We start from the raw sequence: 55,048 nt of genomic DNA on the forward strand, positions 1-55,048 counted from the left end.
CGGTGGTCAGCACCGCGATCGCCTATGTCGCCGGCATTACCGCGGCCGAGGCCCTCGGGTCACGGCTGGCCTCCTTCGTGTCCCTGCTCGAGGTCGTCTTCGCGGCTCTGTTCGCCTGGCTCCTGCTCGGTGAACAGCTCATGCCCCTCCAACTCCTCGGCGGCGCGTTGATCCTGGGTGGCATCGCGGCCGTGCGCGCCGCGGGCTCTACGGACGAATTCCCCGCCACCTCACTCGAGAAGCTGGAATCACCAGCGTTCGGAGCACAGGTTCTCGAGACCCGCTGACTCGTGCGACGTCCCTTGGCCGCAAGGCTGAGGCGCCGGCGATCGCCCTACGCAATCCCCAGCTGCACCAGCAGCCGTGGGAAGTCCGTGACGAGGGTGTTCCAGACGATCTGGTAGTCGGTGTTCGCGTAATCGTTCGCAAGATAGTTGCGCATGGCCTGCAGCTCGGCCCAGGCGACCTCCGGGTGCCGGTCCCGATATCCCTCCGGCAACCGCTCGACGGCGGCCTGCAGGTCGATCACGATGGCCTTGGCCGCGAGCTGCTGGGTACGATCGGCCCGGTCGAAGAAGACCTCCCGGCCGCGAGCCGTGATGAGGTTTGCGTGACGGACCAGATCACGGATGTCGGCGAGCAGCGCATCCGTTCGGTCGAATTCGTGAGTCATCAGGTCTCGATCCCGTCGCCTGGGCCGTTCACAGTGGCACGGCTTCGGCGACAGCCCGGTCGCGAATGGCGCCCTCGGCCCGGTCGCTCATCACGTCGACGTGCACGCCGAGGAGCTGTTCGAGGTCGAGGACGAGCCCGACCGCATCGAGGATGGAGGCGCCCGGGTCGAAGGTGACGAGGAGGTCGATGTCGCTGCCGGCGGCATCCGTTCTCCGGGCGACGCTGCCGAAGACCCGCACGTTGCCGGCCCGGCGGCGGCCGGCGAGTTCGAGCACGGTGTCTCGGTTGCGACGCAGCACGGCCGATGGCAGCAGGGCGGTGGCCGCCAGGATGAGGGCGAGGGTCTCGGGTCGCGGCCGCACACAGCCGGACTCATAGGCGGAGAGATTCGACTGAGCCACTCCGGCGCGCGCGGCCAGCTGGCTCTGCGAGAGTCCGGCCCGGACGCGCGCCTCGAGAATGCGGGTTGACGTGCTCATGGCGGGAGTATAGCCCTCAGAAAAATTGGCGCCACGGACCGCCCGAAGTCATGACCCGGACCGCTCCGCACGCCGCAGCCGCAGCAGCAGCGGCCGAGCGCGGGTGCTGCGCCGCTGCGCTGGTGGCGTGCCACGCGCGCAGCGGCGCAGCACCAGCGCGTGGCCACTACCGGCACCGCAACGCGCAGGTGACAGGGATGACTCACCTGTAGCGCAATGAACAGGTCAGTTGCCGCTGATCACACCGACTCTCAGTGCATAACTCCTGCAAATCGGGGAGAGCTCCCTCACGTTCCGCGTGATTCCGCGGGTGAAAGACTCGACCGGCAGAATTTGCAGGAGTTGTGCTCACCCCGCGTCTTCGTTCAGTCGTTCCTGGTCGATTGCGACAAGGTCCTACCGCGGGCGGGCCAGTCGAATCGGACCCTTCGTGGTCGACGGATCGACCACGGCGCCGCCCTGCGTGATCCAGCCGGAGGTCGGTCGCGGTGACGCACTGTGCGCGGCACGCGGTTCTTCACCGAATCCCAGCTGTCGGCCCACTTCGCGCGCCACTCGATGCGGCGCCCGCACGAGGCGCAGGTCTTGTCCGCCCTGTCACGGGCGGGGTCAGACTCGGCGGATTTGCGTTGACGGTGGGCCGTGCCTTCAATCAGGGCGTGACGAATCCGGCCCGCATCCGTCTTAGTAGTGACGGATGCCCCCGCCCCGCGACCCCCGCGACCGCTCAGACCGCTCAGTCCGCCCAGACCGCCCAGACCGCCCGAATCTGCAGGACGCACAAGGCAAGCCCCCGACCCCGAAGGAACCCCCGTGACGAATACTGACCGTTCGAGTGCCGAACGCCGGCGCGTGACCGCCGCGAACCCCCGTAGCCGCAACGTCGAAGTGGACGGGCATGAGTTCACCGTGCACTCCATGTCGAGCACCTCGCGCGCGCCGGAGGCGGAGGTGCCGACCTACCTGTTGGTGCACGGGATCGGGGCGTCGCACCGCTATTACCGCCGGATGCAGCAGAGCCTGGCCGTCACCGGGCACACGCATTCGCTCGATCTGCCCGGCTTCGGCGGCACCCGCAGGCCCGAGCGACCTATCCCGGTCGAAGAATACGGCACCCTGCTCGGCCGGCTTCTGGATCAGCTCGAGGTGCCGCGGGCGGTCCTGGTCGGCCATTCGATGGGTGCCCAGTTCGTCACGGAGCTGGCCCGGCAACGCCCGGACATCGCCTCCCACCTGGTTCTGATCGGCCCCGTCACCGATCCCCGCCGGGCGACGGCCGTGAAACAGGCGATGGGCCTGACCCGGGACTCGGTCAAGGAACCGCCGGCAGGCAAGCTGATCGTCTTCCGCGATTACCTCAAGTGCGGTCCGCGCTGGTTCTCGAGCGAACTCGCCCAGATGCTCGACTACCGCACCGACCTGTCTCTCCGCGAGGTGCGCTCCCCCACCCTCGTGATCCGCGGCGCCAACGACCCGGTCTCGGGCCACGTCTGGTGTGAATCGCTGAGCGCCGCCGTGCCGAACGGGCAGCTCGTCGAGGTCGAGGGGCACCGCCACCTGGTGCACCACACCGCTGCTGCGCAGGCTGCCGCCCACATCGAGGGGCACGTCCGGCGGCATCCGTCGATCACGCACCCGGCCGCATGAGCCGCCGGCGGCCGAGTCGCCGGGTCCCCGGTCTCCGCATGAGTCGTCGGCGGCTGCGGCTCCGCCTGCCGGGACTCCGACTGCTGCGACGCCGGCTGCGCCAGGCCCGGTGGTGGCTGCTCGACTACCTCTACGCGTGGATCGGGCAGACCCGGGCCTTCCTCTCCCGCGCCCGACCGGCGGACTTCCGCTCCGGTCACAAAGCCCCGATCGTCATCATCCCCGGGGTGTACGAATCCTGGCAGTTCATGCGACCGCTGATCCAGACTCTGCACGGCCACGGACATCCGGTGCACGTGGTGGCGGCGCTGGGCCGCAACCGGCGTTCTCTGGCGGATGCCGCCGCGACCGTGGCCGCCTACCTCGAGCGGGAGAACCTGACCGGTGTCATCATCGTGGCGCACAGCAAGGGCGGCCTGATCGGCAAACAGCTGATGACGACCGAGGACCCTGACCACCGGGTGAGCGCAATGACCGCGATCAGTGCTCCCTTCGCCGGCTCCCGCTATGCGCGCTACTGGGTCGTGCCGAGCATCCGTGCCTTCGCCCCCGCCAACGTGGCCCTGCACGACCTGGGTCTGGACCACCGGGTCAACGACCGGATCGTGTCCATCTACGGGGTGTTCGACCCCCACATCCCCGAGGGCAGTGAACTGGTCGGCGCCCGCAACATCCGGCTCCACGTCGGCGGGCACTTCCGCATCCTCGGCGACCCGGCGACCGTGCGGGCTGTTCTCGACACGGTGACGGATGCCACGGCGCCCTTTACCCGAATCACCGGACCCGGAACAGTGCGGCGAGTGCCGGATTCTCGATCTCGGTAGCGAGAAGGCGGCCGGCCTACCCGACCCAGCCGACCGCGCACCCCTCTGCGCAGGCGAAGCTCGGCCGAAAGAGCAGCCCTACTCGTCGTCGTCGTCGTCGAGGCGGAAACCCACCTTGAGCGTCACCTGGAAGTGCTGGATCACGCCGTCCTCCACGTGGCCGCGGGTGGCGACCACCTCGAACCAGTCGACGTTGCGCAGAGTCTTCATCGCGCGTTCCAGCCCGTTCCGGATGGCCGCGTCCATGCCCTCCGGTGACGTTCCGACGATCTCCGTGACACGGTAGGTGTGGTTCGCCATGGCCTGATTCCTCCAACTCGAGTTTGTTCTCTCAACCGCGTCTCGGTCTCGAGTGCCCCGACCATAGCCCGCGAGGGTCGAGTGTTCAACGTCAGGCCGAGGCGCGAACCGCGGTCTTCAGCGAGTCGACAATGGCGGTCGCGGTGGTCTCGGCCTGCTGGATTACGGCGTCTGGCGAGGATGCTTATCGGCGGGAGGAGAATGGAACCATCATGAGAACTCTCCTCAACGTCATCTGGCTCGTGTTCTCGGGCTTCTGGTTGTTCCTCGGCTACCTGCTGGCGGCGGTGATCATGTTCGTGCTGATCATCACCATCCCCTGGGGAATCGCGGCGGCGCGGATCGGCGTCTACGCGCTCTGGCCGTTCGGCAAGACCGTGGTCGCCACACCCGGCGCGGGCGTCGGTTCCTTCCTCGGCAACGTCGTCTGGGTGGTGCTGGCCGGCTTCTGGATCGCCATCGGACATTTCTTCTCCGGCATCGCGCTCTGCGTCACCATCATCGGAATCCCGTTCGGGATCGCCAATTTCAAGCTGATCCCGGTGGCGCTGATGCCGCTCGGCAAGCAGATCGTCGACATCCCGTAGGGTTCACCGGTGGTGCGGTAGACACCGCACCGCTTTGACGGATGCGCAGGTCACCTCGCCGAACCAGCAGAACCCTACCGCGGCCGCCGCAACCGAATCGGACCCTTCGCGGTCGACGGCTCGACCACGGCCCCGCCCTGGGTGATCTGCAGTTCGCCGCGGGCGACCAGGCGGCGGGCGGCTCGGCGGGCCGGCTCCATCAGCTCGTTCCACCCCTCGCCGCCGACCGCTTTCGCCGCTTCGGACGGGCAGATCGTGGCATCCGTCGCCCGCGCACTGAGCAGTGTGGTGATGCTCTCTTCCAGCCGGAGGTCGGTCGCGGTGACGCCGTGCGCGCGGCACGCGGTCGAGCAGTACTTCACCGACTCCCAGTTGTCGGCCCACTTCGCACGCCACTCGATGCGCCGCCCACAGGAGGCGCACGTCTTGTCCGCCCGGCCCTGTTCGGGGTCGGAATCGGCGGGTGTGCGTTGACGGTGAGCCATACCCTCTATCCTGCGGGATTGCGGGCCGGCGAGAGTCGCCGTTCGCGCCGAGCGTCGCCGTTCTAGCGGCGATTCTCGGCAGCAACGGCGACTCTCGAGCCGCAGAACGCTGGCCACCGTAGAACCGGGCTCAACGCGCGGAAGCTGCTTGCCCTGCTGCCTGAGGCGCCTGACTCCCCGGGGTACGCTCGCGGCCCCACCGCCGGCAGGCCCTGTCCCGCACAACGCCGGAGGGCGACCCCGCGAACGGGGCCGCCCTCTGGCGAATCAGGAGCCGGTGAAGCTAGACGGCCTCGGCCGAGGCTTCCCGCTCTGCCTTGCGTCGCGCCTTCTCGGCGTCGAGAACGGCCTTCTCGGCCGCCTTCTCTTCGGCGATCCAGACGTCACGCTTGGCCCCGGGCACCCAGCCCGTGTCCACAACGCGGATCTGGAAGACGATCGCGACGCTGACCAGCACCACCGCGATGAGGATCGCCAGGACGACCCCGAATCCGCCGCCCACACCGACGCTGACACCCACGAGGGTGCCGAACCAGCCGAAGTCGGCGTCACCGAAGGTGCTGTTGGCGAAGCCGAAGTCGCCGAGGACCAGCAGCAGGATGGCGGGCAGGATGGTGATGATCACACCGTTGACGAAGCCACCGATCATGGCGCCCAGGCGTCCGCCGGTCGCGTTGCCGTAGACGCCGGCTCCACCACCGGTGAAGAAGTGCGGCACCATACCGGGGAGGATCAGTGCGAGCCCGAACATCGGGTTCAGCCAGATTGCGAGCACGCCCAGCGCGAGGAGGCCACCGGCGAACGAGCTCAGGAAGCCGATGAGCACGGCGTTGGCGCCGAACGGGAACACGATCGGGATGTCCAGCGCGGGACGCGCACCGGGGACAACCTTTTCGGCGATCCCCTGGAACGCGGGGACCAGCTCGCCGAGCACGGTGCGCACACCGTAGAGGATGATCGCGACACCCACACCGAACTGCAGGGCCTGGGCAAAGGCCGCCATGATGAACGCGCCGGCGTCGGCGGAGCCGAAGATGTCCAGCGCCTCCTGCAGCGGCAGGGCGATGAGGCCCCAGATGGCGAAGACCATGTAGATGAGAACCATCGACAGTGAGGTGGCGACCATGGAGTCGCGCAGGAACTTGAGGCCCTGCGGGAACTTGATCTCTTCGGTCGACTTGCTGCGGTGGCCGACGGCCTGGCCGGCCGCACCGGCGGCGATGTAGCCGAGGGTGCCGAAGTGGCCGATCGCGATGGTGTCGTTGCCGGTGATCTTCTTGGTCCACGGGTGCGCGAAAGCGGGCATGACCACCATGATCACGCCGAGCAGAAGAGCACCGATGACGACCACGAGCCAGCCGGCGCCGTCTCCGAATCCGACGGAGAGCACCACGGTGAGCATCGTGGCCATGAAGACCATGTGATGCCCGGTGAGGAAGACGTACTTCAGCGGGGTGAAGCGGGCCAGGGCGAGCATCACCAGGAACCCGAGGGTGAGCACGTAGGCGCTCTGGGCGCCGAACTCGTCCTGCGCGATGGCGGTGATGACCTCGTTGGTGGGGATGACGCCCTGGGCGCCGGTCACCGCGAGGATCAGTTTGCCCAGCGGGTCCAGGGAGCCCACCACTACGCCGGCGCCGGCGCCGAGGATCAGGAAGCCGAGCGCCGCTTTGAGTGCGCCGCCGACCACCTGCCCGGCGTTGCGCTTGAGTGCCATAAGTCCGATGGCGGTGATTATGCCGATCAGATAGGCCGGAACATTGAGGATCTGTTGACCGATGAAGTTCAGTACGACGACGAGCCACTCCATTGTGGGAGCTCCTTATTCTGTGAGAGGGGGTTGGTGGGAGGGGGGTTACTCGACTGCGGCGGTGAGCTTCTCGGTGATCTCTTCGAGATCGAAGAAGTTCTTAATGACGATGACCTGGGCGGGCACATCGCCGAGTTCTTCGGCCAGCTCCTCCGAGGTGAGCACGATCTCGGCCGTCTGCGCGGCACCGCGAGCCACGCCCATGTCGGCGGCCTCGACATCCGCATCGATACCGAGCTTGGCGAGAACTTTCTCGGCGTTCATTTTCAGGAGCACTGAGGTTCCAATGCCCATTCCACAGACGGCGACGATCTTCATGGGGTGCCTTTCGATTGGGTGGGACGAGTGAGTTGATTCAGAAATGGATGTCGGTGGCGCGGTTCACGCAGCGGCGGCGGCGAGGTCGCCGAGCACGGCGCGCACCTCGTCGGCGGTGGCGGCCGCGGTCAGGCGCTTCATGGCGGCGCTGTCGGAGAGCACGGCGGCGAGCGCCTGCATCACCTGGAGGTGAGCGTCGTGGTCTTTGGCGGCCAGGCCGATCACGAGAGTGACCGGGTCGTTGGCGGCGTTGCCGAACTCGACGGGGGTGGCCAGGCTGACCCAGCTCAGGCCGCCGGTGAGAACCGCGGGCGAGGGGCGGGAGTGCGCCAGGGCGATCCCCGGGGCGATGACGATGTAAGGGCCGTGCTTCTCGATCGCGGCGATCATCTCGTCGGTGTAGGCGGGCGTGGTGGCCCCACCGGCCACGAGGCCGGCACCTGCGAGACGGATGGCGGCCCGCCAGTCGGCGGCCTCCGCCTGGGTCTCGATCGACGAGAGGGTCTCGGCCAGGTTCAGTGACACGAATGAACTCCTTTGTTGTTTTCAGTGCAGGCCGTCCGCGAGGGCGACTTAGATGACTGTATAAGCCTAAGCGACCTTTTGTCTACAAGTGCACCAAAGTTTTTCGACTGGACTCGCCAGACTCCGGATCAGGGGCGCGAGGTCAGCTCGCCGCGGTGCGGAGCGTGACGCCGGTTACGCCGCCCCGAGTGAGACGGCTAATGCGGTCGGCGTCGAACAGGGCATCCTGCGCGATGAGCGAGGCGCCCGTCACTCCGGCGATGTGGCCGAGCCGGGACTTCTCCACCACCAGCCCCTGCAGGGCGAAGTCCCGGGCACCGGCGAAGACGGCCTCCCGGATCGCGCCGAGGAAAGGCTCGCCGGCCTGGGCCAGGTTGCCGCCGACCACCACGGCCTGCGGGTTGAGCAGCCCCACCACGTGGGCCAGGCTCTGCCCGATCTGGGTGCCGGTCTCGGCGAGCAGCCGCAACACCGTGGGGTCACCGTCGTTCGCGAGTGCCACGATATCGCTGCTGGTTCGCACCCGGCGCCCCTGCCTGAGCAGCTCGCTGCGGATGACCGCGCCGCTGGCAATGGTCTCGAGCCGCACCGTGCGCTCCCCATCGGTACGCACGGCGCTGAGCTCCCCGGCGCCGCCGCGGGAGCCGTGGTAGATCGCACCGTCGAGCACGAAGGCGAGTCCCACGCCGATGCCGGCCTTGAGCACCACGACGTCGCAGTACTCGCTCGCGCCGCCCCGGGCCTCGGCGAGCGCCATGATGTTCACGTCCCGGTCCACGGCGACGACGGCGCGGTCGTAGCGGCGGGCGAAGTAGTCCTTCACCAGCACCCCCTCCCACTGCGTGTCCACCTGCGGGCTGGCCAGCCGCCCGGTGATGAAGTTGACCGGGCCGGGCACGCCCACACCGATTCCCACAACGTCAGCACGGGTCTTGCCGAGCCGGTCGAGCATGTGATCGAAGACCTGGCCGGCCCATTCGAAGATCTCCGCCGGCCCTTCGCTCAGGCCGATGTCGGCCTCGTCTTCGCTGAGGATGGTGGTCACGAGGTCGGTGATGGCCAGCCGGGTGTGCGATCCGCCGATATCCACGGCGAGCAGCAGACCGGCATCGGGGTTCACGGCGAACTCCTCGGGCGGCCGGCCGCCGCGCGAGTCGAGCTGTCCCACGCTCATCACGATCGCGGCGTTCAGAAGTTCGTCGAGACGCCGGGCGAGGGTGATGCGCGACCAGCCGAGCTGCTCGATCAGGTCGGAGCGGGTGGTGGCACGGCCGGAGCGGATGAGGTCGAGCACCACACCCGAACCGGTGGACAGAGCGTGTGCCATGGAATTCCTAACCTTCTGACGCATCCGCCCCGTATTGCGGACGATGCCGAACCAACTATTTGACTTAAGTACATTTGTATACCAAAGTATCTCGCATGGCTACCGAATCAAGTAATCCCTCGTCAACGATGACGCCTACCGAACTCGACGCTCGCGCCGTCGCGAGCGCCCAGGCGCTGGCCGCTTACGTGGTTCAGGCGAAAGGACACGGACACGGCGGCACCGCCATGGCATTGGCGCCATTGTCGCATGTCTTGTTCTCCCGAGTTCTGCGCCACTCCCCCGCCCACCCCGACTGGCCCGCCCGAGACCGGTTCGTTCTTTCGGCCGGTCACGCCAGCCTTCTGCTGTACACCCAGCTGTTCTTCACCGGCTACGGCCTCACCCTGGACGACCTCGCCAAGAGCCGCACCCTCGGCTCGAAGACACCCGGGCACCCCGAGGTGCACCACACCGTCGGCGTGGAAATGAGCACCGGCCCGCTCGGCCAGGGCGTCGCATCCGCGGTGGGAATGGCCATGGCCGCCCGGCACGAGAGCGCCGTGTTCACCCCCGGCCACACCCTGCTCGACCACACCACCTGGGTGCTGGCGGGCGACGGATGCCTGCAGGAGGGCGTCTCCGGTGAGGCGTCGAGCCTGGCCGGCACCCTCGGCCTCGACAACCTGGTGCTGATCTGGGACGACAACGGCATCACCATCGACTCGGGCACCGACGAGACCTTCTCCGAAGACGTGCGCGCCCGGTACCGGGCCTACGGATGGCGGGTGCTCGAGATCGACACCCCGAACGACCTTGACGCCATGGAGGCCACCCTCCGCTCGGCGGCGGAACGCACCGGTCGCCCTACCCTGGTCGCTCTCCGCACGGTCATCGGCGCCCCCTCCGTCAAGTTCGGCGGCACCTCCGCCGCTCACGCCGGTGGCTTCGGCGCCGACGAACTCGCCGCGGTGAAGACAACGTTGGGCTTCGCACCCGATGCTCCCCTCGAAGACCTCGTCAGCCCCGAGACCCTCGCGCACACCCGGGGCGCCCTCGCCCGCGGCGAGCAACTGCACAGCGACTGGGAGGCCGACCTGGCCACCTGGAGCACCGGCGACCCCGAGGCGGCGGCGCGCTGGACCGCTTTCCGCGGCGGCGAGTTCGACAGCTCCGCCCTCGACACCGTGAACGTCGGCAGCGCCGGCGACACGATCGCCACCCGCAAGACCAACGGCGCCGTGCTCCGCGCGCTGCAGGGCTCAGTGCCGCTGTGGGGCGGCTCCGCCGACCTCGCCGGATCCACCACCGTGGAGGTCGACGGCGACCGGTTCTCCGCGGCCAACCCAGCCGGCGAATTCATCCGGTTCGGCATCCGCGAGCACGCCATGGCCGCCATCCTCAACGGCATCGCCCTGCAGGGGCCGTGGCGCCCGTTCGCGTCCACCTACCTGGTGTTCAGCGACTACATGCGGCCGAGCATCCGTCTCGGAGCACTGATGGGACTCGGCGCGGTGTACGTGTACACCCACGACTCCGTCGCCGTCGGCGAAGACGGCCCCACCCACCAGCCGGTCGAGCAGATCGCGTCACTCCGCACCGTTCCGGGGCTCGACGTGGTGCGCCCCGCCGACTCCGTCGAGGTCGTCGCCGCCTGGCGCCGCATCCTCGCCTCCCCCGACCGCCCGGTCGCCCTCGTCCTCAGCCGGCAGGACCTGCCCGTGCTCGAGAGCACCGACACCACCCCCGCCGGTGTCACGGCCGGCGGCTATGTGCGCTGGCAGCACGGCGCCGGAAACGACCTGGCCATCCTCGCCACCGGCAGCGAGGTTCACCTCGCGATCGACGCCGCCGTTCGGCTCGCCGACGAGGGCCTCTCCGCCCGGGTCGTGTCGATGCCGTGTGTCGAGTGGTTCGCCGAGCAGAGCGCCGACTACCGCGAGTCCGTGCTGCCGGCGGCACTGCGTGCCCGCGTCGCCGTCGAGGCGGGCCGCGGCGATGCCTGGTACCGCTGGGTCGGCCTCGACGGGCGCGTCGTCTCGGTCGAGGAATTCGGCGAGTCCGGCAGCGGACCCGAGATTCTCCGCCGCCGCGGCATCCACCTCGACGCGGTCATCGCTGCCGCGCACGCCACCCTCGCCATACCCGCACTCGTCACCAACTAAGGACAAACCATGCTTTCCACCACCACCATGACCCCCAGCGCCGCTATGGTCGCCAAGTACATCGACCACACCCTCCTGAAGCCCGAGGCCACCGCCGATGACGTGACCGCGCTCATCGCCGAGGCCGTCGAGCTCGGCACCTACTCGATCTGTGTCTCCCCGTCGATGCTGCCGCTCCGCATCCCCGCCGGCGCCGACCTCAAGGTCGCGGTCGTCTGCGGTTTCCCCAGCGGCAAGCACCACTCCGCGATCAAGGCCGCCGAGGCCGACCTCGCCATCGAGCAGGGCGCGGACGAGATCGACATGGTCATCGACATCGGTGCCGTCAAGGCCGGCCGGTTCGCCGAGGTGCAGGCCGACATCGCCGCCGTGCGGGCCGGCGTCCCGGCACCGACGGTGCTCAAGGTGATCATCGAATCCGCTGCGCTGACCGATGCCGAGATCGTCGGCGCGTGCCAGGCATCCGTCGCTGCGGGAGCCGACTTCGTCAAGACCTCCACCGGTTTCCACCCCGCCGGCGGGGCGACCGTGCACGCTGTTCGCCTGATGAAGCAGACCGTCGGCGACCGGGCCGAAGTCAAGGCCTCGGGCGGGGTGCGCAGCTTCGATGACGCCCTGGCCATGATCGACGCCGGCGCCACCCGCCTCGGTGTCTCCGGCAGCGCCGCACTGCTCTCCGGTGCGTCTTCGGCCGAACCTGCCGGCAGCTACTAACCGTCGGCTGGGCTCGCACATTGCATCGTGTGCGAGCCCAGCGCGCATGTTCCTACTGACCCACCGAAACGTCGATCAGCACCTTCCCGACAACGCCGCTCTCAACCAGGGCATGCGCATCCGCCGTGTGCGCGAGGTCGGTGCGGTGCAGCGGCAGCCCGGCCTCCTCCCCCACGCTCAGCGCGCCATCGACCAGGGCCGCGTTGATGTCCTCGGCCGCCGCCCGAATCACGTCGGCGCCCACCGTGTAGAGCAGCACGAACTGGTAGCGCACGTTGAGGCTGAAGTGCTGGCGCACGTCGAGCGTCACCTGGTCGCCGCCGTTGTTGGCATAGACCGCGATCGACCCGCGATTACGGATGACGGCAAGGTCGAGCAGCGCATTCTGGGCCGGTGCGACCTCCACGATCAGGTCCACCCCCTCCGGTGCGATCGCCCGGATGTGGGCGACGACGTCCGGGTCGGTGTAGGTGAGCACATGCTGCGCGCCGGCCGCCGTGGCGAGCGCCTCTTTCGCCGGACCGCTCACAGTCGTAACAACGGATGCCCCCGCCCACCGAGCCAGCTGGATCGCCGCGTGCCCGACCGCACCTGCTCCGCCGGCCACGAGCACGACCTTGCCGGCCAGGGCGCCCGGGTGCAGCCTCCGCGGTCCGTCTTCGGCCACCGTCAGCGCGCGGTACGCCGTGATCGCCGGCACTCCGAGGCTCGCGGCCTGATCGAAGCTCGCATTCGCCGGCAGCAGGAAGACGCGCTCCGCGGGAAGCACCGCGTACTCCTGGGCCGAGCCGCTGTTCGCGCGCTGATACGCGGCGAGCGCCAGCCACACCCGGTCGCCCACGCTGACGTGCTCCACGCCGGTGCCGACCGCCTCGACGATGCCGGCACCGTCCTGCCCGGGCACGACGTCGTCGAACGCGAGCGCCTGGCCCGGTGCCGAGCCGCGGCGCGACTTCCAGTCGGTGGGGTTCACGCCGCTGACCACGATCCGCACCCGCACCTCGTCGTCTCCAGGTTCGGTCACCGGCCGATCGACGAGCTGGAGCACGGACGGGTCACCGGTCTGGCTGTACACAATTGACTTCATGTCAGGGGTAACGCTGGCGGGGGTGGAATGTTTCCCTGCCTTTCAACCCGCCAAGCCAACCGAACAGTGATGCGACGCCATATGCTCGTGCTGCCGATAGCGTGAGCAGATGAACTACATCGGCGTTGACCTCGCCTGGGGCGAAGGCACAGCTACCAAAGCGGCCAAGGAGACTGGGCTCGTTCGCATCGATTCCTCTGGCACTGTGCTCGACGCAGGCTGGGCACGGGGCATCGACGCGGTAGTCGAGTGGCTTGTCTCAAACAGCGCCGCCGGAGATGTAATCGCAATTGACGCACCGCTGGTCGTCGCGAATGCAACCGGCATGCGTGAATGCGAGCGCGAAGTGGCACAGCGCTACGGTCAGTGGCAGGTCTACGCAAACCCCTCGAATCTTGGGCGCCCGTGGTTCGGCGGCGTCACCCTTCGACAGCGGCTCGAGCAAGTCGGTTTCGTCTACACGGATGGTCGCACGCCCCCTCGTCCCGACACGGTCCAGTTCTTCGAGTGCTATCCGTACACGACCTTGGTCGGCGCACCCGAGCTCGGATACGAGGTTGAGCGCCCCCGGTACAAGCGTTTCAATCCGGCGCTACCGAGTCCGGCCGCGCGGCGCCACTTCCGCGCCTCGGAGTGCGATGAGCTCCTGCGGCGGATGCTGCGCCTCACCGATGTGAGCCCTGCCCTCGATCTGCGCTCGCACCCAGTCACAGCAGCGCTAATCGACGACGAGTCACCGCTCAATGATGCTGCATACAAGCACAGAGAAGACCTCCTCGACGCCGCGCTCTGCGCGTGGACCGCCGCACTGTGGGCGCATTTCGGATTGGAACGGTGCCAAATCCTCGGCGAACTGGACGCACCGGACACCGAAGGACGCATTCCAGTCATCATCGCTCCCGCCCGGCCGGAGCAACGGTTGGGCGGGAAAGTCGCTCGACCGAAACGGAAGAATGTCGGCGCAATGCGCTTGGTCGAGCCTCAGCTGGCGCAGGTCGACGGCGCGACGACTGCAACAGCGCTGCTCACCGTGGCCGCCAGCGTCCTCGCCCTTGACCACGTCGAAGACCCGGACTCGAAAGCGTTCGAGAGCGCACTCGCGGCGGTCCTTGCTACGATCGCCGGGCTCAAGGCCTGCTAGCTCTAATCCCAGGAATCCCTAAACACACTGTCGCCCGAAACCAGATAAACAGCCTCTAACCTGCACAATGCCTTCGCCCAGGGTCGATATAATGTGTGGCGGGGGGCTTCGCTATGAGTAGATTTTTTGGAACACCGGCAGGGGTCAAAGTCGGCCAATTCTTTATCGACCGCCGCGAGCTTCACGAAGCATTCGTCCATCGCCCAACTCAAGCCGGTATCAGCGGCACCAAGTTGGAGGGCTCCGACTCCATCGTCATTTCTGGCGGCTACGTCGACGACGAGGATCATGGCGACTACATCATCTACACCGGCCACGGCGGTAAGGACCCCAACAGCAAGCGTCAAATCGCGGATCAGTCTCGGGACGCTTCGGGCAACGCTGGTCTCATCACTAGCCATGCCCAAGCTCTGCCCGTTCGTGTCGTTCGAGGAAAACACAAGGGTTCTCCGTTTGCGCCCCCGGCGGGCTACATCTATTCAGGGCTCTACTTGGTCACCCAATGGTGGATGGAACTGGGTCGGGATGGCTTCCAAATCATTCGCTTCCGCCTCGAGCGAATCGATGAACAAGTCCCGCTTGAGCCGCAATCGTTGAATGTGCCCGACCCCGAATTTGCCACGACCATCGTGTCCCGCCGGATTAGAGACTCGCAGCTGGCGCGTGAGGTGAAGAAACTCTACGACTATCAGTGTCAGGTGTGCGAGCACGCAGTCCCGACCTCGAACAATGTCTTCTATGCCGAGGGCGCTCACGTCCGGCCGTTGGGGCGGCCCCATCTTGGCCATGATGCTCTGAGTAACATTCTGTGTCTCTGCCCGAATCACCACTCCCAGTTCGATCTTGGTGGACTCGTCTTGACTGACGCGATGGAGGCCATTGAAACACGGACAATGACGCCGGTTGCCAGTCTCTCTTTCCGAAAACGTCACGTCGTCGAAACCTCGAATGCCAGCTACCATCGGGCCCTCTGGCTGGGGGCGCGTGGCGTGTCCAGCGATCTGCGCTTGCTGCAGCCGTCAGCGTAGGGCGAGGGATAGCGTCCCCAACAAGCGGTCGTACGGCACGCCCAGCGTCAGCCGTAGGAATGGTAGTCAGCGACAGCAGTACAAAGCCAATGCCTTCAGGTTGATTTCCTCCGGACCCGCTGACGACCAACGTGTTCGGTTTGGGGACTCAATTGGGCATCAACGCCAACATGACTGGAATTGCCGCCCCAGCGGCAGCAAGGAAGAGAATCCAGCTGCCCACTCTCCGCGCGACCTTCCACTTACCACGGACCTCCTGCCGATTCTCAATGTCCAGGAGGATCGAAGAGAAGCCGTCCAGGACAGCCCCCGGCTCGACGTTCTCGACAGTGTCGTCGCTCCAAGTCTCCGGTCGACCTGCCGCCGCGGTGATGAGTTCAACGGTCGCCTCATCCAAGATTTGAGGACGTTCGCGAAGCCACGCGAGCACGTTCTCGCTGTGCACAAGCTTGACGGCGATGGGCGAGATCGGCACTGTCACCTCCCCCGGATCGACCAAAGCTAGGACCGCGTAGCAACTGACTTGCAGCCCTGCTCCAATGCTCAGGGCATTCGTCGCAAGCTCCGCCAGCGCCTCGACGGAAGGGAGAACGGATACTGCGGCTCCACCTACGCGCATCGCGCGGCCGCCCACCCAGACGTCCTTACGAAACATGGTCCAGCTCGTGATCGCAAATACACCGCCGGGCCCGACCACCACGTGAGAGATTGCGTCGTCCGCGCCCCGAACGGGAAGATCGTGAAACACGGCCCAGCGTGGCCCCAATTCCATCAGGGAATCAGCGACTGATTTCCGCGCCATTGCGTGCCAAAACACGGCGTACTTGGTGGTATCCCGGAATATGTGCCGACCGAAGAAACGCTGGATCCGCGATCGCGTCCCCTGAGCCACCCGGATATCCACTAGGTGCATGATGAGCTCCTGACCGCCTACTCGGTCGTGCATAGTCGAATCGTTCGTTTCAACCGCGTCAGTCTCCATCGCTTCCATTCCCCCAATACGTGGTGGGAGGGCAAAACAATCGACCCCCTTGGTAGATTTTGCCTCAGCCAGCAGCTAGGTACACGCCCCCAGTGCGGCCGAACCGCGCCCTACGCCCGCCACTCCCGCACGTCAACCTCCCGCAGCCAGGCCACGAACCTGTGGTTGCACAGCGCCGACGATCCCCGCTGCTCCCGGATGAGCGCGATCGCGTCAGTGGACGAAGGCAACTGGCGCTGCACCAACTCCGCTTGCAAGTGTGAGTGGGGGCGGGCGTCGTAGGCTTTGGGCACGTCGGAGGGCTCAGTCGAGGTACCCGTTTCCGAAAGAACCTGAGCCAACCAAATCGTTCGCCGTTTTCACGCTATCTAGCTCTGGCCGAAGCGCGCAGGTCAGTCCCGACATCCGCCATCGGGGTCTGAGCCCGCTCCAGCAGGTACTCGGTGACGGATGCCCAGCTCGGGAACGCCGCTCCTGGGCCGAACTGCAGCCACTCCCCCTCGAACTCGCCAGCGCCGTTGGCCGAGCGGTCGTCGACGAGGAAGTCGCCGCGGTTGAGGTTCTTGTGGTGAGAGAGGATCAGCCGCTTGTAGGCCACGCTCTCGCTCGTCAGGCCCAGGTGCTCCTGCACCCACAGCACCTTGTCGTGCCAGGCGGAGGCGTTGTGCCACGGCGCGGTGGACAGAGTGTAGGTGTCGAAGTGCTGGGCCAGCTTACGGTAGGCCTCCAGGGCATCCGGCAAGGGGTCCATCAGGCCGAAGATGCCGGGGGCATCGTCGTAGTGGCCCTCGTATTCGATCTGGTCCCGCGCGCTCAGCCGCGCGATGCCGCTCGGGAAGTCGACGAGCGTGTTGTCGAGGTCGATGTAGAGGATCTTCTTGGGTGCGGGCGGTTCGTGGTGCGTCATTGCGGTGCTCCTTGGATCGGGTGTCTTTACGGCAGGTAGGGGCCCAGAACGCGGGCCGTTGTGAGGGCGAGCCTGCGGTCGATGTACTCGTAGGCCGGCATCAGCTCGGTCGCGCCCATCACCGTGTGGATCACTCCGGCCGCATCGAAGATCGCGATCGGCTCGAGGTTGCGCAGCAGCGCCCAGAACGGCTGGAAGAAGTGGATGCCGCGTCCGGTCGCCACAACCAGCTGGAGCGCCGCTCGCGCGTACGCATCGCGCGCCTCGAGCGCGGTCGGGAACGACCGGAAATACGGGCAGTCGGGTTCGTCAGTCGGCATCATCGGGGCAGGCACTGCGCACCACTCGTGCCGGTCGTCGACCGCGGTGGCGAGCGCACTGGCGATCACCCGGTACGTCAGCGACCGCGGCGTGGTGACCGGGGTGGCCTTCGGGATGCCGAGGCCGGTCGCCACCTCGATGCGCTTGACGGTCTCGTGCGGGCTGATGGCGGCCATCATCTCGATCCAGCTGATGCGGGTCACGACGCCGTTGACCAGGTACTTGCAGCCGCCGACGAGATCCCACTGGATGCTCATGCCGTCCTGCTCATCATGCACGATCACCAGGCGGCCGTCGCCGGGGACCTCGTGGCCGGAAACACGAAGGTGCGGATGCCGCCGCACCAGTTCGCTCGCGATCCACCACACCTGCGCGGTGAGGAAGCGGTCGGCGGGCGGGTTGTACTCCTCGAAGCCGTCTCCCCCGCCTTCGCCATCGTCGTCGTTGGTCACGAAGTTGTTGCCGGAATCGTTTGATGCCGCGTCGCTCATGCTGTTGTCTCCTCGGTGGTCACGTGTGCAGCGGCATCCGTCTGTGGGAATGGTTCGGTGCCGGTGGCGCTCAGCCGGACAATCGCCTCGCGCAGAAACCGCTTCGGCGCCGCCGCGGGCAGCGCTGACACGACCTCGGCGAGCGCCCGAGCGATTGGCACGCCCCGGTGCAGGGCGGCATAGAGCGCTGCGACCGACGGGGTGCGGCTCTGTGCCTGCGCGCAGTGCAGCAGCACCGTGTGGCCCTCCGCCCGCAGCGCGGCGATCGCGTTCACGGTGTCGACGAGCACGACGTCGAGATCAGGGTTTTCCGCGGGGTCATCCTTGTCGATGAGTCGCACCTGCAGGTGATGACGGATGCGCGCCGGCACCTGCCTGCTGCCCACCCGGCAGAGCGAGACCACCGCGTCGATCTCGGCCGGCAGAGCATCGAGGGCTCCGGCCGCGCCGAGCCAGATGTTGTCGTCGTGGGGGTGGCGGATCAGGGTGGAGACGTCACCGAGGTAGGCATAGTCGAAGCGTTCCGGACGTGTGAGAGTCATGCCTACCCCCTGGCGTTCTCCATCTGCGGATGCACGGTATTGGTTCATCTGGTCCCCTTTGATTCAGGTCTTGATTCGATCAGACTTGATCTATTCCCAACATAGATCAACCCTGCGACAATTAGCTAGTGACCACGTATCGAGACAGTGCAAAGAGACTCCTGACCGACTATCCGCGCCCGTCGGTGGCGGTGGACACGGCGGTGCTCACGGTGAAGGACGGCGCCCTGTGTGTGGCGCTCGTGCGGAATGACACCGGCTGGCGCCTTCCCGGTACGTTCGTGCACGAGCGGGAGGCGCTGGCGGAGGCTGTGCTGCGGTCCCTGCGCGACAAGGCCCGGATCGAGGGGCTGCGCCCGCGCCAGTTGCACGTCTTCGATGACCCCGACCGGGATAACCGGGGCTGGGTGATGTCGGTGGCGCACCTCGTGGTGGTGCCGGAGGCATCCGTCGCCCAGGTCGACCTGACGCCCGTGACCGAGGTGCATGGCACGGTCTACGACCACAAGAAGATCATCGAGATGGCGGTGGACACCCTGCGTGCCTCGTATCGCGCGTTCGCCGACCCCGAGCGGCTGCTCGGGCCGGAGTTCACGCTGCTCGAGCTGCTGCGGCTGCACTCGGCGATCGCGGGCGAGCCGCTCGGCAAGGACACGTTCCGCCGGCACATGCTGGGGCAGCTGGTGGAGACGGATGCCTACCAGCAGGGCGTCGTCGGCAAGCCGGCGAAGCTGTTCCGGCACGCGGCGGGGTGAGGCGGCCTTCGCCTGGCAGCGCCGTGAGATTCCGACCGGACGGACCCCGCTGACCACAGACTCAGAAATGGTGCGCGTGTGATGCATGCAAGGTTTCGACGAGCACTGCGGTTTCGCTCACAACCTGCCTGATCATTGCGGCCCGCCCGTCAGGACGGCGCCGAGCACGGCCGGCAGCAGCAGCCACGCGCCGAAGGCTGCCGCGCAAAGTGCGAGTGTGCCGCTGAAGCTCCACACTCTCCGCCGCGATCGCGCCGCGAGAACCTCGGCATCGAGCGCGTTGAAGCGAGCCAGCACGTTCTCCGTCGGCGGGAACAGCGGGGCCGGCCACGTCGCCGGATCGTCGATGACCGCGGCGAGCTCCGCCAGGTCACCGGCGTTCAGAACCACGGGATGCTTCACGAGCCAGCGACGCAGGGCAGCGGCGGTTGTGACTTTCACCTGATCCGGCTGCACCTTGACGGTCAGCGACTTGGGGTTGACCAGCGCGAGAACGGGTTGCGCGGCCGGGAGCAGCGGCATCCGTTCTCTCAGCAGTTTCGTGACCCGGCCGGCTTCGTATTCAGCGTTGCGGATGTAGGGCTGCTTCTGGCCGGACACCATCAGGCCCCGCCCGGCCACCCAGACGGTCTTGCCCGCGTGGTGTTTCGTGTTGATGGTGAAGATGCCGCCCGGGCCGATGACGATGTGGTCGATGTCCGAGCCCTTCTTGCCGATCGGCAGGGCGTGGAAGGACGTCCACTCCAGGGGCAGAGTCGCGAGGATCTGGCCGACCACGATCTCGCCTTTGGCACCCAAATACCAGCTGACGCTGTCGCTGCGCAACGGAGAGTTGCCGCAGAACCGCGCGAACGTGCTGCGCGGTGGCGTATCGGCGTGCTGCCGCAGCAACTCCTCGATGACCGCCTGGGCCGCGAACTGCTGCCTCATTGTTTGCGCGTGAATAGTCATGGTTCCCCCGTTCCCCCGCGTTGAATCTAGCGGTTGGTGTGGTCTGGTGTCGCGTGGGCGGCATCCCCAGAACGGGCTCGCAACGCCGGCTACCCATCTCTGAGAGACTGACTGGCGGGGGGGACTGGCGCGATGCTCGTCACCGGCATCGACCTATGAGGAGCACCGGATGGCTGAGCAGTCCCGCGAACGAGTCGGCGTCTATTTAGACTTCGACAACATTGTCATCTCGCGCTACAACCAGCTGCACGGCAAGAACCAGTTCGCCAAAGACAAGGCGCGCAATCACGTGTCGTCGAACCCGAGGGCCGACGCTGAGGTGACCGCGCGCATCCACCAGGCCATGATCGATGTGGGCGCCGTGCTGGACTATGCGTCGTCGTTCGGGTCAGTCGTGGTCAGTCGCGCCTACGCCGACTGGTCGGCGGCGGTCAACGCGAGGTACCAGCGCCAGCTCACCGACCGCGCTGTCGACCTGACGCAACTGTTCCCGACCGTCTCGTCGCTGAAGAACGGCGCGGATATCCGGTTGGCCATCGACGTCGTCGAGGACGTGTTGCGGCTCACCGACCTCACCCACGTCGTCATCGTCGCCGGAGATTCCGACTACGTCCCGCTCGCCCAGCGCTGCCGGAGGCTGGGCCGCTACGTCATCGGCATCGGCGTGTCCGGCTCGACGAGCAGTACGCTCGCGGCCGCCTGCGACGAGTTCGCCGACTATGACTCCCTGCCCGGGGTCACGAGTGCGGCGACGCTGATTTCGATGTCGACCCCCTCGGCCCCGACCCCGCCAGCGCCCCCGCCAGCGCCCCCGATCCCGCCGGCCAAGGAGGTTCCAGCCAAGAAGACGGATGCCGCCGCATCCGTGGCTCCGCTTCCTCTCGTTTCGGCCGCGGTGCCCGCACTCACAACCGATGCCACGCCCACGCCCACTGCCCGGAAGGCGGCGACTCCGCTGCTCCTGCGAGCGATGGAGCTGCTGGCGAAGAACGACCAGGAGTGGCAACACGCATCGGCGCTGGAGCTCCAGATGAAACGAATGGACCCTTCATTTCAGGAGCGGGCGCTCGGCTTCACCCAGTTTTCTGATTTTCTGAAATCTCGGTCTTCGGTCGTTGAGGTCGAGCAGAAAAGTCCGGCCAGCCCGGTCCTGCTGCGCCTGCGCGGCTGAGCCGGGCGGTCTCTCACCAGCGTCGTGAGGGATTGCCGCAGCTCAGAACACGAGCCCATGCCGCTGCATCAGGGGCATGGTGGCCTCGAAGTCGACCTCGCCGCCATATTCGGCCGCCAGCGGCGGGAGCGTCGCCGGGTCGTACTCGCCACCCGGTTCGGCCAGCTGGCGGAAGAGCTGTTCGATTCCGCCCGGCACGATCAGCTCGAGCACCCGCAGCGGCTCTTCGCCGGCATTCCAGAAGGTGTGCCAGCGACCCCTCGGCTTGAAGACCAGGTCGCCCGGCGAGGCAACGACTTCGTCGCCGTCCTCGAAGACGCCGAGCCGCCCGGCAAGGACGAGACTGTACTCGTCCTCCCGACTGTGCCGGTGGATCGGTGCCGCGAGGGTGCGCGGCGCCAGCAGGTGTTCCACGACCGCGATGGCTCCACCCGAGTCAGCACTGTCAAGGATGTACCGGTCCAGAGCGCTGGCGTCTCCGGTCGACTCGATGGCGCGGGCAGTCTTGATGCGGATGCCGGCCGACCCGGCTCGGTTCACGTTCATGATTCCTCCTCCTGGTGTCGGAGTGCGGCGTCAGCGGGTCTAACGCGTACAGTTCGAACGCTAGGCCGCCCCGCGGCGTTTGGATATGCCGGTGTGACCTCTACTCGACCGGGACCATGCCCGCACGATGCATGCCCGCACGATGCCTGCCTGCCTGCCATGTTCATGGTCCCGGAGCCCGACTGTCGGTGGCCCCTGAGACCCTGAACTGCTTCCGACTACCACCGACCGGGAGCATCACGGCCTGGAGGCACACGATGACCACCCGCAACGAAACCGCGCTGTTCCGGCTGATCGACAACTCGGCGACGACACCCGTGATCCTGCACGCACCGCACGGCGGACGCTTCATTCCGGCGGAGTACCTGCACTCCTACGTCATCTCCCCCGCCGAGTTGGAGGCGGAGAAAGACGTCATGACCGACCACTTCACCGACGAGCTCGTCGCCGCCATCACGGGCGCGAGCGCGGTCATCAACGGCCTGTCCCGGTTCGCGGTCGACGTCGAACGGTTCCCCGACGACACCGAGGAGATGAACGCGGTGGGCATGGGTGTGCTGTACACGCACGGCTCCCGGCGCCAGGAGATCCGGCGGGTGTCCGCCGACGACGAGAAGCCGCTGATGGACTACTTCGAGGCCTACTCGGCTCGGTTCACCGAACTCGTGGACGCGACTCTGGCCGTGCACGGGCGAGCCGTGATCTTCGACGTGCATTCCTACCCGGAAGCCGAGCTGTCGTATGAGCTGCACGGCGGCGGCTACCGGGCACCGCTCTGCGTGGGGTCAGAGCCGTTCCACGCATCCGTCGACCTTCTGGCCACGGTCGACGGATGCTTCCCTCACCTCGACACGCACGCGAATGCGCCCTTCGCGGGGTCGTATGTGCCGCTCAAGCACTACCGCACCGATGCGCGTGTGAGTTCGGTGATGCTCGAGATTCGCCGGGACGTGTACATGGATGAGGCCACGGTGACTCGGAAGCCGGAGGGGTTCGCCTCGCTGCAGGGGTCGTTGCAGCGACTGGTAGATCTGGTTCGTTGAGGTTGGCCATCGCTCCGAGTGCGCGGGGCGCGCGTGGCCCAAACGGCGCGGTCGGGGCGCACGGTATGGAAGCCGGCGCACGATAGAACGTGCGCCGGCTTCCACAGGGTGCGCCGCGACATCCGGCAGGCGACCTCAGCCTCGTCCCGTCGCAACGAGCGGCTCGGGCTCGGGCGCGGGCGCGGACACCGGCCCGACCTCCGTCTCCGCGTCCGCCTCCACCTCCACCGACGGCCGGCGCTTCGTGCGGCCCCAGGCGCCGCGGCCCGCGATCGCGAGCAGGGCGGGCACGAGCACCAGCATCACGACGAGCGCGTACACGGCGACGGCCATGGCCAGGCCGAATCCGAACATCGTCACGGTGCGCTGGTCGTTGAGAATGAAGCTGCCGAAGACGACGACCATGACGGATGCCGCGGCCAGGATCACCCGGGCCGTCGCGGCCAGGCCGTCGCGCACCGCCCGGTCGGCGTCTCCGGTGCGGGCGAGTTCCTCCTTGACGCGGCTGAGCAGGAACACGGTGTAGTCGGTGGACAGTCCGAACAGCACCGCGAAGAGCATCACCGGGACGAACGATTCCACCGGGCCGGAGGCGACCCCGAGCAGGTTGGCGGGCCACCAGCCCCACTGAAACACGGCGACGACGGGTCCGTAGGCGGCGCCGACCGCGAACAGGTTCATGATGACGGCCATCGCCGCGATGAACGGCGCCCGGAACTCGATCAGCAGAACGATGAAGGCCAGCACGACGACGATCAGGATGAACCAGCCGATCTGGGCCAGGAGGGTGTCGGCCAGGTCGATGCTCGTCGCGGTCGCCCCGCCGACGTGCGCGGCCGCATCCGGTGCCGCGGCCGGCAGCACGGTGTCACGCAGGTCGTGCACCAGGGTTTCGGTGGCGGCGTCGTCCGGTGAGCTGGTGGGGATCACGGTGAACAGCGCGGTCGTTCCGTTCTCGGCCAGCCGCGGGGGTGTGACCGCGCTGACGCCATCCGTTGCCGCCAGCTGGGACTGCACGGCCATGCTCGCGGCCTGGTTCTCGGCCGGCGCGGAGTCGGCGCCGAAGTCGACCGTGACCAGGAGCGGGCCGGCCCAGCCGGCACCGAAGCCGTCGACGATGAGATCGTAGGCCTTGCGCTGCGTGGTGTCGGCAGCCTGGGATCCGCCGTCGGCGGTGCCGAGGCGGAGCGACAGCAGCGGCAGGGCCAGGATCGCCAGCACGAGCACGGCGGCGAGCGCCGAGATCCAGCGACGACGCTGGATGTCGCCGACCCAGCCGCGCCAGCCCGAGGCGGGCTGCGGGTGGGAGGTGCTCGCGGCATCCGTCGCGGCATCCGTCCCGGCCGTCTTCTTGCGGAGCTTGCGCACCCGCACGCGGTCCAGGTTGGTGCCGAAGATGGCCAGCAGCGCCGGCAGCAGGGTGACGGCGGCGAGCATCGTGGCGCTGACCACGAGGGCGCTGGCGAGCCCGAGGGAGGAGACGAACGGGATGCCGATGGCGTAGAGGCTGAGGATGGCGATGATCACCGTGGCGCCGGCCACCAGAACGGAACGACCGGCGGTGGTCATGGCCGCTTCGATGGATGCGTTCGGGGCCAGGCCCTGGGACATCCCCTCGCGGTGCCGGGTGACGATCAGCAGGGCGTAGTCGATGCCCACGCCGAGGCCGATCATGGCGGCCACGATCGGGCCGGACGTGCCGATGGTGACCGTCGAGGCGATCATGGAGATCGAGGCGAGCCCGACGCCGAGGGCCATCAGTGCGCTGACCAGGGTGACCAGCATGGCGAACAGGGAGCCGAACACGAGCAGGAGAACCAAGGCCGCCGCGAGCAGCCCGTAGATCTCGCTGCCCGACGGACCGGTCTCGGCCTGCGCGGCGGGGCCGCCGAATTCGACCTGCGCCCCCGCATCCTGCACGCCGTCGAAGGCGGCCTGGGCGTCGGCGAGGGTCTGGGCGGGGATGTCCTTGGCCCGCTCGGTGAACTGGATGGTCACCATCGCGGTCGACCCGTCTTCGGAGATCATCGGCTGGGGCGGGCCGTAGGGCGAGCGCACGGCGGCGACACCGTCGAGCGCGGCCAGCTCGGCCACGGCCTCCTCCACCGCGGTGCGGGTGGCCGGGGAGGTGACGGGCTCCGCGGCATCCGTGCTGTGCACGATGGCCTGCATGCCGTCGCCGGACAGTTCCGGGAACTGCTCGCGCAGGGTGTCGTAGGCAGCCTGCGAGTCGGTGCCGGCGAGGGTGAGGTCGTTGCTGAAGGTGCCGCCGATCGCCCGGCTGCCGAACAGGGCGCCGAGGAGAAGCACCAGCCACAGTCCGACCACGATCCAGCGGTAGCGGGTTGATATACGAGCGAGTGCAGAGAGCACGGAGAGTCCCATCCCGATTCATCGAGTCCGGCAGCGCAGTTCGGGCTGCTGAACCGAGACTAGATGAAATGAGACAGCGTTGTCTAGTTTTTGGCCTCGGTGTTCTTGGCCTCGGTGTTCTTGGCCTCGGTGTTCTCGGCCTCGGTGTTCTCGGACTCGGAGCCGCCTGTCGCGATCCCGCCGACCAGGGTGCGGAAGATGAGGTCGGACACGTCGACGTCGGACTGCTTCGTGGTCGGCGCGGCCCGCACCGCCGCAATCAGCAGGGAGGCCATGGCCGTGACGATCCATTCCGGTGACAGGTCGGAACGGATGTCGCCCTCGAGCTGACCGCGCTTGACGACCTCCACGACGGGGGCGAGCACCTGGTCGCGCTGGGTGAGGAATCGCGGGCTGGAGTCCGAGGCCTTCATCAGGATGATGCGGAAGCGCATCCCGTGCTTGCCCAGCGCGCCGATGACGCGCCCGAGCACCTCTAGGGCGTTCCCGTCATCGAGGCGACAGGCGAGGAGGGTCTCCGACGCGCGGGTCAGGGCCTCCGCCTGGATCGCCTTGAGCAGCGTCTGCCGGTTGCTGAAATGGCGGTAGAGGGTGGCGCGGGTCAGATTCGCCGCTTGCGCGACATCCGCCATGGAGGAGTCGGGGTCGCGGGCAAGCACATCGGCCGCCGCAGCGAGAAGAGCCCGCTGATGGCGTTCCACGTCGATGCGCGGGACGGCTGGCTGTTTGGGGCTGGGCATGGTGCCTTTCCGAGGAGTGCGTCGATGTCGAGAATACGCGACGGGGACCTCGACCCTCCAGTGGTCGTGGCGCATGGTGTGGAAGCGGGCGCACGGTAGAACGTGCGCCCGCTTCCACAAGGTGCGCCGCGACATCCGTCTCGCCGCAGGTCAGAACGGTGCTGGTCAAAAGGGTGCTGGTTAGAAGGGTGCTTCGTCGGGCAGTGGTGGCCGGGCGGGTCTCGGCGGTCCGGCTGCGGGACCAGTAGACGGTGACGCGCCCGGAATGGCGATCGGCGTGGCGATCGGCGTGGCCGGTTCCGTCACGAAGGGGCGCCCGGTCGGTGAATGCCAGGTGAGGATGCCGCCCGGCTCCTGATTCACCGTCCACCCGGTCTCGGATTTCAAGGCATGGCAGCCTGGGCAGAGATGGGCGAGGTTGTCGTGGGCGGTATGGCCGAGGTCTTGCCATTCGTGGGTATGGTCGAGGTCGGCGATGCGGGCCGGCTGGTTGCACCCGGCGAAGCGGCAGGTTTCGTCGCGCAGCCGGAGGAACCGCCGGAGCGCCTTGGGCACCTTGTAGCGCTCACGGCCGACCGAGAGCACGACCCCGGTCTCGGGATGGACCAGGATGCGCGTGAAGCTCGGCGCCCGCGAGGCCAGGTCGCGGGCCGTGTCGGGATCGATCGGCCCGTAGCCCTCCAGGTAGCCGGGTTCCTCGCTGTGGCCGAGGAGGGTCATCACCGGGACCGTGATCTGGACCGTGGCACGGATTCCCTTGCCGATTCCCGACGGGGTCACACCGTCGACCAGCAGGTCACTGATCACATCGGTGCGCACCTGGGTCAGGGTGCGGGGCTCCCCCGGCCCGACCAGGCTGAGGGCGGCGTCGTTCGCCCGGGCGAAGATGGAGTGCACGACGTCGGCGCTCGTGGTCACGGTCAGGGTCGCCATTCCGTCGGGTTCCGCCTGCACCCAGGACGTGCGTTCGCTGAAGGATTTCTGCCGCCGGGCGGTGATGGACTCCGGGTGCAGACGCTCGCGCAGCACGCGGGCCTTGTGCTTGAGCTTGGCCGCCGTCAGCGTGCGCGCGGCCGGCAACAGCGCCTCCTCGAAGGCGGGCAGCGCTGCTTCGGGCACCGAGCAGGCCTGCCCGATCAGCACCTGGGCGTGCCGGTAGCTGATCTCGCCGGCCTCGAGGGCCGCCCGGGTGCCGGGCAGGTCTTCGGCCAGGGCCCGGGACTCGGCGATCAGCCCCACGGCGGTGGGTTCGGGAATGCGCAGGGTGCAGGCCAGTTCGCTCGAGAATTCGCGCCGGGCGATCTCGGCTGGCTCCCAGTGGGAGGCGGCGCTGCGGAGGGTGTTCGCGGCAATCGATTCGCTGAACCGGCGGGCCTCGTCGATCATGTCGGCCCGCTGCGCGAAGCCCCGCGCGAGACCCCGGTCGACGGCGGCGATCGCGTCGAAACGCGAGCCGAGCTGCGTCTGGGGGGTGCTCACCGAGGTGGTCATGACAGTCACATTACGGGGTGCCACTGACATTCCCCGAGGGTTTCTCATGGGTGTGAATAAGCTGGTCAAACTAGTTTTGTGGAGGGATTGCCGGCGTCGCTCCGTGGCGGATTCAAGGAGTCGCCGACCGGGGACGAACCGAAGTGCGGCGTGCGGCGTGCGGGAGGGACTCTACGGGTGACGACTGGCAGCTGCGACGCGACCCACGGCATCCGTCACCTGGTTTGGCTTCTGGCTGTACTACCTCTGCAGCGTCTCTTAGATTTGCCGGTATGGATCTTGCCACCACCCTTCTCCCCTCGCTCCTCGGGTTCGGCACCGGGCTTGCCCTGATCGTGGCGATCGGCGCGCAGAACGCCTACGTTCTGCGGCTCGGGATCGAGGGGCGCACCCGCACCATCCTGCCGGCGGTGCTGATCTGTTCCGTCTCGGATGCCGCGCTCATCTTCGCGGGTATCCTCGGCATCGGCCTCGTGGTGGAGCAGACCCCGGTGGCGCTCATCGTGATCCGCGTCATCGGGGCCGCGTTCCTGCTGACCTACGGCGTTTTCGCCGCGGTGCGGGCCTTCCGGCCGCGCACCCTGGTGGCGGATGCCTCGCCGATCCCGATCAGCACACCGGTCGCGGTGGCGACGATGCTCGCGCTCACCTGGCTGAATCCGCACGTCTACCTGGACACCCTGCTCTTCCTGGGTTCGGTGGCCAATGAGCAGGGCGAGTCGGCTCGCTGGTGGTGGGGCGGCGGCGCGATCACAGCGAGCTTCGTGTGGTTTTTCGGCCTCGGATTCGGGGCCCGCCATCTGCGACGGTTCTTCGCCCGCCCGGGATCGTGGCGCATCCTCGATGGTTTCATCGCCGTCGTGATGCTGTCACTCGGAGCCGGGATGGCGCTCGGGGTGTAGCCGCGTGTCGTCGCGGCGCAGCTTATGGAAGCCGGCGCAGGGTGGAACGTGCGCCGGCAGCCACAGGGTGCGCCGCGACATCCGTCACTGTGGAACGGCGATAGGGCACTGTCAGGTCGGCGTTGGTTGCCGAGCGGGCTGAAACGGATGCCTTCCGGCCCAGCCCACGGCATCCGTCGCTACACAGCGGCGAGGGTTTCCTCCAGCTCTGCCGGGGCGGCGAGCCGCACGACGACGGGCGTCGCGTTGCCCAGGTTGTCCGAGACGGGGCAGCGAAGTCCGGCCAGGCGGAGCACCTCGTCGAGGTCCTCCGTGCTGGCGTCCGAGTCGAATTCGGCGATGAGTTCGATGCCCTCGAAGCCCGCTCGGTTCTCGGTGGGCAGCGCCATCAGCCGCGAGGGGTCCAACTCGCCCTGGACCGTGAGCCGCAACGACCGCAGGTCAACGCCCTGCTCCTTGGCGACCAGGTGGATGACGACATTCATGCAGCCGGCGAGGGAGGCCAGGGCGTATTCGACCGGATTGGGCCCGGCATCCTCACCTCCGAACATGGCGGGCTCGTCGATGACGAACGAGAAATCGCGCACGGAAACGGCGAGCTTCGTCGGCGATTCCGAGGTTCCGGTGACGGTGACTTTGAGTGGCTTGACGGACATGTTTTCTCTCCTCTGAGAACTGCACTGCCGCCCTCAGCGAGACCGCCAGCGCCCTTTCAGGCTACTCCCATGCAGCATGGAGAAACGAACTATTTCACCCACACGCCGGCCTGCATCGTCGCCGTGACGTGCAGGCCCGCATCGAGCACGATCAGGTCGGCGCGGGAGCCGGCGGCGAGGCGTCCGCGGTCGGGGAGGCCGATCATGTCGGCCGGGTTCTGGGTGGCCGCCCGCACCGCGAGGTGCAGCGGAACTCCGGCGGTGTGCACGGCGTTGCGCACCGCTGCGCTCAGGGTGAGCACGCTGCCGGCGATCGTGCCGTCCGCCAGGCGCGCCTCGCCGCCGGCGACGCTCACGTCGAGAGCGCCGAGCTTGTAGTGGCCCTCGTCCGCGCCGGCGGCGGCCATGGCATCCGTGACGAAGACGGGCCGCGACGGGCTCTCGATGATGAAACGCACGATGGCCGGGTGCAGGTGCACGCCGTCGGCGATGAGCTCGGCGAAGACGTTCGGATCTTCCAGCAGGGCGAGCGCCGGGCCGGGCTCGCGGTGGTGGACCTGCCGCATCGCGTTGAACACGTGTGTGCCGGCCGTGGCCCCGGCGGCGATCGCCTGCCGGGTCATGTCATAGTTCGCGTCGGTGTGCCCGATCGCGGCCACGGCCGCGAAGCCCACGATCTGCGTCACTGCGGCGAGACCACCCTCCAGTTCCGGCGCGATGGTGACCATGCGCACGCAGCCCCGCCCGGCCCGCATCAGCCGATCGACGGTCTCGGCATCCGGCTCACGCAACAGGCTCTCGTCGTGAGCCCCGCGGTGGGCCGGACTCAGCCACGGCCCCTCCAGATGGATGCCGGCCAGGATTCCCTGCTCCACCAGGGTCGCCAGCGCCGCCACCGTGCGCTCGAGTTCGTCGAGCGGGGCGGTGACGAGGCTGGCCATCATCGTGGTCGTGCCGTGGGCCAGATGGGTGGCGGTGATCCGCTCCACGGCGGCGTCGGTGCCGGCGTCGTTGAAGCTGCTGCCGCCCCCGCCGTGGGCATGGATGTCGACGTATCCCGGCGCCAGGGTGCTCTGCGCGAAGACGTGGTCGGGTTCGCGGGGCGGCTCCCCCTCCCCGCAGGCCACGATCAGCCCCGCACGGATGTCCACCCACCCCGGGCTGAGCACCGCATCGGGTGCGATCACGGTTCCGGCAGCGATGAGCATCAGATCCCCTGCCAGGCGTGCTTGTTCGCCCAGGCGTACCTGTAATACGCGAGGTTCTCGAGCCGGGAGGCCGCGGCCTCGTCCACGATGACCGTCACATGCGGGTGCAGCTGGATGACGGATCCCGGCTTGCTCGATGTGATCGGTCCCTCGACTGCCGCGGCGATGGCATCCGCTTTCTCCTCGCCGAAGGCCAGCAGAATGAGGTGCCGGGCCCGCAGAATCGTGCCCAGCCCCTGGGTCATGCAGTGGATCGGCACATCGCCCGGCGAGGCGAAGAACCGCGCGTTGTCGATGCGCGTCTTCTCGGCCAGGGTCTTGATGCGCGTGATCGACGCGAACGACGATCCCGGCTCGTTGAACCCGACGTGCCCGGTGCGGCCGATGCCGAGAATCTGCACGTCGATGCCGCCGGCGGCGCGGATGGCCGCCTCGTAGTCGACGCCCGCGGTCTCGATCGTGGCCAGGTCGCCGTTCGGCACCTGGATGTTCTCGGGGGTGAGGCCGATCGGCACGACCGCGTCGCGGGTGATCACGGAGCGGTAGCTCTCCGGGTGGTCGGCGGGCAGGCCGACGTATTCGTCCAGCGCGAAGCCGCGCACCCGGGAGACGTCCATCGGGTTCTCGGCCAGGGAGGCGGCGAGCGCCGCGTAGACCGAAAGCGGGGTCGATCCGGTGGCCAGCCCCAGCACCGTGTCGGGCTTCCGGGTGATGAGCGCGCGAATGGATGCCGCGGCGAGCGTTCCCGCCGCGGCCTCACTGTCAACAAAAACTACTTCAGCCAATTTCGTGCTCCGACTTCTGGATGGTGTGGACTAGACCGACGTCGAGGAGGCGGAGTCCGGCGCGCTGGCGTCGGGCACCTCGTCGTCGCCGCGGCCGGGGGTCTTCAGGTTCCACTTGCGAATCACGAAGCGGAACAGGAAGTAGTAGATCGCGCCGTACGCCAGCCCGATCGGAATGAGCAGCAGCGGCTTCTCGGCGAGCCCGAAGTTGAGCACGTAGTCGAACAGGCCTGCGCTGAAGCTGAAGCCGTCGCGGATGCCCAGCGCGTTCACCAGGGCCATCGACGTGCCGGTGAGGAACGCGTGGATGATGAACAAAGGGAACGCCACGAACATGAAGGAGAACTCGAGCGGCTCGGTGACGCCGGTGAGCATGGCGGTGAGGGCACCGGAGAGCATGATGCCGCCGACGATCTTCTTCTGGGAGGGCTTGGCCTCGTGCCAGATGGCCAGGGCACCGGCCGGCAGGGCGAACATCATGATCGGGAAGAACCCGGTCATGAAGGTGCCCGCGGTGGGGTCACCGGCGAAGAACCGGGCGATGTCGCCGCTGGCGCCGTTGTAGTCGCCGATCACGAACCAGACCACGGAGTTGAGGATGTGGTGCAGCCCCACGGGGATGAGCAGCCGGTTGGTGGTGCCGTAGAGAAAACCGCCCCAGATGTCATTGGAGGTGACGACATCGCCGAAGGCCGTCAATCCGCCGGCGAAGGCCGGGTAGACGAAGCTGAGAAGAACACCGAGCACGAGCGCCACCACGGCGGTGATGATCGGAACGAAGCGCCGGCCGCCGAAGAAAGCGAGATAACTCGGCAGGGAGATGCGATGGTATTTCTGCCAGAGGACCGCCGAGACGATACCCATCAGGATGCCGCCGAGCACGCTGTAATCGACGAGGACCTGGGGGTCACCCTTGGCCGGCAACCCCAGCACGAGAGGCGACATCGCCTCACCGACCTTGGAGAAGACGAGATAGCCGACCACGGCCGCGAGGGCGGTCGAGCCGTCGGACTTCTTCGCGAAGCCGATCGCTACGCCCACCGCGAAGAGCAGCGGGAGGGCTCCGAACAGGGCCCCGCCTGCGGAGGCGATGACGGCCCCGCCCGTCTCGAAGCCCGGGATGGCGCCGAGCAAGTCAGGCTGACCGATGCGGAGAAGCAGCCCGGCGGCAGGCAACGCCGCGATGGGCAGCATAAGGCTACGGCCGACTCGTTGAGCCTGGCCGAGGCCCGGTATTTTTCGTCGCGTCCCGGCGTCTACGGTGATGCTGGACATGGATTTCCTCCTGTGATGGGTGTGAAGTGCGGGGCTCGGCCTGATGCCGGGCCGGAACTTCCGGCGGGTGCCGGAGATCAGGGCTGTTGCTGGAGATCAGGGCTGGTGCTGGAGATTCAGGGTCATATGGATCTGGTAGCGATCTCCGCGATACCAGGAGGTGACGTACTCGATGGCGGCCGACCCGGCCGACGAGGTGCGCCGGAAGACGATGAGAGGGGCCCCCGCGGTGACACCCAGCGTCTCCGCGGTGTCGGAACCCGCAGCATCCGCCCACACCGCCTGCTCGGCGTTGTCGATGCGCAGCCCGTATTCGGTCGCGAAGGTCGCGTAGAGGGAGCGGGTCAGGTCTTGCTCGCCCAGATTCGGCAGCAGGTCCGCCGGGTAGTAGCCACGCTCGAGGGCCATCGGGGTGCCGCCGGCCAGCCGGAGGCGTTCGACGACCTGAACCCGGGCGCCCGCGCCGAGACCGAGGGCCGCCCGCACGTCGAGGGGCGCTTCGATCAGCGAGGTGGAGAGCAGGAGCGTGGCGGGCACGAGGCCGCGCCGGCGCATGTCCTCGGTGAAGGAGGCCAGGTGCAGATCGCTCTGCACGCGCTCACCCGCCACGAAGGTGCCCTTGCCCTGGATGCGGTACAGCAGCCCCTCTTCGACCAGTTGACGGATGGCCTCGCGCACCGTCGACCGGCTGACACCGTACTTCGCCATCAGCTTGCGCTCGGGCGGAATCGCGGCGTGCGGAGCCAGGGTCTTCTCGACCAGGTCCTGCAGGATCGAGCGCAGCTGCGTTTGCTTGGACACGGGCCCGGCTGCGAGCAGTGAGCTCTCGTCCTGGGTCTGCCTCATGGCGTTGCCTTTCGTTGTTGATCGGTGCCGTCTGCGTCGAACCCGTCTGCGTCAAACCCGAGTGGTTTAGTACCACTTCCACTAAGTGGTTCGTACTGGTACGATCCAATAGTTCGATCATGAAGGTACGACACCCCACTTGTCAACACGGAGTGCGGCACGGCCTTCGAAAGAACCGCAGTCGATGAGCCCGTCGCAGTGCCCACCACAGAAGGAACAGAAGATGACTAGCAAAGCCGCGCAGATCCTGGCCGCCCTCGGCGGAAAAGACAACATCGTGGAAATCGAGGCGTGCATCACTCGCCTGCGCACCGAGGTGACCGACCCCGCGGTCGTGAACGAGGCGGCCCTCAAGGCCGCCGGAGCGCACGGAGTCTTCCGTTCCGGCACCATCATTCAGGTCGTCGTGGGCCCCGAAGCCGACAACCTGGCCGAGGACATCGAGGACCTGCTGTGATCGTTCTCTCCCCCGTGCCCGGCCGCGCCGTGGCGCTCGCCGAGGTGCCGGATCCCACCTTCGCCCAGGCCATCGTGGGCCCGGGCGCCGCGATCGACCCGCCCCGCGGCGTGGTCGACGCCATCGCCCCGATCAGCGGCACGCTGCTCAAGGTGTTCCCGCACGCCTACGTGATCGTCTCCCCCGACGGTCTGGGTGTGCTTGTGCATTTGGGCATCGACACCGTCGAACTGCACGGCGAGGGCTTCACCCTGCGTGCACAGCAGGGCGACCACGTCTCTGCCGGCGACATCGTCGTCACCTGGGACGTGTCGGCGATCGAGGCCACCGGGCGCAACCCGATCGTGCCGGTGATCATCCTCGAACAGAAGGCGGAGACCATCACGCTGGCGGATGCGGTCACGGCCGGCGCCCAGCTCGAGTCGGGCGACGTCTTCCTGACCGTCACCCGCTGAGCGTCCACCGCTGACCGTCGACCGCTGACGCCTCCGCCGGGGGATTCCTGGCGCTGGCGCTGGTACTCGTGCTCGTGCTCGTGCTCGTGCTCGTGCTCGTGCTCGTGCTCGTGCTCGTGCTCATCGTGCTGCCGCCTGCGGCCCGCTCGGAGGTTACGTGCGCGGCCGCCTCGCCGATCTCGGCCAGCAGCACCGTCAGGCGCCGCCGACGCCCGTTTCCGGACGGTCGTCGCCGACCTCTTCCTGCGCCATCGCCCGAGCCGAAGCCTCGGGCACCCACATCACGTCGCCGTGCTCGGCGTTGGCTCCCCGGGCCAGCACGAACATCAGGGACGACAGCCGGTTCAGGTACCGAGCGGTGAGCGGGTCCACGGAGGTCGGGTGCAGGTCGATGGCAACCCACACCGCTCGCTCGGCACGGCGCACGACGCCACGCGCCTGATAGAGCAGTGCGGCTGCGACCGTCCCGCCGGGGAGCACGAAGCCGCTCAGGTCGGCGGCCTGCTGCGCAAAGTGATCGACGGCACGCTCGAGCCGGGCAAGGTGCGACTCGCGGATGCGTGCCGGCGCCGGCTCAGGGTCGTCGAGGGGCACGGACAGGTCGGCCACCAAATCAAACAGGTCGTTCTGCACGCTGGCGAGCGTACTGGTCACCTCGATGGGCAGACCACCGGCAGCCATGGCCAAGCTCACGGCCGCGTTGGCCTCGTCGCAGGCTTCGTAGGCGGCGACACGCACGTCGGTCTTGGCCACGTCGCCGTGCCGGCCGAAGGTGGTGCGGCCGGAATCGCCCTTGCCGGTGTAGAGGGCCGGTTGGGCCGGTTCGAATTCTCCGAGGTCAGCCATAGCGGCCACTATAGTAATCGCCGCGCCATCCGCGTAGCGTTTGGACGAGCCGCAAGCAGTTTTCTTCTCGCACCTTCGGCGACAGTGACGTGACGTGACGTGACGAAAACTGTCCGATCGACGGGTGTTCGATCACCGAGGAGCGATATGTCCAAGGATTCAGCAGATGGTATCGAGTCGGAGCTCGGGGACGCGGTCAGTGAACCGCACCGAGAGGGCCTAGCCACCATCGACAAAACGGTTTTCGGCGTTTCCGCCGGAATCATCGTGATGGTCTGTCTGGTCGGGGTGCTGTTCACCGAGACCGTGGGCACCGTTTCGGCATCCGTTCTCGGCTGGGTAACGGGCAACCTCGGCTGGTTGTTCATTCTCGGGGCATCGGGCTTCGTCATCTTCTCGTTGGTACTGGCCTTCGGGAGGTACGGCAGCATTCCGCTCTCCCGCGAGGGGCAGAGCACCGAGTTCTCGACTGTCTCCTGGGTGTCGATGATGTTCAGTGCAGGCATGGGGATCGGTCTGATGTTCTTCGGCGTGTACGAGCCGGTCACCCACCTGGCGACACCGCCGCCGTTCGTCGACGCGCCGGCGAACAGCCCGGAGGCTGCCAACGCGGCCATGGCGTACACCTTCTTCCACTGGGGTCTGCATCCGTGGGCGGTCTATTCGGTGGTCGGCTTGGCCTTGGCCTACTCCACCTACCGGATGGGCCGCGGCAACCTGATGAGCGCTCCATTCCAGGCCCTGTTCGGCAAGGAACGGATCGAGGGCAAAGGCTGGGGCAAGCCGATCGACATCCTGGCGATCATCTGCACCCAGTTCGGTTCGGCGACATCGCTCGGGCTGGGCGCACTGCAGATCGCGGCCGGTGTCTCACTGCTTCGTTCCGGCCAATTCGAGGAGAATCCCGGAACGGTCGTGCCGATCATCATTATCTGCGTGCTGACCGTGGGGGTTGTGTTCTCCGCGGCGAGCGGGGTGGCGAAAGGCATCAAGTGGCTGAGCAACACCAACATGGTGCTGTCGGCCCTACTGGTCGTGTTCGTCTTCGTGGTCGGCCCGACCGTCTTCATCCTGAACCTGTTGCCGTCGTCGATCGGCGCCTATCTGACCGATCTCGTACCGATGAGCTTCCACTCGGCGGTGTTCGGCGGCGACGACTGGTTGGCGAGCTGGACGATCTTCTACTGGGCGTGGTGGATCTCCTGGACCCCGTTCGTAGGCACCTTCATCGCCCGGATCTCCCGCGGCCGCACCATACGTGAGTTCATTCTCGGCGTGCTTCTGGTGCCGACTGGGGTCAGCATCCTGTGGTTCGTCGTCTTCGGCGGCACGGGGCTGCACCTGCAGCTGAACGGTGTCGACATCGCCGGCACCGGCAGTGCGGCGGCCGGCTTCTTCGCGGCGTTGCAGCAATATCCGTTCTTCATCGGCTCGGCTCTCGTAGTGATGGTGCTCACCGCCGTGTTCTTCGTCAGCGGGGCGGACGCGGGAGCTCTCGTGCTCGGGACGCTGTCGAGTCGCGGTCGTAAGGAGCCCTGGAAGCCGCTGGTGATCCTCTGGGCGATCCTCACCGGCGCCGTCGCTGCGGTTCTGCTGTTCGTGGGCGGCCTGGGCGCCCTGCAGACGTTCACCATCCTGGCGGCGACCCCGTTCGTTCTGATCATCATCGGGCTGTGCGTGTCGCTCTATGTGGATCTGCGTCGTGACCCGTTGCGCCAGCGCACCGTCGGGCCGGTGCGCACCTCCTCGGAGGCGCTCGGCGCGGTCCCGTTCACGAATCCGACCGCGGAGAGCACCGACCTGGGCGTGCAACCGGATGCCGCGTCTCCCCTCGACCCGGATGGCCATCGACCCTGAGACCGGCCTGTTTTTGCAGGCCGATCGTTTACGCCCTAGACGTGAGCGCCTGCAGGAACGCGGTGTTCGGATGCGCGTGCGGCAGGACATCCGTCACCTCGCGCAGCGCCTGCTCGATCGGGAGGCCGCGGTGTCTCGCAGCGTAGAGCGCACCCACCGCGGGCGTGCGACTGACCGCTTGCACGCAGTGCACGAGCACGGTGCGTCCCTCGGCGCGCAGGGCCGCGATGACATCGACGGTGTCCGTGAGCACGAAGTCGAGGTTGGGGTTGGCCTTCTCTGCGGGCTCGTCGATCAGCCAGACCGCAACCTTGTTCTCAGCACGGATGCGGCCGGGAACCTGTGTGCGGCCGACCCGGCAGAGCGACACGACGGCGTCGATTTCCACCGGCAGGTCACTCAGGATGCCGATCGCACCGAGCCAGACGCCATCGTCGTGCGGGTGCCGCACCAGGGTGGAAATGTCGCCGGAGGTGGAGTAGGGCAGGTGATCGGCGGTAGGCCAGGTGGTGGCGGCACGGTCTTTGCGGGACCGACGGTCGAGTACGGCCACGTCTCGGCTGTTGGCTGCCCCAGGCTCGTTCCGGTCGGTGCCGGCCCGGTCGCGGCGCTCGGCCAGCACCGGGGACCCCGACACGCTCGACCCCCGGGATCGCCCACCGTTCGCGCGGGCGGCCAGCACACCGCGGCGCACCAGCTCGTCGGCGCGCAGGCCGCCCGGCCAGCCGTGCACGATGCGGCGCCAGGCGGCGGGAACCGCGGATGCGCCGTAGCGCGCCCCGAGCAGCCCGCCGGCGATCGCGGCGACCGTGTCGGTGTCGCGGCCGCCGCGCACGGCGATCTCGAGGGCGTCCTGCAGGTGCCCGGCGGGGGTGGCGGAGACGGTGCCCGCGCCGAAAGTGCGGCCAGGCACGCTGCGCGGCTGGACGATCGCCGACCAGGCCGCCTGGAGCGCCTCCACGACCCAGCCGTTCTGGGTGAAGTCGGAGGGGGTTCCGGCCTCGGCCACGACGAAGCGCGCCTCCCACAGCGCGCGGCGGTCGGCGGGTAGCGCGTCCAGGCCCACCCGAACGTCGAGGGCGCCCTCGAGCACCGCGTGCCGGATGGCCAGGCACCAGAGCACGCAGGCGTCGCCGGCATCCGTTTCAAAGTGGGTGAGGGTGCTGATCGTGCGCGCGACGTCGGCGAGCGCCACCGGGTCGTCGAGGTAGGCGAGCGCCACCGGCGCGGTGCGCATCAGCGAACCGTTGCCGCCGCTGCGGCCGTGCCGGTCGTGGTGGGCGCGGGCGACCACACGCACCGCGAATGCCGTGGGCTCGGTTCGCGAGAGCACCGCGCGCAGCTGGTTGCCCACGTCGGGTGCCGTGCGGGCCCAATCGACCCAGGCTGCCACGATCTCGTCGAGCACACTTTCGTCGCGGAGGTCGTGGCCGGCCGCAATCGCGTTCACGATCGGCACGGCCATGGAGGTGTCGTCGGTCCACTCGCCGGGAGCCCAGTCGAACCCGCCGCCGCCCTTCATCGTGACCGCGGCGTCGCTGGCGAGCGGCGGGCCGAATTCGTAACCGGCGCCGAGGGCATCGCCACAGGCCATGCCCAGCAGTACGCCGGCGGCGCGGTCCAGTTGTGCGGACGTCAGTTTCAAGCGTTTCCCCCGTGCAGTCGTGCGATCGTGCGATCGTGCAGCCGATGAAGTCCGGCTCCGGCGACCCCGTTTCCGGGTTCCACCGAGGCACAGGCCCCCGCAACCGAGCCTAGGGGCAAACGGTGCCTCCGGCGCCTCGGCCGGGGACATCCGTTCGCCGGCTCAGCCTGCCGACAGCAAAACGGCTGTGACGATCTGATCCCGGCCGGAATCCTTGGCCTGGTAGAGGGCCGTGTCGGCGCGCGCGAGCCAGCCCTCCACGGTCTCGCCGGGGGCCAGTTCGGCCAGCCCGACGCTGACGGTGCAGGCCAGACCGGGCGCGATCGCGTCCCAGGGGTGGACCCGCACAGAGGTCAGCAGGCGTTCGCAGGCCTGCTCGGCATGTTCGAGGGTGGTGTCGGCGAAAACGAGCAGAAACTCCTCCCCGCCCACGCGCACGGCCATGTCACTGTCCCGGGTGACGGCCCACAGCAGGGCGGCCATGGCGCTCAGAACCTGGTCGCCGATGCCGTGCCCGTGCACGTCGTTGACCCGTTTGAAGTGGTCCATGTCGATCATTGCCACGCACATCGGCTGCCGGGTGTCGCGGGAGTGACCCATCAGGGGCGGCAGCCGGCGGTCGAGCGCCCGGCGGTTGGGCAGGCGGGTCAGCGGGTCGGTGTTCGCCTGGTGGTCCAGGTCGTCGGCACGGATGCGCAGCCGCGCCGCGTCGAGCTGCGACCGTTCCGCCTCGTGGCGGGCCTGCTCGATCCCGAGGGTGTTGATCAGCATCTGGGACTGGATGCCGGCCGTATCGGTCGTGCGCTTGAGAATCAGGGCGTGCAACGTCTCATAGTGTTCGAGCGCCTGCTCGAATCGGCCGGACTCCTTGTTCATCTCGAACAGCGCCTGCTGCAGCTTGATGTGCAGGGCCGGGTCGTCGTCGAGGGCTGCGACCAGCAGCTGGGCCTTCATCATCGCGGTGGCCCCATCGAGGTCGCCCTCGGCCCGGGCCACCTCGGCCAGCTGCGCGTCGTTGTTCTCCTCGAGGCTGCGGAACCCATGTGCCTTCGCCAGGCGGCGAGCCCGGCCGGCCTGCTCACGGGCCTCTGCGTATTCGCCGAGTTCGATCAGAATACTGACCAGGTTGGTGCGGGCGATGCTCTCGGCGAAGCTGTTCCGCTGGGCCTGGGCCACGGCCACCGCCTCCCGCATGAGCAGAAGGGCCTGCTTCAGGCTCGTCTCCGGGTCGACACCCTGTGCTCTCTGCGTCTGCGCCTGGATCAGGCAGGTGTCGCCGAGGTTGTTGAGACCCACGAAGCTCGCCTCGGGATCGTCGATCGTGCGCGCCAGGGCCAGCGCCTGCCGCCCCAGCTCGAGGGCCCGTTCGGACTCCCCCATCCCCTCGTGCACCATCGACGAACGGCTGAGCGCCCAGAATTCGGCCAGAGCACTGCCGCTGCCTCGGGCGGTCTCCAGGGCCAGGAGCACGTGGCGCAGCGCCGGTTCGTAGAGCCCGGTGTCGCTGTAGGCCAGCACCAGGGTGCAGTGCACCTTGGACTGCCGGAGCAGGTCGCCCGTGCCGTCCAGGAAGTCCAGCGCCAACAGACCCTGCTGAACGGATGCCTCATAGTCGCCCAGTCGCAACCGATGCAGCGCCAGCAGCTCACGGGCATGCGCCTGCTGCCGCATTGTCACGTCGGCCCGGGCCAGCACCGCCTCGGCCTGGCCGACGCCGTCGAGATGGCGCCCCCTGACGCTCGAGCGTTCGCACTCGGCGAGGAGATCGTCGATCTCGGTGTCGAGCGCGGTGTCGAGCGCGGTGTCGAACTCGGTGTCGAACTCGGTGTCGAGCTCGGTGTCGAGCTCGGGTTCCGGCGCAGGTGGGAGGGTGATGGCCAGTCTCCCCCCTCGGATCGTGGGCGGCGTCCTGGCCTGAATGCCTATTCAGTCCCCCGACTGTCCGCTCACCTAGAACATAGCAGCCGACCTGCCGCAAAATGGCCGGATTTCGAGGGCGTCGAGGGGGTGCCCTCGCCCCAAAACGAGGCGCACGAGCGCCTCGGCTGCGCCGATACCGGCACTGGAACCGGCGCCGGTATCGGCACTGGAACCGGCGCCGGCATCGGCTCCGGCACCGGAACCGGAACCGGAACCGAGGACTACCGTGTACCCATGGACAATCCCGCTGCCCCCCTAACCGTGTTCGACGACGTGCGCGCGAATTCAGCCGTGGTGCCGGGCCGCCTTGGCCACACCGTCGTGCTCGAGTCGCCCGGGGTGAGGGTGCTGGTGCTCACCTTCGAGGCCGGGCACGTGCTGAAGGAGCACCGGGTGCCGAAGATCCTCCTCATGCAGGCGCTCGAGGGGCACCTGCGCGTGACCGCGGGCGGGCAGGTCACCGACCTCGTGCCCTTCGGTCTGCTCCGCCTGGACGCGGCGCTGCCGCACGAGGTCGAGGCGCTCGAGGCATCCCGGCTGATGCTCACGCAGATCGGTTAGCGCGGACATCCGTCGCGGCTCAGGTTATGGACGTGGGCGCACGTTCTATCGTGCGCCCACGTCCGCAGGGTGCGCCGCGAGCGCGGGCGCGGGCGTGGGTGCGGGCGTGGGTGCGGGCGTGGGTGCGGGCGGGCCGGCGGGCCGGCTGGCTGGCGATAACTCAGGGTGCCGATCTAGGATGAGCCGATGACCGACCTCGCCACGCCCCCTGCCACTCCCCCTTCCTCCGACGCCCAGCGCCTCACCATGTTCGGGGCGGAGTGGTGCGGCGACTGCCGCCGCTCTAAAAAGCTGCTCGACACGCTGAATGTCGACTACGACTACGTCGACCTCCTGCTCGTCGAGGACGGCGCCGACCGCGCCCTGGCGATCAGCGGCCGTACCCAGATCCCGGTGATCCTGTTTCCGGACGGCACCCATGTGGTGGAGCCCAGCGATACGACTCTGCACGCGAAGCTGACCCAGCTCGGCAGCATCCGCTAGCCGGCTGCACTCTCCGCACCTCGAACGGACGCCCACGAACGAACGCCGGTCAGGGGAAGTAGTCGCCCAGCACGCGCGCCGTCACCAGCGCGAGCTTGCTGTCGAGCTGCTCGTACAGGGGCATCAGGGGCGTGGCACCGGCAACCGTGTGCACCACGCCGGCGGAGTCGAAGATCGCGATCGGCTCGAGGTCGCGCAGCAGCGCCCAGAACGGCTGGGAGAAGAACACGCTGCGGCCTCCGGCGTCGAACTCCTCGAGGGTCATCGCGACATACTCTTCCCGCGCCCGAATGGTGGAGGGGAAGTCCCGGAACAACGCGCATCCGGGATTCTCCGGATCCTCCTCGTGCAGCATGGGCGCCGGAACCGCGTACCACTCGTACCGGTCGTTCGTCGCGGTGGCCAAAGCGCTGGCGATCACCCGGTAGGTCAGCGCCCGGGCGGACATAGCCGGCCTGGCCTTTGGGATACCGAGCCCGGTCGCCACCTCGATCTGTTTGACGACCGCCTGCGGGGTGAGCGCGGCCAGCATTCGAATCCAGCTGATCTTCTGCACGACCCCGTCGACCAGGAACTTGCAGCCGCCGTCGAGGTCCCACTGCACGCTCACGCCGTCCTGCTCGTCGTGCACGATCAGGAGCCGGTCGGCCTCGTCGACCTCCACCCCGGAGATACGGAGATGCGGATGCCGACGCACCAGTTCACTTGCGATCCACCACATCTGGGCGGTGAGGAAGCGGTCCGCCGGCGGAGCGTAGACCTCGTAACCGTCGACTTCGCTGTCGCCGGTGCCGGTGCCGGTGCCGGTGCCGGTGCCAGTGCCGGAACCGTCACCGTCGTTGGAATTGGAATTGGAATTGGAGTTGTCGTCGTAGCCGTAGCTGTCGCCGTTGGAGCTGTCGCCGTTGTAGCTGTCGCCGTAACCGTAGTCGTTTTGGCTGTCGTTGTAACTGTCGCCGTAGCCGTTGTCGTCGTAGCCGTCTTCGCCGTCGCCGTTGCCGTTGGTGCTGTCGCTGTCGCCGTCGCCGTGGGACCGGAAGTTCTCGCTGGAATCGTTTGACCCTGCATCACTCATCATCGCGTCTCTCCGCTCGATACGGCTTTTTCCCGCTCATCATCGTCGATCTGGGCCACTTGCGAAACTCCCCGTTCGAGGTCGTTCGGCGGCGCCCTGATGAACCCTGCACAGACAGGCCCCTCCACGGGTTCTGCACACTCGGCGTCGGCATCCGGAACCCCGGGCACCGCCCGCCTACGGTACCGGCATGACCACCGCTGCGAGCCGTTCCCGTCAATGCTCCCCCGCCGATTCCGTGAGCGACTACCTGCGCGAGATCGGTCGTGTGCCGCTTCTGACCGAGACGGATGAGATCGCGCTCGCCCAGCGCATCGAGGTTGGGCTGCTCGCCGAGGAGAGGCTCTCCGGGCTCCGGCCGGGCGTTGCCGGCAACCACGACTCCGATCTCTCGGAGGAGCTCCGCTGGCTCGCGGCCGACGGTGTGCGGGCCCTGAATCACCTGATCTGCGCGAATCTTCGGCTGGTGGTGTCCGTGGCCCGGCACTTCACCGGCCGCGGACTCGACCTCCTCGATCTGGTCCAGGAAGGCAACCTCGGCCTGATCCGGGCGGTCCAGCGTTTCGACCACACTCGCGGGTTCAAGTTTTCGACCTACGCGACCTGGTGGATCCGCCGGATGATCCACCGCGCCCTGGCCGACCAGGCCCGCATCATCCGTCTCCCGGCCCACCAGGTCGAGGCGCTCAACGGCCTGGCCCGGGTGCAGCACGGGCTGCGGCTCCGGCAGGGCCGCAATGGCACCGCCGAGGAGATCAGCGCGGCCAGCGGACTCACCACGCAACAGATCCGGAGGCTGCAGAATCTCACCGGCCGGCCTCGGTCGATCGACGCCCCGGTCTGGGCCGACCTTGGCAACGGCCTCGAGAACGTGCCCTTCGGCGACACCATTCGCGATGCCCACGCGCTCGACCCGTGCGACGCTGCCAGCCGCACCCTCCTGTCAGAGCACCTCGCCCGCCATCTCGCCCTCCTGCCCGACCGCGAAGCGAGCGTGCTCCGCATGCGGTTCGGCCTCGGCGGCGAAGACCCGAAGCCCCGGCGGGAGATCGGAGCGCACTTCGGGTTGTCCTACGACCGGATCCGGCAGCTCGAGCTGAAGGCCCTGGCCCGGCTGCGGCCGCCGCTGACCTCCGGGCGGGAGTCCGGGGAGAGCGTCGGCGCCAACGGGTAGGGGCGGGTGCACGGCACAGAGCCGGCGCCCGCTGTAATCGCCCGCCGGCGCCGGCGTGCATTCGCCCGCCGGAACGGGCACTCTCGCCTCGCGCTGGGCTGCGCATTCGCTCCCGCGCGGGAGCTGCGCCGCTTCGCGGCCGGCACGCCACGCGCGGAGCGGCGCAGCACCCGCGCAGCCCCGCCAAGTTGGGAATGAATTCCCAGGAGCATGTGTTTGCATAGAAGTCGGTAGCGAGAACGCGCACCGACCAGCTTCCCGCCAGAAAGGGACCCATGACCCCGCACACCTCCGGACTGCACCACGTCACCGCGATTGCCGGTGCACCGCAGCGCAACATCGACTTCTACGTGACCGGTCTCGGCCTCCGCCTCGTGAAGAAGACGGTCAACTTCGACGACCCCGGCACCTACCACCTCTATTACGGGGATGACGCGGGCCGCCCGGGCTCGCTGCTCACCTTCTTCCCCTGGACGGGCATCTCCAGCGGGCGCCCCGGCTCGGGGCAGTCCACGTCCACCGCGTTCTCGGTGCCGGCCGGCAGCCTCGGCTGGTGGGCCGGCCACTTCCAGAAGCTCGGCGTCGAATCCGAGTTCGTGCGCCGCACGGCCGACGAGGAACGCCTCTCCCTGCGCGACCCCGACGGACTGCAGCTGGATCTCGTGGCCTCGTCGACGGTCGATCCGCGCAATCCGTGGGACTCGGCATCCGTGCCCGCCGACTACGCGGTGCGCGGCCAGCACTCCTCGGTGCTCACCGTCGCCGACCCCACCGGCACCGTCGAGGTGCTCACCCGCGACCTCGGCATGCACGTGATCGAGGAGACTCCCGGTCGCATCCGGGTCGGAGCCGGCGACGGGGCCCCCGGCAACATCGTGGACATCATCGCAGACCCGAACGGGCAGGTCGGCCTGACCGCCGGCGGCAGCGTGCACCACATCGCGTTCCGGGTGCCGGACAAGACCACCCAGGAGCAGTGGCGCCAGGAACTCGTCGCGCGCGGCTACGGGGTGACGGCGATCCTCGACCGGCAGTACTTCACGTCGATTTACTTCCGCGAGCCCGGCGGCGTGCTGTTCGAGATCGCGACGGACACCCCCGGCTTCGACATCGACGAGCCGCTGCTGGAACTGGGGCGCTCGCTCAAGCTGCCGCCGTGGCTCGAGCCCAGCCGCGACCAGATCGAGCGCGCCGTCGTTCCGATCACCCTTCCGGGCGAGAACAACCCCGCCCTCGTTGCGGGCCGGTAGCACCCGCGATGACCGCGCAACGCGACTCCCGCCAGGACGATCTCGACTGGCCGCACGTTTTCCGGGCCGGCTCGCCGGAGACATCCGTCGGCTCCGACCCGCCCGGTGACGCCCCCGGTGGCGACGCCCCCGTGCTGCTGATGCTGCACGGCACCGGCGGCAACGAGCAGGAAGTCCTCACCCTCGCCGACGCGATCGACCCGGCCGCGACCGTGCTCGCCCCGCGCGGGCGCGTCACCGAGGGCGGCATGCTGCGCTGGTTCCGCCGGCTCTCCGAGGGCGTGTTCGACGTCGACGACGTGGTGGTGCGGGCCGGCGAACTGGCCGGATTCATCGGTTGGGCCCGGCGGCGCTACGACCTCGGCGAGCGCCGCTTCATCGCCGTGGGCTTCTCCAATGGGGCCAACATCGCCCTCGCCACGGCCCTGCTCCACCCCGCCGCGCTCGACCGGGTCGTCGCCTTCTCGGGCATGTTCCCACTCGACGATCGCACGCTCACGACGGACCTCGCCGGCACGGCGGTGCTGCTGCTCAACGGACGCTCCGACCCGATGGCCCCGCTCACGAGCGCCGACCGGGCCGCCGCGACCCTCACCGAGCGCGGCGCCCAGGTCGAGCGCGAGCTGCGAGACGGCGGGCACGGCATCGCCGCAACGGATGTCGCCGCCGCCCGATCCTGGCTCGCCCGCCCCGCGCAGGTTCGCGCGTAGGCGTGCCGTGATGGAGCAGCTCCCTGACCCCCGCCGCGATGTCGGCGGCGCTTCCGGCCCCGAACTCGGCCCCGCATTCGGCCCCGCAGTCGGCCTCGATTTCGAGTATCGGACCCAGCGGCAACGTGTGCTGTTCGGCACCGGACGGGCCGCCGAGCTGCTCGCCACAGTGCTCGGCGAGCTGGGCGAGCACTGTGGCGTGCTCGGCGAGCTGGGCGACCTCGGCGCGCTGGGCGACCAGGCAGCCGCGATTCCGGACGGGACCGTCCCGGATACGGCCGGCACCCCGCTCACCCCCGGCAGCCCCGGCAGCCCGCGCGTGATGGTGATCGCGACCCGGCGGGAACTGGAGCGGTCCGCGGCGGTGCTCGGCGGCATCCGTGCGGTGCTGGTATTCGATCAGGTCGTGCAGCACGTTCCCGCGGAGTCGGCCGAGCGCGCCCACCGTGCGGCCGAGGCGGCCGGCATCGACGTGGTGGTCGCCCTCGGGGGCGGCTCGGCGATCGGACTGGCCAAGATTCTCGCGCTGCGGACCGAGCGGCCCACGGGGTTGCCGATCGTGGCGATCCCGACGACCTATTCCGGCTCGGAGGCCACCGCTGTCTGGGGGCTGGTCGACCAGGGGGTCAAGAACACCGGTTTTGACCAGCGGGTTCTGCCCGGAACCGTGATCTACGACGCAGCCCTGACCCGGTCCCTCCCCCGCGAGCTGAGCGTCTCCAGCGCGCTGAACGCCCTCGCCCACGGCGTCGACGCACTCTGGGCCCCGGGCGCGAACCCGGTCAGCGCGCTGATTGCCGGTGAGGGCATCCGGATGCTGGCGGGCGCCCTGCCGCGGATCGCCGCCGAGTCCGCCGTCGACACCATGGTCGGCCGGGAGGACGCCCTCTACGGCGCGTACCTGTCGGCGAGCGCGTTCTCCAGCGCCGGTTCGGGACTCCATCACAAGATCTGCCACGTGCTGGGCGGCGCTTTCGGATTGCCGCACGCGCAGACGCATGCGATCGTGCTGCCGCATTCGGTGGCCCTCAACGCGTCGGCCGACCCCGAGTCCGAGGCGCGGATCGCCGCGGCCCTGGGCTCGCGCTCCGCCGTCCGGGGTCTGCTAGCCCTGCGGGACCGCGTGCACGCCCCGACCGCACTGCGGGATTTCGGGTTCCAGGAGTCGGACATCGCCCGGGCCGTGGCGCTGATCCTGCCGGCGGTTCCAGTGTCGAACCCGCGCACGGTCACCCCCGACGACCTGACCCTGCTGCTGCGGAACGCGTGGGCCGGCACCGCCCCGAGCGGGTCGTAGCCGCGCGCGGGCGACCGCCGCCCATTTGCCGCGGACACCGGCCGCGCTAGGCTGCCAGCGGAAAAAGGGAGACCCAATGAGTAACACAGAGCGCGGCGACGGTGCGGAGCAGCACAACACCAACCCGGACCGGCCCGAGCAGACCGACACGAATCCCACCAACGACGATCCGAGAACGGATCCCGCCGAAGGGACCCCCGAGAAGGCCGCCGAACGTGTCGCGCGGGAGGTCGCGCAGGAATCGCGGCTGCGCATCCTTCGGAGCAAGGCTGCCGTCGCCCGGTCCGATGTCGATGCGCTGGCCGCCAAGCACCTCGACCCCGACACTCTCGAGGATCTGCTCGACGCGGCCAGCCCGCGGGAGGCCGAACGGCTGCGCAAATCCGAGCACGAGATCAGTGAGCGCGTCGCCCGGGCCGCGGCGAAGGCCCAGGCCGCCGAGGCCGAATACGAGCAGGCCGTGCTCGACGACTTCGACGAGGCCGAGCGCTAGCACGAGCCCACGTCACGTCACACGAAGACGGATGCCGCCCACCGGCATCCGTCTTCTGCTGCGGCCGCTCCCCGCCGAGCGGCTGCCCCCGCTACGTCGTGTCGTGGTTCCGCTCCGCCTCCGCGATCCGGCCCACCGTCTTCAGGAAGCTGTCCGGGTTGAGCGAGATCGAGTCGATGCCCTCCTCCACCAGGAAGGCCGCGAAGTCCGGGTAGTTGCTCGGCGCCTGGCCGCAGATACCGATCTTGATGCCGGCGGCGTGGGCCTTGTGGATGGCTTCGCTGATCATCTGCTTCACGGCGTCGTCGCGTTCGTCGAACAGGGCGGCGAGATCCTCGGCGTCACGGTCGACGCCCAGCACCAGCTGGGTGAGGTCGTTGGAGCCGATCGAGAAGCCGTCGAACCGGGTGGCGAACCGCTCCGCGAGGATCACATTGGCCGGGATCTCACACATCATGTAGATCTGCAGCCCGGCCTCACCGCGCACCAGCCCGTTCTCCGCCATCACCGCGAGCACCCTGTCCGCTTCGGTCGTGGTGCGGCAGAACGGCACCATCACGATCACGTTGCGGAAGCCGATTTTCTCCCGTACCAGCCTGATCGCCCGGCATTCGAGGGCAAACCCCTCCCGGTAGCGCTCGTCGTAATAGCGGGAGGCGCCACGGAAGCCGAGCATCGGGTTCTCCTCCGAGTGCTCGAACCCCGAGCCGCCGATCAGGTGCGCGTATTCGTTGGTCTTGAAGTCGCTCATCCGCACGATCACGGGGTCCGGGTGGTAGGGCGCGGTCAGCTTCGCGATGCCGAGCGCCAGCGTCTGCACGAAGTATTCCTTCGGGTCCATATATCCGCGGGTGAGCTCTTCGATCCGACGGATGGCCGCCCGGTCGGTGACCCGATCCGGGTGCACGAGCGCCATCGGGTGGATCTGGATCAGGTTGTTGATGATGAATTCCATCCGGGCCAGCCCCACACCGTCGGCCGGCAGCCGCCACCACTCGAAGGCGGCGGCCGGGCTGGCGATGTTGACCATCACCTTGGTGCGGGTCTTCGGCACGGTGCCGAGGTCGATCTCCTCGGTGTCGAAGGCCAGCGCGCCCTCATAGACGAAGCCCTCGTCGCCCTCGGCACAGGAGATCGTGATCATCTGGCCGTCCTTCAGGGTCTCGGTGGCGGTACCGGTGCCGACGACGGCCGGCACGCCCAGCTCGCGGCTGACGATCGCGGCGTGGCTGGTGGGGCCGCCGTGGTCGGTCACGATGCCGGCCGCGCGGGTCATGATCGGCACCCAGTCCGGGTCGGTCATCTCGGTGACCAGGATGGCGCCGTCGACGAACTTCTCGATGTCGGCCGGGTCCTTGATCACGCAGGCCACGCCGGACGCGATGCTGTCGCCGATCGCGACCCCGGTCTCCAGCAACGGCCCGGTCTCGGTCAGGGTACTCACCGTGAACCGGGTTCCGCTCGCCTGCGAGTGCACGGTCTCCGGGCGCGCCTGCACCAGGAACAGTTCACGGGTCACGCCGTCCTTGGCCCATTCCATGTCCATCGGACGGCCGTAGTGGTTCTCCACGATCACGGCCCAGCGGCCCAGCTTCACGATTTCCGCGTCGGACAGCACGAACGACTGCCGCTCGCGCTCGGGGGTGTCGATGGTGCGGGTGCGGGCGCTGCCGCCCTTGGCGTAGACCATCTTGCGGGCCTTCTCGCCGAGGGTCTTCTCGATGATGGGGGTGCAGCCGGGCTGGTCGAGCAGCGCCTTGAACACCAGGTACTTGTCGGGGTTGACCGTGCCCTGCACCACCGTTTCGCCGAGGCCCCAGGCGGCGCTGATCACGGCCACGCCCGGGAAGCCGGTGTCGGTGTCGATGGAGAACATCACCCCGGAACCGCCGACGTCGGCTCGGATCATCCGTTGCACACCGATCGAGAGCGCCACGTCGAGGTGGTCGAAGTTCTTGACCTCGCGGTAGCTGATCGCCCGGTCGGTGAAGAGCGAGGCGTAACAGCGGCGGCAGGCGTCGAGCAGGTCGCGCTCACCGGTCACGTTGAGGAACGTCTCCTGCTGCCCGGCGAAGCTGGCGTCGGGCAGGTCCTCGGCGGTCGCACTGCTGCGCACGGCCACGGGCAGGTTCGGGTGCCCGGCCTTCTCCGAGAGTTCTCGATACGAGGCACGGATGCCGTCGGCGATGTCCGCCGGAAACTCGCCTCCCAGGAACAGCTCGCGCAGGGCCTCGCCCGTGACGCGCAGCGAGGCGCGGCCGTCATGGAACAGATCCAGCTGGTGCCGAAGTGCCGGCTCGATCCCGTTCGCCGCGATGAACGCGCGGTAGGCGTTCGCGGTCGTCGCGAACCCGTCGGGAACCTGCACGCCATCGTCACTGAGGGCGCGCACCATCTCGCCCAGCGACGCGTTCTTGCCGCCGACCTGCGGAATGTCCCCCAGACCGATTTCGTTGAACCACACCACACTGCTTTCGAGCATTGTTCTCCCACCCTCTGTGAGTCCTGCGACCCTGTGACTGGCGCACCTGTGATTCTGCGCGCCGGTGACGTTGCGCGCCTGTGACCATGCGCGCCGGTGGCCCGGTTTGGGCCAGGTAATGGCAACCTACTCCCCCGAAGGCGGCCCCGGCTAGGCGCGCCGCGCCACAGCCGATGTCGGTGGTCCCTGAGACTCTGAAGTACTCCCTCGAGGGAGCCTCAACCAGGAGGTACAGATGACTGATCCCAACTACACCGCTCTGTTGCTCGTGATCGACCGGAGCGGCTCGATGTCGAGCATCCGTGACGACATGGTCGGAGGCCTGACCGCGATGCTCGCCGAACAGGCCGCCGAGCCGGGCCTGCTCACCGTGGACATCGTCACCTTCGACGACGAGATCGAGCACACTCACAGCCTCGCCGACCCGAACGCCATCACCATCGAGCTCGACCCCCGCGGCATGACGGCGCTGCACGACGCGATCGGCGTGGCCGTCACGGGGTTCGGAGCGACGCTGCGGGCGCTGCCCGAGCACGCCCGTCCCGGCACCGTGCAGGTCGTGGTCGTGACCGACGGCGGCGAGAACTCGAGCAGCGAATACTCCGCGGAGGCCGTGCGAGCGCTGATCGGCCGGCAGACCGAGGCGTACGACTGGGACTTCGTGTTCCTCGGCGCCAACCAGGACGCCGTGCTCACCGGTGCCGCGCTCGGTTTCGACGCCGCCAGCTCCATGACGTACGCCGCCGCACCGGGCGAGGTCGCCGCGATGAGCGCGAACCTCGGCCGCTACGTGACGGATGTGCGCAAGAAGGAGAAGCGCGGCTTCACGTCCGAGGAGCGCATGGAAGCCGGCGGTGATGACGTGTAGGCAGCTGTCGGAGCCGGGGCCGCCCGTCCGGCCGCCCGCTCGGCAGAGCGCCTCGGCGCGGGCCGTTCACGGGAGGGTGACAAGCATGCGATCGGGGACTGAACCCGAATCAATCCCCGATCGCAATGCCGTATCAGGACGAGATCCCTACTCTCGCCCGGCTTCCGCCGATTCAGTCGCGCGCCTACCCAAGGGGGCGACGAATCGGAGGTTATCCACCGCGCCACGCGGCGACAGAGACAGGCCGGGACGGCCGCGTCTGGTGTCGGCCTCGAGGGAGGGGAGGTTCATCTGGGACGGTTCTTTCTCATCCGGTAGGCCGGCCAACCCGAGGGTTCCGTGCCTTTGCGACCCCGCCTCACGACGGGTGTGCCCTTGCGATTGACGTGTAGTGACCGTCTCTCCAGCGACCAGTCGGTCACCTGAGAAAAACTTATCAGTCAGGTGCGGCGCGCAAGCACCCTGGTGAAAAGAGTTCCCTCTGGCAGACCCCCAAATCGAGGGGGCCGGCCGGTCCGGGTGCGGGGTGACGGATGCCGCGGCGCGCTTTGCCCTGTGCGGCACTCCTGGCAACCGACGTGGGCCCGGGCTAACGTTGCAGACGTGAGCCGCATGCAATGCTCTATTCGTACTGCTCCATTCGTACTGCTCCATTCGCAATGCCAAGACGGGGGTCCCCATGACAGTCACCACAGCCGATGCCTACGTCGCCAGGGCGAAGGCAATCGCCACCACCGCCCATGAGGGCCAGTTCGACAAGCTCGGCGCCGCGTACATCGACCACCCCCGCCGCGTCGCCGAGCGACTCAACGACCCTCTCGAGCAGGCCACCGCGTGGCTGCACGATGTCCTCGAAGACTCAGACTTCACCCGACACGACCTGCTCGAAGCCGGCATTCCCGGCGGTGTCGTCGCCGCCGTCTCGGTGCTCACCCGTACGGATGCCGTGAGCGACGCCGACTACTACGCCGGCATCCGCGCCAACCCGATCGCTCTCGCCGTGAAGCGCGCCGACATCGCCGACAACCTGGAGCCCTGGCGGGTGGAGCAGCTGGACGTCAGCGTGCAGGAGAGGCTCGCGGCGAAGTACGCGGCGGCGCTGGAGGCGCTCAGCTAGACGCTGTCGCGAAACGTTCCAGTGCGTCGCCGCGTATCGGCATCCGGCTTGAACGGCTGTCGGTTCACTCGAGGCCGCCTCAGGGCTGACCCTCACAGTAAAGAATGGTGCTCGACGAGCCGTGGAATCGGGCGATGTACTCGTTTGTACATACGAACATAATAGACAAATTATCTGAGCAAGTCTCGACTTAGTGTTCTAACTTTGCTAGAATTATCCCGTGACCACCCTCCTGGAACACCCCGAAGCGGATGCCGCACCCGGCCCCTCTGCTGCGGCGCGGGTGGTCGCGGAGTTGCAGGCTCTGGCGGCCGGTCTCGGGGAATCGCTGCGGTGTTCGGCGGTGCGTGGGTTCGATGATGACGGCCTGCTGCAGGTGACCGCGGCGGTCGAGGTCCTCGGCCGGCGGGTGGACGCGTTGGGGGTGGCGGCCGCGGCGGAGGTCGCGGACCGGTCCCGTCCGGAGCTCGGCACGGGTCAGCTCTCGGCGAAACGCGGCTGCCGCACTGCCGGGGAGCTGCTCGAGCGGGTCACGCTGGTGTCCGGGCCGACCGCGGGGCGGCGGATGCGGCTCGGCAGGCAGCTCCGGACCGGCCTGTCCCTGGGCGGCGAGCCTCTGCCGCCGACCTTCCGTGCCACGGCGATCGGCCTGGCCACCGGTGCCATCGGCGTGGACACGGCCGACGCGATTGTCACCGCGTTGACGCCGACGCTGCGGTGCACCGACCTGGACTCGGTGCAGGCCGCCGAGAGCGAACTGGTGGCATCAGCGACCGGCACCAGTGCGGAGACCCCGGTGCCGGCGTCGGCGGACGAGATCCGGCTGCAGGCCTCGGTCTGGAAGGCCGTGCTCGCCCCGGACGGGTCCCGGCCCGACGACCACGCCATGACCGCCCGCGGGATCCGGCTCGGCCGGGAACGCGACGGCATCGTGCCGGTATCGGGGTCGTTGATGCCGGAGATCGCGGGCAAGCTCCGCCGCCTCTTCGACGCATACCTCTCACCGAAGAGCGCCCCGGTCGCCTTCCACACCGAAGACGACGCCGCCGGCGACCGTGAATCAGCCCGCGAACAGGCGCTGCTCGAACGAGACGACCGCACCCCCGACCAGCGCCGCCACGACGTCCTCGCGGTGATCCTCGACGTCGCCTCCCGCGCCGGCGAAGCCCCGACCATCGGCGGCGCCCCCGCCACGGTCCTGATCAGCGTGCGGGAACAAGACCTCAACGCGGACTTCGGCCAGGGCCGTGGCATCGGCTGGATCGACGGCGTCGAGGCCCCGATCGCGATCAGCACCGTCAAAGACCTGATCAGCAACGGCGGACAGCAGAAAGTCGTGATCAACGCCGAAGGCCGCATCATCGCCCTCGGCTCACCCGAACGCTGCTTCACCCCCGCACAGCGGCGGGCGATCCAGCTCCGCGACGGCACCTGCATCATCGCAGGCTGCAAAATCCCCGCCGGGATGACCGAAATCCACCACGTCATCCCCCACGCCCACGGCGGCCGAACCCACACCGACAACGGCGTCTGCCTCTGCTGGTGGCACCACCGCTACCTTGCCGCGTCAGGCTGGGCCATCCGCATGATGCGCGGGGCCGTGCAGATCATGGCACCACCCTGGCTCGAAACCGGGACCCGCACATGGCGCACCGTCACCAAATCCCGCACCCGCCTGACGGACGCGGTCGAACGGAAGAACGTGACGAGGGATTAGGACTGACTTGGGTCTCGACAGGCTCGACCAACGTCACGGAAACCTTGGCGAGGTCGGGTCACCGGGCTCTCGAGAGGCTCGACCAACGTCGGGCGAACCTTGACGAGACGGTGGACGGTGGACGGTGGTGACGGAACGACGGTGGTGACGGTGGTGACGGAACGACGGGCGGAAGCCGTGCCCTAGGCTTCCATGTCGTCGTGGGTGACGATGCGGCCCAGCTCGATACCGCCATCCGGCAGCTGCCAGAAGTGCATCCGGCGCGCGGCGGGGGTGTTCTGTTCGATCGAGACCCGCATGCAGCGAGCACCGTCCCAGCGCAGCAGGTGCGGGTCGGCCGGCCCGGCACCCTGGCGCAACGCGTGCAGGTGCCGCCCCTTGAGGGTCTTCACCCGACCGGTTAGCACATCCACGGATGCCTTGAACGCCTTGGCCAGCTGGCCGTCGTCGAGCCCGGTGAGAGATTCGGCGAACCGCTCCCCCAGCACGTAGTTCTGCGGCAACTTCCACTCCTCGCGGTCCGATTCCGGAACCCGGTCCACCCAGGCGAGGAGGATCTCGTGCCGCACCCAGCCGGAGGGTTCTTCCCAGGCGGCACGCCGCGACTCGTACTCGCTGACCGCGGTGGGGGCGGGGGTGGTGCGGCGGGATTCGCGCAGCATCCGTCGTTGGGCGCGCTGGTCATCGCGCAACTCGGCGACCGTGTGGCGCAGGGTGGCGAGTTCGACGAGGGCGTCGCGCAGCTGCAGCTGTGCGGAGCGGGCCTGCTCACGCAGTTTGGCGAGGTCGGAATCCGTGGCGCCGGCCTCGACCAGCTGGGTTTCGAGCCGCACGATGCGTGACTTCGCTTCGGCGAGGGACAGCTGGGTCGACTGCAGCGCGGAATGCGGCGCGGGAGGAGGGATGGGGGTGACACGGAACGGGATGGCTCCGGTCGTGGCCGGGCGGAGCGCGGCGTGCACGCGGCCGGGCCCCGGCGACGGGCGCGGGTGCAGACGGCCTGCGGTCGGTCCGGCTGCGACCAGGGCGGAGTGCCCGGGGGTTCCGACCGGCCATGCCGCCGGGACAGCCGCGGCAGCCGCGGCAGCCTCGAACGATGATGTCGTCCCCACCACCTCGACCACGGCGGCGGCGTCTTCGTCTTCCTCGACCAGCGGCAGGAGCGGACGGTTCTCCTGCAGCCAGGGCGGTCCGTTGCGCACGGCGCACAGCGGCGGCAGAACGGTTTCGTCGTCGTCGACGTCGCTCAGGCACAGGTGCAGGGCACCGCTCGGCAGGTGGATGACCCGCGCGGCCACGACGTCACCCTCGGAGAGTAGGGCGTCGACCTTGTCGAGCGGGTTGGCCGAGATATCGGCCCGGGTGATCGTGAAGGCGAGGTGCGGGTGCAGAGCCAGAACCGCGCGCTGGGGGCTGACCTTCTGCACCAGGGCCAGGGTGATGCTGCCGTCCGGGTAACGCTGGGCGATCGCGGCCACAGAAGGCGGCTTGGCCTCGACATTGAGCCGGTGGGTGGGCGCATCGAGCGCGCCCTTGATGCGCTGGCCGGGCTTCAGGGTCCAGTC

The 55,048-nt window shown here is 68.2% G+C and carries 55 protein-coding genes, 1 pseudogene and 1 riboswitch (2 of these 57 only partly in view); of the genes and pseudogenes, 25 read left to right on the top strand and 31 right to left on the bottom strand.

Annotation, left to right across the window (positions count from 1 at the left end):
* Positions 1-287, top strand: the 3' portion of a protein-coding gene (locus E3T23_RS07610) for an EamA family transporter (protein WP_166806237.1). It extends 697 nt beyond the left edge of the window; the window shows 287 of its 984 coding nt (coding positions 698-984); the start codon falls outside the window, past its left edge; it ends in the stop codon at positions 285-287.
* A 47-nt stretch (positions 288-334) separates the two neighbouring features.
* Here the strand turns inward: E3T23_RS07610 and E3T23_RS07615 are convergent, their stop codons facing one another.
* The 4 genes and pseudogenes from E3T23_RS07615 to E3T23_RS07625 form a co-directional block, all read right to left on the bottom strand.
* A complete protein-coding gene (locus E3T23_RS07615; protein ID WP_134369761.1) occupies positions 335-673 on the bottom strand; it encodes a HepT-like ribonuclease domain-containing protein in 339 nt (112 codons plus the stop codon).
* Positions 674-701: 28 nt separating this feature from the next.
* Positions 702-1,154, bottom strand: a complete 453-nt coding sequence (locus tag E3T23_RS07620) for an XRE family transcriptional regulator (RefSeq protein ID WP_134369762.1) — start codon at positions 1,152-1,154, stop codon at positions 702-704.
* A 396-nt stretch (positions 1,155-1,550) separates the two neighbouring features.
* Positions 1,551-1,727, bottom strand: a complete 177-nt coding sequence (locus E3T23_RS15995) for a DUF3253 domain-containing protein (protein ID WP_420898308.1) — start codon at positions 1,725-1,727, stop codon at positions 1,551-1,553.
* A pseudogene (locus E3T23_RS07625) lies at positions 1,709-2,074 on the bottom strand (hypothetical protein); the annotation flags it as partial. The pseudogene E3T23_RS07625 and the gene E3T23_RS15995, both read right to left, overlap by 19 nt.
* Here E3T23_RS07625 and E3T23_RS07630 point away from each other — a divergent pair.
* A complete protein-coding gene (locus E3T23_RS07630; RefSeq protein WP_241977709.1) occupies positions 1,968-2,801 on the top strand; it encodes an alpha/beta fold hydrolase in 834 nt (277 codons plus the stop codon). The pseudogene E3T23_RS07625 and the gene E3T23_RS07630 sit on opposite strands and share 107 nt — an antisense overlap.
* Positions 2,802-2,839: 38 nt before the next feature.
* Complete coding sequence (locus E3T23_RS07635) at positions 2,840-3,625, top strand: esterase/lipase family protein (RefSeq protein WP_174843856.1); 786 nt, start codon at positions 2,840-2,842, stop codon at positions 3,623-3,625.
* Positions 3,626-3,703: 78 nt separating this feature from the next.
* Here E3T23_RS07635 and E3T23_RS07640 read toward each other — a convergent pair whose 3' ends face one another.
* A complete protein-coding gene (locus E3T23_RS07640; protein ID WP_134369764.1) occupies positions 3,704-3,925 on the bottom strand; it encodes a dodecin in 222 nt (73 codons plus the stop codon).
* Positions 3,926-4,137: 212 nt separating this feature from the next.
* On the opposite strand from E3T23_RS07640, the gene E3T23_RS07645 reads away from it, so the two are divergent.
* Complete coding sequence (locus E3T23_RS07645) at positions 4,138-4,512, top strand: YccF domain-containing protein (RefSeq protein WP_134369765.1); 375 nt, start codon at positions 4,138-4,140, stop codon at positions 4,510-4,512.
* Positions 4,513-4,586: 74 nt separating this feature from the next.
* Here the strand turns inward: E3T23_RS07645 and E3T23_RS07650 are convergent, their stop codons facing one another.
* From E3T23_RS07650 to E3T23_RS07670, 5 genes are all read right to left on the bottom strand, one after another.
* Positions 4,587-4,997: a DUF2256 and DUF3253 domain-containing protein gene (locus E3T23_RS07650; protein ID WP_134369766.1), complete on the bottom strand. Its 411-nt coding sequence runs from the start codon at positions 4,995-4,997 to the stop codon at positions 4,587-4,589.
* 283 nt (positions 4,998-5,280) lie between these two features.
* Complete coding sequence (locus E3T23_RS07655) at positions 5,281-6,807, bottom strand: PTS ascorbate transporter subunit IIC (RefSeq protein WP_134369767.1); 1,527 nt, start codon at positions 6,805-6,807, stop codon at positions 5,281-5,283.
* Between the two features lie 45 nt (positions 6,808-6,852).
* Complete coding sequence (locus tag E3T23_RS07660; RefSeq protein WP_104099163.1) at positions 6,853-7,125, bottom strand: PTS sugar transporter subunit IIB; 273 nt, start codon at positions 7,123-7,125, stop codon at positions 6,853-6,855.
* Positions 7,126-7,188: 63 nt separating this feature from the next.
* Positions 7,189-7,650: a PTS sugar transporter subunit IIA gene (locus tag E3T23_RS07665; RefSeq protein WP_134369768.1), complete on the bottom strand. Its 462-nt coding sequence runs from the start codon at positions 7,648-7,650 to the stop codon at positions 7,189-7,191.
* Between the two features lie 142 nt (positions 7,651-7,792).
* The gene (locus E3T23_RS07670) at positions 7,793-8,977 is read right to left on the bottom strand and encodes an ROK family transcriptional regulator (protein WP_134369769.1); all 1,185 of its coding nucleotides are present in this window, start codon (positions 8,975-8,977) and stop codon (positions 7,793-7,795) included.
* 95 nt (positions 8,978-9,072) lie between these two features.
* Between E3T23_RS07670 and tkt the strand changes: the two genes are divergently transcribed.
* Both tkt and deoC read left to right on the top strand, forming a co-directional pair.
* The gene (gene tkt / locus E3T23_RS07675) at positions 9,073-11,121 is read left to right on the top strand and encodes a transketolase (RefSeq protein WP_134369770.1); all 2,049 of its coding nucleotides are present in this window, start codon (positions 9,073-9,075) and stop codon (positions 11,119-11,121) included.
* Positions 11,122-11,130: 9 nt separating this feature from the next.
* A complete protein-coding gene (gene deoC / locus E3T23_RS07680) occupies positions 11,131-11,835 on the top strand; it encodes a deoxyribose-phosphate aldolase (RefSeq protein WP_134369771.1) in 705 nt (234 codons plus the stop codon).
* Between the two features lie 52 nt (positions 11,836-11,887).
* Here deoC and E3T23_RS07685 read toward each other — a convergent pair whose 3' ends face one another.
* A complete protein-coding gene (locus E3T23_RS07685; RefSeq protein WP_134369772.1) occupies positions 11,888-12,922 on the bottom strand; it encodes an NADPH:quinone reductase in 1,035 nt (344 codons plus the stop codon).
* A gap of 109 nt (positions 12,923-13,031) precedes the next feature.
* Between E3T23_RS07685 and E3T23_RS07690 the strand changes: the two genes are divergently transcribed.
* Both E3T23_RS07690 and E3T23_RS07695 read left to right on the top strand, forming a co-directional pair.
* Entirely contained in the window at positions 13,032-14,063 is a 1,032-nt protein-coding gene (locus E3T23_RS07690) for a DUF429 domain-containing protein (protein ID WP_134369773.1), read from the top strand.
* Between the two features lie 113 nt (positions 14,064-14,176).
* Positions 14,177-15,091 (top strand): YDG/SRA domain-containing protein, encoded by a 915-nt coding sequence (locus E3T23_RS07695; RefSeq protein WP_134369774.1) that lies wholly within the window; start codon positions 14,177-14,179, stop codon positions 15,089-15,091.
* A gap of 148 nt (positions 15,092-15,239) precedes the next feature.
* Here the strand turns inward: E3T23_RS07695 and E3T23_RS07700 are convergent, their stop codons facing one another.
* From E3T23_RS07700 to E3T23_RS07715, 4 genes are all read right to left on the bottom strand, one after another.
* Positions 15,240-16,082: an NERD domain-containing protein gene (locus tag E3T23_RS07700; RefSeq protein ID WP_134369775.1), complete on the bottom strand. Its 843-nt coding sequence runs from the start codon at positions 16,080-16,082 to the stop codon at positions 15,240-15,242.
* 355 nt (positions 16,083-16,437) lie between these two features.
* On the bottom strand, positions 16,438-16,980 hold the full coding sequence (locus E3T23_RS07705) for a 5' nucleotidase, NT5C type (RefSeq protein WP_134369776.1): 543 nt from the start codon (positions 16,978-16,980) through the stop codon (positions 16,438-16,440).
* 26 nt (positions 16,981-17,006) lie between these two features.
* Entirely contained in the window at positions 17,007-17,792 is a 786-nt protein-coding gene (locus E3T23_RS07710; RefSeq protein WP_134369777.1) for a TY-Chap2 family putative peptide chaperone, read from the bottom strand.
* Positions 17,789-18,334, bottom strand: coding sequence for a protein-tyrosine phosphatase family protein (locus E3T23_RS07715; protein WP_174843857.1), 546 nt, complete (start codon positions 18,332-18,334; stop codon positions 17,789-17,791). The genes E3T23_RS07710 and E3T23_RS07715 overlap by 4 nt, the downstream gene beginning before the upstream one ends.
* Positions 18,335-18,462: 128 nt before the next feature.
* Here E3T23_RS07715 and E3T23_RS07720 point away from each other — a divergent pair, with 128 nt between their 5' ends.
* The gene (locus E3T23_RS07720; protein ID WP_134369778.1) at positions 18,463-19,089 is read left to right on the top strand and encodes an NUDIX hydrolase; all 627 of its coding nucleotides are present in this window, start codon (positions 18,463-18,465) and stop codon (positions 19,087-19,089) included.
* Positions 19,090-19,221: 132 nt separating this feature from the next.
* On the opposite strand, the gene E3T23_RS07725 is transcribed toward E3T23_RS07720, so the two are convergent.
* Positions 19,222-20,019 (bottom strand): nuclease-related domain-containing protein, encoded by a 798-nt coding sequence (locus E3T23_RS07725; protein ID WP_166806238.1) that lies wholly within the window; start codon positions 20,017-20,019, stop codon positions 19,222-19,224.
* Positions 20,020-20,209: 190 nt separating this feature from the next.
* Here E3T23_RS07725 and E3T23_RS07730 point away from each other — a divergent pair, with 190 nt between their 5' ends.
* Positions 20,210-21,211: an NYN domain-containing protein gene (locus E3T23_RS07730; protein WP_134369780.1), complete on the top strand. Its 1,002-nt coding sequence runs from the start codon at positions 20,210-20,212 to the stop codon at positions 21,209-21,211.
* Between the two features lie 42 nt (positions 21,212-21,253).
* Here the strand turns inward: E3T23_RS07730 and E3T23_RS07735 are convergent, their stop codons facing one another.
* Positions 21,254-21,757: a cupin domain-containing protein gene (locus E3T23_RS07735; RefSeq protein ID WP_134369781.1), complete on the bottom strand. Its 504-nt coding sequence runs from the start codon at positions 21,755-21,757 to the stop codon at positions 21,254-21,256.
* A 257-nt stretch (positions 21,758-22,014) separates the two neighbouring features.
* Here E3T23_RS07735 and E3T23_RS07740 point away from each other — a divergent pair, with 257 nt between their 5' ends.
* A complete protein-coding gene (locus E3T23_RS07740) occupies positions 22,015-22,800 on the top strand; it encodes an N-formylglutamate amidohydrolase (RefSeq protein ID WP_166806239.1) in 786 nt (261 codons plus the stop codon).
* A gap of 135 nt (positions 22,801-22,935) precedes the next feature.
* Here E3T23_RS07740 and E3T23_RS07745 read toward each other — a convergent pair whose 3' ends face one another.
* The 3 genes from E3T23_RS07745 to E3T23_RS07755 all read right to left on the bottom strand — a co-directional run bounded on the left by E3T23_RS07745 (position 22,936) and on the right by E3T23_RS07755 (position 27,404).
* A complete protein-coding gene (locus tag E3T23_RS07745) occupies positions 22,936-25,173 on the bottom strand; it encodes an MMPL family transporter (RefSeq protein ID WP_166806240.1) in 2,238 nt (745 codons plus the stop codon).
* Between the two features lie 83 nt (positions 25,174-25,256).
* Positions 25,257-25,913: a TetR/AcrR family transcriptional regulator gene (locus E3T23_RS07750; protein ID WP_166806241.1), complete on the bottom strand. Its 657-nt coding sequence runs from the start codon at positions 25,911-25,913 to the stop codon at positions 25,257-25,259.
* A 180-nt stretch (positions 25,914-26,093) separates the two neighbouring features.
* Entirely contained in the window at positions 26,094-27,404 is a 1,311-nt protein-coding gene (locus E3T23_RS07755; RefSeq protein WP_166806242.1) for an HNH endonuclease, read from the bottom strand.
* Positions 27,405-27,676: 272 nt separating this feature from the next.
* Between E3T23_RS07755 and E3T23_RS07760 the strand changes: the two genes are divergently transcribed.
* Complete coding sequence (locus E3T23_RS07760; RefSeq protein WP_134369786.1) at positions 27,677-28,306, top strand: LysE/ArgO family amino acid transporter; 630 nt, start codon at positions 27,677-27,679, stop codon at positions 28,304-28,306.
* Between the two features lie 179 nt (positions 28,307-28,485).
* Here E3T23_RS07760 and E3T23_RS07765 read toward each other — a convergent pair whose 3' ends face one another.
* The 5 genes from E3T23_RS07765 to E3T23_RS15880 all read right to left on the bottom strand — a co-directional run bounded on the left by E3T23_RS07765 (position 28,486) and on the right by E3T23_RS15880 (position 33,076).
* Positions 28,486-28,962, bottom strand: a complete 477-nt coding sequence (locus tag E3T23_RS07765) for an OsmC family protein (RefSeq protein ID WP_134369787.1) — start codon at positions 28,960-28,962, stop codon at positions 28,486-28,488.
* A gap of 89 nt (positions 28,963-29,051) precedes the next feature.
* Positions 29,052-30,170 (bottom strand): N-acetylglucosamine-6-phosphate deacetylase, encoded by a 1,119-nt coding sequence (gene nagA, locus E3T23_RS07770; RefSeq protein ID WP_134369788.1) that lies wholly within the window; start codon positions 30,168-30,170, stop codon positions 29,052-29,054.
* Entirely contained in the window at positions 30,170-30,955 is a 786-nt protein-coding gene (locus tag E3T23_RS07775; RefSeq protein ID WP_134369789.1) for a glucosamine-6-phosphate deaminase, read from the bottom strand. Before E3T23_RS07775 ends, nagA begins: the two co-directional genes overlap by 1 nt.
* A 30-nt stretch (positions 30,956-30,985) precedes the next feature.
* A complete protein-coding gene (locus E3T23_RS07780; RefSeq protein WP_134369790.1) occupies positions 30,986-32,230 on the bottom strand; it encodes a PTS transporter subunit EIIC in 1,245 nt (414 codons plus the stop codon).
* A 96-nt stretch (positions 32,231-32,326) separates the two neighbouring features.
* Positions 32,327-33,076, bottom strand: coding sequence for a GntR family transcriptional regulator (locus tag E3T23_RS15880; RefSeq protein WP_134369791.1), 750 nt, complete (start codon positions 33,074-33,076; stop codon positions 32,327-32,329).
* Between the two features lie 184 nt (positions 33,077-33,260).
* Between E3T23_RS15880 and E3T23_RS07790 the strand changes: the two genes are divergently transcribed.
* Complete coding sequence (locus E3T23_RS07790; protein ID WP_134369792.1) at positions 33,261-33,533, top strand: PTS sugar transporter subunit IIB; 273 nt, start codon at positions 33,261-33,263, stop codon at positions 33,531-33,533.
* Positions 33,530-33,988, top strand: a complete 459-nt coding sequence (locus E3T23_RS07795) for a PTS sugar transporter subunit IIA (protein ID WP_134369793.1) — start codon at positions 33,530-33,532, stop codon at positions 33,986-33,988. Before E3T23_RS07790 ends, E3T23_RS07795 begins: the two co-directional genes overlap by 4 nt.
* Positions 33,989-34,183: 195 nt before the next feature.
* Here the strand turns inward: E3T23_RS07795 and E3T23_RS07800 are convergent, their stop codons facing one another.
* Entirely contained in the window at positions 34,184-34,834 is a 651-nt protein-coding gene (locus tag E3T23_RS07800) for a cob(I)yrinic acid a,c-diamide adenosyltransferase (RefSeq protein WP_134369794.1), read from the bottom strand.
* A gap of 147 nt (positions 34,835-34,981) precedes the next feature.
* Here E3T23_RS07800 and E3T23_RS07805 point away from each other — a divergent pair, with 147 nt between their 5' ends.
* Complete coding sequence (locus E3T23_RS07805; protein ID WP_134369795.1) at positions 34,982-36,691, top strand: BCCT family transporter; 1,710 nt, start codon at positions 34,982-34,984, stop codon at positions 36,689-36,691.
* A 28-nt stretch (positions 36,692-36,719) separates the two neighbouring features.
* Here E3T23_RS07805 and E3T23_RS15670 read toward each other — a convergent pair whose 3' ends face one another.
* Both E3T23_RS15670 and E3T23_RS07815 read right to left on the bottom strand, forming a co-directional pair.
* The gene (locus E3T23_RS15670) at positions 36,720-38,336 is read right to left on the bottom strand and encodes an ADP-ribosylglycohydrolase family protein (protein WP_241977713.1); all 1,617 of its coding nucleotides are present in this window, start codon (positions 38,334-38,336) and stop codon (positions 36,720-36,722) included.
* Between the two features lie 162 nt (positions 38,337-38,498).
* Positions 38,499-40,007: a tetratricopeptide repeat-containing diguanylate cyclase gene (locus E3T23_RS07815; RefSeq protein ID WP_134369796.1), complete on the bottom strand. Its 1,509-nt coding sequence runs from the start codon at positions 40,005-40,007 to the stop codon at positions 38,499-38,501.
* Here E3T23_RS07815 and E3T23_RS07820 point away from each other — a divergent pair.
* Together E3T23_RS07820 and E3T23_RS07825 are read left to right on the top strand one after the other, a co-directional pair.
* On the top strand, positions 39,966-40,817 hold the full coding sequence (locus E3T23_RS07820; RefSeq protein ID WP_134369797.1) for a cupin domain-containing protein: 852 nt from the start codon (positions 39,966-39,968) through the stop codon (positions 40,815-40,817). The genes E3T23_RS07815 and E3T23_RS07820 overlap by 42 nt on opposite strands.
* 186 nt (positions 40,818-41,003) lie before the next feature.
* Positions 41,004-41,300, top strand: coding sequence for a glutaredoxin family protein (locus E3T23_RS07825; RefSeq protein ID WP_134369798.1), 297 nt, complete (start codon positions 41,004-41,006; stop codon positions 41,298-41,300).
* 49 nt (positions 41,301-41,349) lie between these two features.
* Here E3T23_RS07825 and E3T23_RS15210 read toward each other — a convergent pair whose 3' ends face one another.
* Positions 41,350-42,375, bottom strand: coding sequence for a TY-Chap2 family putative peptide chaperone (locus tag E3T23_RS15210; protein ID WP_166806243.1), 1,026 nt, complete (start codon positions 42,373-42,375; stop codon positions 41,350-41,352).
* A 190-nt stretch (positions 42,376-42,565) separates the two neighbouring features.
* Between E3T23_RS15210 and E3T23_RS07840 the strand changes: the two genes are divergently transcribed.
* The 5 genes from E3T23_RS07840 (at position 42,566) to E3T23_RS07860 (ending at position 47,299) form a co-directional block, all read left to right on the top strand.
* On the top strand, positions 42,566-43,549 hold the full coding sequence (locus E3T23_RS07840; protein ID WP_134369801.1) for a sigma-70 family RNA polymerase sigma factor: 984 nt from the start codon (positions 42,566-42,568) through the stop codon (positions 43,547-43,549).
* A 275-nt stretch (positions 43,550-43,824) separates the two neighbouring features.
* Positions 43,825-44,799, top strand: a complete 975-nt coding sequence (locus E3T23_RS07845; protein ID WP_134369802.1) for a ring-cleaving dioxygenase — start codon at positions 43,825-43,827, stop codon at positions 44,797-44,799.
* 8 nt (positions 44,800-44,807) lie between these two features.
* Positions 44,808-45,509 carry an alpha/beta hydrolase gene (locus E3T23_RS07850; RefSeq protein ID WP_134369803.1) on the top strand — a complete coding sequence of 234 codons (702 nt, stop codon included), beginning with the start codon at positions 44,808-44,810 and terminating at the stop codon, positions 45,507-45,509.
* 10 nt (positions 45,510-45,519) lie between these two features.
* Positions 45,520-46,806 carry a maleylacetate reductase gene (locus E3T23_RS07855; protein ID WP_241977715.1) on the top strand — a complete coding sequence of 429 codons (1,287 nt, stop codon included), beginning with the start codon at positions 45,520-45,522 and terminating at the stop codon, positions 46,804-46,806.
* A gap of 76 nt (positions 46,807-46,882) precedes the next feature.
* Positions 46,883-47,299: a hypothetical protein gene (locus E3T23_RS07860; RefSeq protein WP_134369804.1), complete on the top strand. Its 417-nt coding sequence runs from the start codon at positions 46,883-46,885 to the stop codon at positions 47,297-47,299.
* 91 nt (positions 47,300-47,390) lie between these two features.
* On the opposite strand, the gene ppsA is transcribed toward E3T23_RS07860, so the two are convergent.
* Positions 47,391-49,781 (bottom strand): phosphoenolpyruvate synthase, encoded by a 2,391-nt coding sequence (ppsA, locus tag E3T23_RS07865; RefSeq protein ID WP_134369805.1) that lies wholly within the window; start codon positions 49,779-49,781, stop codon positions 47,391-47,393.
* A gap of 235 nt (positions 49,782-50,016) precedes the next feature.
* Between ppsA and E3T23_RS07870 the strand changes: the two genes are divergently transcribed.
* The 3 genes from E3T23_RS07870 (at position 50,017) to E3T23_RS07880 (ending at position 53,483) form a co-directional block, all read left to right on the top strand.
* Positions 50,017-50,649, top strand: coding sequence for a vWA domain-containing protein (locus E3T23_RS07870; protein ID WP_134369806.1), 633 nt, complete (start codon positions 50,017-50,019; stop codon positions 50,647-50,649).
* A gap of 310 nt (positions 50,650-50,959) precedes the next feature.
* Positions 50,960-51,033, bottom strand: a riboswitch (cyclic di-GMP riboswitch).
* Between the two features lie 295 nt (positions 51,034-51,328).
* Entirely contained in the window at positions 51,329-51,766 is a 438-nt protein-coding gene (locus E3T23_RS07875) for a phosphohydrolase (RefSeq protein ID WP_134369807.1), read from the top strand.
* Positions 51,767-51,986: 220 nt separating this feature from the next.
* Positions 51,987-53,483, top strand: a complete 1,497-nt coding sequence (locus tag E3T23_RS07880; protein WP_134369808.1) for an HNH endonuclease — start codon at positions 51,987-51,989, stop codon at positions 53,481-53,483.
* Positions 53,484-53,665: 182 nt separating this feature from the next.
* Here E3T23_RS07880 and E3T23_RS07885 read toward each other — a convergent pair whose 3' ends face one another.
* Positions 53,666-55,048, bottom strand: the 3' portion of a protein-coding gene (locus tag E3T23_RS07885; protein WP_166806244.1) for a S1 domain-containing protein. 495 nt of this gene lie beyond the right edge of the window; only the last 1,383 of its 1,878 coding nucleotides appear in the window; its start codon lies beyond the right edge, outside the window; the stop codon is at positions 53,666-53,668.

The sequence above is a fragment of the Cryobacterium cheniae genome (assembly GCF_004403395.1).
GTDB classification, from domain to species: Bacteria; Actinomycetota; Actinomycetes; order Actinomycetales; family Microbacteriaceae; genus Cryobacterium; species Cryobacterium cheniae.

Bases quoted from the DNA above. Each gene is read 5' to 3' on its own strand.
- E3T23_RS07850 (WP_134369803.1), top strand. From the start codon at position 44,808: ATGACCGCGCAACGCGACTCCCGCCAGGACGATCTCGACTGGCCGCAC.
- E3T23_RS07820 (WP_134369797.1), top strand. From the start codon at position 39,966: ATGCAGCGCCAGCAGCTCACGGGCATGCGCCTGCTGCCGCATTGTCAC.
- E3T23_RS07740 (WP_166806239.1), top strand. From the start codon at position 22,015: ATGACCACCCGCAACGAAACCGCGCTGTTCCGGCTGATCGACAACTCG.
- E3T23_RS07620 (WP_134369762.1), bottom strand. From the start codon at position 1,154: ATGAGCACGTCAACCCGCATTCTCGAGGCGCGCGTCCGGGCCGGACTC.
- E3T23_RS07710 (WP_134369777.1), bottom strand. From the start codon at position 17,792: ATGAGCGACGCGGCATCAAACGATTCCGGCAACAACTTCGTGACCAAC.
- E3T23_RS07800 (WP_134369794.1), bottom strand. From the start codon at position 34,834: ATGGCTGACCTCGGAGAATTCGAACCGGCCCAACCGGCCCTCTACACC.
- E3T23_RS07755 (WP_166806242.1), bottom strand. From the start codon at position 27,404: ATGACCACCTCGGTGAGCACCCCCCAGACGCAGCTCGGCTCGCGTTTC.
- E3T23_RS07685 (WP_134369772.1), bottom strand. From the start codon at position 12,922: ATGAAGTCAATTGTGTACAGCCAGACCGGTGACCCGTCCGTGCTCCAG.
- nagA (WP_134369788.1), bottom strand. From the start codon at position 30,170: ATGCTCATCGCTGCCGGAACCGTGATCGCACCCGATGCGGTGCTCAGC.
- E3T23_RS07840 (WP_134369801.1), top strand. From the start codon at position 42,566: ATGACCACCGCTGCGAGCCGTTCCCGTCAATGCTCCCCCGCCGATTCC.
- E3T23_RS07765 (WP_134369787.1), bottom strand. From the start codon at position 28,962: ATGTCCGTCAAGCCACTCAAAGTCACCGTCACCGGAACCTCGGAATCG.
- E3T23_RS07715 (WP_174843857.1), bottom strand. From the start codon at position 18,334: ATGACTCTCACACGTCCGGAACGCTTCGACTATGCCTACCTCGGTGAC.
- E3T23_RS07660 (WP_104099163.1), bottom strand. From the start codon at position 7,125: ATGAAGATCGTCGCCGTCTGTGGAATGGGCATTGGAACCTCAGTGCTC.
- E3T23_RS07805 (WP_134369795.1), top strand. From the start codon at position 34,982: ATGTCCAAGGATTCAGCAGATGGTATCGAGTCGGAGCTCGGGGACGCG.
- E3T23_RS07790 (WP_134369792.1), top strand. From the start codon at position 33,261: ATGAGCCCGTCGCAGTGCCCACCACAGAAGGAACAGAAGATGACTAGC.
- E3T23_RS07750 (WP_166806241.1), bottom strand. From the start codon at position 25,913: ATGCCCAGCCCCAAACAGCCAGCCGTCCCGCGCATCGACGTGGAACGC.
- E3T23_RS07670 (WP_134369769.1), bottom strand. From the start codon at position 8,977: ATGGCACACGCTCTGTCCACCGGTTCGGGTGTGGTGCTCGACCTCATC.
- E3T23_RS07860 (WP_134369804.1), top strand. From the start codon at position 46,883: ATGAGTAACACAGAGCGCGGCGACGGTGCGGAGCAGCACAACACCAAC.
- E3T23_RS07705 (WP_134369776.1), bottom strand. From the start codon at position 16,980: ATGACGCACCACGAACCGCCCGCACCCAAGAAGATCCTCTACATCGAC.
- E3T23_RS07845 (WP_134369802.1), top strand. From the start codon at position 43,825: ATGACCCCGCACACCTCCGGACTGCACCACGTCACCGCGATTGCCGGT.
- E3T23_RS07725 (WP_166806238.1), bottom strand. From the start codon at position 20,019: ATGAGGCAGCAGTTCGCGGCCCAGGCGGTCATCGAGGAGTTGCTGCGG.
- E3T23_RS07635 (WP_174843856.1), top strand. From the start codon at position 2,840: ATGAGTCGTCGGCGGCTGCGGCTCCGCCTGCCGGGACTCCGACTGCTG.
- E3T23_RS07645 (WP_134369765.1), top strand. From the start codon at position 4,138: ATGAGAACTCTCCTCAACGTCATCTGGCTCGTGTTCTCGGGCTTCTGG.
- E3T23_RS07855 (WP_241977715.1), top strand. From the start codon at position 45,520: ATGGAGCAGCTCCCTGACCCCCGCCGCGATGTCGGCGGCGCTTCCGGC.
- E3T23_RS07730 (WP_134369780.1), top strand. From the start codon at position 20,210: ATGGCTGAGCAGTCCCGCGAACGAGTCGGCGTCTATTTAGACTTCGAC.
- E3T23_RS07760 (WP_134369786.1), top strand. From the start codon at position 27,677: ATGGATCTTGCCACCACCCTTCTCCCCTCGCTCCTCGGGTTCGGCACC.
- E3T23_RS07815 (WP_134369796.1), bottom strand. From the start codon at position 40,007: ATGCGGCAGCAGGCGCATGCCCGTGAGCTGCTGGCGCTGCATCGGTTG.
- E3T23_RS07735 (WP_134369781.1), bottom strand. From the start codon at position 21,757: ATGAACGTGAACCGAGCCGGGTCGGCCGGCATCCGCATCAAGACTGCC.
- E3T23_RS07695 (WP_134369774.1), top strand. From the start codon at position 14,177: ATGAGTAGATTTTTTGGAACACCGGCAGGGGTCAAAGTCGGCCAATTC.
- E3T23_RS07650 (WP_134369766.1), bottom strand. From the start codon at position 4,997: ATGGCTCACCGTCAACGCACACCCGCCGATTCCGACCCCGAACAGGGC.
- deoC (WP_134369771.1), top strand. From the start codon at position 11,131: ATGCTTTCCACCACCACCATGACCCCCAGCGCCGCTATGGTCGCCAAG.
- E3T23_RS07825 (WP_134369798.1), top strand. From the start codon at position 41,004: ATGACCGACCTCGCCACGCCCCCTGCCACTCCCCCTTCCTCCGACGCC.
- ppsA (WP_134369805.1), bottom strand. From the start codon at position 49,781: ATGCTCGAAAGCAGTGTGGTGTGGTTCAACGAAATCGGTCTGGGGGAC.
- E3T23_RS07640 (WP_134369764.1), bottom strand. From the start codon at position 3,925: ATGGCGAACCACACCTACCGTGTCACGGAGATCGTCGGAACGTCACCG.
- E3T23_RS07690 (WP_134369773.1), top strand. From the start codon at position 13,032: ATGAACTACATCGGCGTTGACCTCGCCTGGGGCGAAGGCACAGCTACC.
- E3T23_RS15210 (WP_166806243.1), bottom strand. From the start codon at position 42,375: ATGAGTGATGCAGGGTCAAACGATTCCAGCGAGAACTTCCGGTCCCAC.
- E3T23_RS07700 (WP_134369775.1), bottom strand. From the start codon at position 16,082: ATGGAAGCGATGGAGACTGACGCGGTTGAAACGAACGATTCGACTATG.
- E3T23_RS07875 (WP_134369807.1), top strand. From the start codon at position 51,329: ATGACAGTCACCACAGCCGATGCCTACGTCGCCAGGGCGAAGGCAATC.
- E3T23_RS15880 (WP_134369791.1), bottom strand. From the start codon at position 33,076: ATGAGGCAGACCCAGGACGAGAGCTCACTGCTCGCAGCCGGGCCCGTG.
- tkt (WP_134369770.1), top strand. From the start codon at position 9,073: ATGGCTACCGAATCAAGTAATCCCTCGTCAACGATGACGCCTACCGAA.
- E3T23_RS07655 (WP_134369767.1), bottom strand. From the start codon at position 6,807: ATGGAGTGGCTCGTCGTCGTACTGAACTTCATCGGTCAACAGATCCTC.
- E3T23_RS07780 (WP_134369790.1), bottom strand. From the start codon at position 32,230: ATGTCCAGCATCACCGTAGACGCCGGGACGCGACGAAAAATACCGGGC.
- E3T23_RS07615 (WP_134369761.1), bottom strand. From the start codon at position 673: ATGACTCACGAATTCGACCGAACGGATGCGCTGCTCGCCGACATCCGT.
- E3T23_RS07870 (WP_134369806.1), top strand. From the start codon at position 50,017: ATGACTGATCCCAACTACACCGCTCTGTTGCTCGTGATCGACCGGAGC.